The following is a 41,909-nucleotide window of genomic DNA, read 5'->3' as shown; positions in this document are numbered from 1 at the left end:
CTGTGGGGTCTCAACATGCCCTCTCTTCCCGCAGGAGTCTTCGCATTCCCCGCCGCCCCTTGCTATATGTTTTTCTCGAAATTCGTTCAGAAAAAAACTGTCATATTTGAGTGAGAATCAAACACCTGACGCTTAATTACAGGGTGTCCTCCATGAATGCTCCCCTTTAGATGTAGTTTCGAGAATCTTCTTAATCGTATGGTTGGCTGGAAAACAGCGAGACTCCCGCGGGAATGGATTGGCTGGCAAGACCCCACAGAGCTTTAGCTCGAGGAGGCTTGCCGTCATCCCCGCAGGAAAGCGAGCCGTTTCCCAGCCAACCATAACCTCATACAAAGCCTCGAAACTGAGTCTTACACAATAGGAAGCTTATGGGATAAACTTATCTTTAAAATTATAAAAAGTAATCTATATGAAAATCATTATGTAAAACTACATTATTGATATTTATCAAAGATAGTGGACAGTGGTACTCTGAAATTGTTTCATAATTCCGACTATTATAACCGAAAATGAAAGCGCTTGCTTATCAATCGATAAACTTTGAATCACAATACAGGAGGGGAAAGGCAGAGCGAGAAAGATATTGAGAAAAAGGTGGGAAGTGTCGTAAATGGATCCTGAATCAAAAGTTCAAAAGATTTTTATTTCAGGTTATTAATGATCGTAAGCAAAAAAGAGTATTGAAAAAGGAGGAGAACCGATGTTGGGTTTTGATGATTTTTGGATCTGTTTAGTATGGTTCGGTACGATTCTTGCGCCACTTGGGTGCGTCCTGTATGGTGCTCTGATGTGGAATAAGGGAGGGGAGGAAGAATGAATTTAGCGATTTTACTACCACTTGTCCTTGTTTATATCGGGATAATGTCTTTACTCGCTTATTATGGATACAAAAAGACAGTGACCCCGGAAGATTACCTTGTCGGAGGGCGGAATACGAACCCGGTTATCATGGCTCTCTCCTACGGTGCAACGTTCATCAGCACATCGGCCATGGTAGGCTTCGGAGGGGTCGCTTCTGTTTATGGGATGGGCTTATTATGGCTCGCTTTTTTGAATATCGTGTTAGGAATTTTCGTTGCTTTCGCTGTATTCGGGAAACGGATCCGTTCTATGTCCTCAAAGCTGAATGCCTCGACATTTCCGACATTTCTAGGGAAACATTATGATTCTAAATTCATCACAGTTTTCGCAGGGGTGATGATTTTTATTTTTATGCCGGCCTACACGAGCATTGTGTTAATTGGAGGCGGGCGTTTCTTACAAGAATCGTTATCGATCAACTTTAATGTCGCGCTGCTAGTTCTTGCTTTCATCGTAGCGGTCTATGTCATTACCGGCGGGATAAAGGCTGTCATGTATACAGATGCCTTCGGGGCTGTGATTATGCTTGTGGGGATGGCGATCTTCTTGTTCATGACCTATCAGGCAGTAGGTGGACTGTTTGATGGACACAGGGCGTTACAATCGTTGTCGAGCATGGTTCCGGACAATTTAAAAGCAGACGGGCATAATGGCTGGATGAGTATGCCGGACCTTGGCTCACCGATGTGGTGGACACTTGTAAGTACAATGATTCTCGGTGTCGGGATCGGGGTACTGGCACAGCCGCAGCTTGCAATGAGAAGTATGACTGTTTCCAGTGACAAATCCCTTTATCGCTCGGTTATTGTCGGTGGGGTCTTTATTTTCTTCATGGCAGGGGCTGCGTATATAATCGGGCCGCTCAGCAACGTGTATTTCATGGAAACGAGTGGACAACTCGCCATTCAAGCAGCAGGAGGAAATACAGACCTCGTGATTCCAAAAATGATCAGTACCTTAATGCCAGATTGGTTTGTTTATTTATTCACGCTTACTTTGATTTCGGCTACGTTATCAACTGTCAGTTCTTTGATCCATGTCCAGTCCTCTGCTTTTGGGGAAGATATTTTGCGGACCATCGGTGTTAAGAAAATCTTTGCAGGTAAAATAAGCCCTAATCGATTGGGCGTGATCGTTGGAGTTGTGCTTGCGGTCATTCTTGCTTATGCACTTCCGGGTGGGATCATTGCCCAGGCGACAGCTTTTTGGTTCGGGATATGTGCGGCTGGATTTCTGCCAGCATTGACTGGTGCTCTATTTTGGAAAAGAGCATCAAGACAAGGGGCAGCCGCAAGTATGGTCGTCGGTTTTTCCATGAGTGTGTTCGGGTTTCTTTTTTTGAAAAGCTCCCAATCTTCAGCTTTCGGAGTCTCTCAAGCCATATTCGGCCGTGATTTCCTGCTGCCATTTCCCTGGACGAACATTGACCCGTTGCTGTATTCTCTGCCACTGTCGACAATTGTATTTATCAGTGTAAGCTTGTTGACGAATAAGAAAGAGAAACAGGAGTGGAATAAAGAAAAAATAGACGCCGTTCAGTAAAAAATGCCGTTTCTCCAATTTTGGGGAGACGGCATTTTGCGATCCAGATTGAGGAGCTTGATCTTAGTTTGTCAGAGAGGAAGGTTTTCAAGTTTCAATGTTTCCAAGGTGTGAATCATACGTTGAGAGGCTTTTGTCAGGTATCTGTCTTTTTGCCAGATGACGGCTGATTCAGCTAAAATATCAGCATTTCTCAGACGATAGCTTTTTAAATTTCGGAAGGGGAAAGCGTCAAGGGTCGACTTTGGAACTATTGTAGCTCCGACACCACGAGCCACGAGAGAAAGGAGCATGGCCGCATCCGGGCATTCACATGTAATACTTGGTTCAAAGCCGTGGGCTCTGCATTCTTCGATGATCAACTCGAATTGCCCGCGTCCACTAATCCGATGCAACAGCATGAGCGGGATATCGCGAAGTTCTTCCACATCGATCATTCCCTCTTCATTACTGATTTTCCATGCTTCCGGGGCTACGAGAATGTAAGGTTCAGAAGGAAGCGTCAGTATATTGAAGTCCTCGGAATGGAGAGGTAATCTGACAATGGCCAGCTCAATTTCGCGATTTTTAATACATTCTTCAAGGAAATACGTATCCCCCTCACGTAGTTGATAAGTCATATGGGGGTGTTGGGTTTTGAAAGTGTTTAGAGCAGTACTCAAATAAGAAAAACATGACTTGGTGGAACCGATGTGCATTTTTCCGCGCATCCCCTCACTCGTCTCACGTACTTCGATTAGTGCTTCATCAAATTCTTGAAGGAGCAGTCCCGCTTTTTCAAAAAGGATTTCGCCAGCTTTTGTCAGTTCGAGTTTACGTCCCTGACGATCGAACAACTTCAAGTTCAGTTCTGTTTCCATCAGTTTGATTTGCTGACTGAGAGGTGGTTGGGCCATGTGCAGCCTCTTAGCTGCTTTCGTTACCTGCTGTTCCTCTGCGACTGTACGGAAATAGCGTAATTGTTTTAAATCCATCTTCTCGATCCCCTTCCATTCCGTTTATATCTTTTATGTATATAAAGTAAATAATATAGATATTTTCCATATACTTTTCGCTGTGATAACTTTAAGATACAAAGTTTATTGAATATTTGCAAACTTTTTTGAAAGGGTTTGCATTTTTAAAAAGAGGTAAAGTAAGCGCTGTCATCTTTTTATTCAGAAGGAGGATTTTTTTATGAGTGACATGCATGTAGCAGCAGATGAAAAACAGAAAGCACTCGCCAATGTGCACAATGTCCAGCTTTATATTGATGGCCGGTTCGTCAATGCTGAATCGAATCAGGAGTTTGATAACATCAATCCATTTTCAAATGAAAAAATTAACAGCGTGGCCTCAGGAGGGAAAGAGGACATCCATAAAGCAGCACTTGCAGCTAAACGAGCGTTCAAAGGTGAATGGGGAAATATGAAGCAGAAGGAACGCCTTGCTTTCATTTATAAGATTGCGGATCTGATTGATGAACATGTGGAGGAACTTGCGCCACTGGAATCTTATGATACAGGGCTGCCGCTAAGCATTACGAAAAAAATGGTCAGCCGTGCCTCACAGAACTTCCGCTTTTACGCAGAGATGGTTTCAAGCCGGATGGTGGGGGACGCCTATCAAGTCGACGATGAGTTTTTGAACTACACGATTCATAAACCAGTAGGAGTGGCGGGGTTGATTACACCTTGGAATGCTCCTTTTATGTTGGAAACGTGGAAAATCGCACCGGCTCTTGCGACTGGAAATACCGTCATTTTGAAACCGGCAGAATGGTCGCCGCTTACAGCCAACAAACTGGCTGAAATTATCGACAAGTCAGGATTGCCTGACGGCGTATTCAATGTTGTTCACGGTTTTGGGGAAACAGCTGGGGCATCACTGGTCGCTCACGAAGATGTCGAGCTCATTTCCTTTACAGGGGAAACGACCACGGGTTCTGAAATAATGAAAAACGGAGCCGATGCTTTGAAACGCTTTTCTATGGAACTAGGTGGAAAATCTCCGATCATCGTCTTTGATGATGCGGATCTGACTCGAGCTTTGGATGCCTGCACATGGGGAATCTTTTCTTTCAATGGTGAACGGTGTACAGCCAATTCAAGACTTTATATCCACGAAGATGTTGCTGATCGATTCATCGCCGCCTTGAAGGAACGGGTCGATAATATCAGGGTTGGTGACCCGCTGGATGAAAGGACCCAGGTCGGACCGCTTATTCATAAGGAACATTTTGAAAATGTGAACAGCTATCTTGAGATTGCTAAAGAAGAAGGTTGTGAGGTTTACCAGGGCCGTGTCCCAGAGGAATATAAACGAGGTAATTACGTACCGCCGACAATTTTACTCAATGCTGACAACTCTATGCGGGTGGTCCAGGAGGAGATTTTCGGTCCTGTGCTGGCGGTAATGACCTTCCGTGATGAAGAGGAAGTGATCGAACTTGCAAACGATGTGCGCTATGGTTTGGCTGGTTATGTATGGACGAAGGATATCCAGCGCGGCCATCGAGTCTCACAGGCTGTCAATGCCGGGATGCTCTGGCTTAACTCTCAAAATGTCCGTGATTTACGGACACCGTTCGGTGGGTCCAAACATAGCGGGATTGGGCGCGAAGGTGGCTATTATGCGTTTGAATTTTATACAGAAATGCAAGTTGTACATGTAGCGCTGGGTGACCATAAAATCCCACAATTCGGTAAAAAATAAAGGAGGAGAACTATGCCAGCTAAAACAGGTGCACAATATATTGAACGATTGAAGAAAGCGAAGAACAATGTCTATATCGCTGGAGAAAGAGTGGAGGATCCAACCACGCACCCGGCATTCAAAAATGTGATCCAATCAATGGCGAAACTTTACGATAAACAATATGAAAAGCCGGATAAAATGCTTTACACATCCAAAAAAACGGGCGATCAAGTCGGTATGACGTTCTACCAGCCTGAAACCGTTGAGGATTTAATCAAAAGAAGGGAAGCCATCCAAGAGTGGGCGCGCCTTTCCGGTGGAATGATGGGACGGTCCCCGGATTACTTGAATGCAGAAGTCATGGCGATGGGAGTGGCCAATGATCTTTTTGCGGAAGACGATCCGATGTTCGCAGAGAACGCGAAAAACTATTACGACTATGCGCGCGAGAATGATATCAGTTTGACGCACACTTTGATCCACCCGCAAGTGAACCGGGAGAAAGCCCAGCATGAACAAAACGATGCGAATGTCGCGCTGCATCTTGTTGAGAAAAGAAGTGACGGGATCGTTGTTGACGGTGCCCGGCTGCTGGCTACTCAAGGGGGGATCACTGATGAGATCCTCGTTTTTCCTTCCACAGTGAAAAAGGCAGGCGAGCTTGATGATCCCTACTCCCTTGCTTTTGTCGTGCCGAATAATACAAAAGGACTCAAGTTCTTCAGCCGTGAATCATTCGATTATGGCAAGAATGAATGGGACCACCCATTGGGGGGGCGTTTTGAAGAAGGCGATGCCATTGTATATTTTGACAACGTGTTTGTGCCGTGGGAAAAGGTATTTGTTTGTGGGAACTCGTCCATTTGTAACCGAACATTTATTGAAACCAATGCCGTTGTGCACATGTCTCACCAGGTTGTAGCCAAAAATATCGTGAAAACAGAATTCGTCCTCGGCGTTATTCTAAGTGTCATGGATTCCATCGGCATCGATAAATTTCAACACGTGATGGATAAGGGAACTGAAGTGATGTTGATCTTGGAAAATATGAAATCACACCTTTATAAAGCAGAGCACAATGCGAAACTTGATAAATGGGGAACGATGACACCAGATTTTGAAGCCTTGAATGCAGCACGCAACTGGTTTCCGCGCGTGTACCCACGGATGACAGAAATCCTCCGTATTCTTGGTGCTTCAGGGATGATGGGAATCCCGTCTGAAGCTGATTTTCAAAACGAGGAGATCGCTCCGTTACTCGATCGGGCGTTACAGTCGAAGAATCTGCAAGGCTATGATCGTGTGAAACTCTTCCGTTTAGCTTGGGACGTGACAATGAGTGCATTCGGAAGCAGACAGACGCACTATGAGTATTACTTCTTCGGTGATCCGGTCAAGATGGGGATGACTTATTTCGATCAGTTCGATAAAGAGCCGTATAAAGCGTTCGTCCAGGATTTTTTAAGTGATGTGAAATCATCTAAACCGACAAAAGTGTGAGGAGTGGAAGTATGAGTTTCGACATTATTCGTTCAGGACGCGCCGTTTTACATGTCACAGACTTAGAAAAATCTCGAAAATTCTATGATGCGCTCGGTTTTATAGTGACGGACGCAGATGAAGAGCAAATTTTCCTAAGAGGATTAGAGGAGCACAATCATCACAGTCTGCTGCTAAAGAAGAAACATGAGCCGGCATTGGAGGTCATCAGCTATAAGGTTCGCTCAGAAGCTGACTTGGACCGATTGGCGGCAAAGCTTGAGCAAGACGGTTATCAAGTGAAGTGGATCGACAAGCAAAAAGCGCTCGGGCGTGCCTTTCGCTATCAAGATATCTCGGGCCTTCCTATCGAGTTTTATTGCCAAATGGAGACGGTCGAACGCAAGCTGCAGCAATATGACCTCTATAAGGGAGCGAAAGTGCAGCGCATCGATCATTTCAATTGTATGGTCTCGGATGTAGAAGCTGCGCAGGATTATTATATGAAGGAACTCGGCTTTGCCTGTTCTGAGTACACAGCTGGAGAAGAAGATAAAGTCTGGGCTACGTGGCTTCACCGTAAACCGAGTGTCCATGATGTCGCCTTTATGAATGGGGATGGGCCGCGCCTTCACCATGTAGGTTTTTGGTTGAAGGATCCAATGAGTCTGATCGACGGTTGTGATTTCCTCGCATCTATCGGCTATGCGCCTAATATCGAACGCGGGCCAGGCCGCCACGGGTTGTCTAATGCCTTTTTCCTATACCTGCGTGACCCTGATGGGCACCGGATTGAACTATATAATGGGGACTACTTGACAAGTGACCCGGATTTCAAACCGATTCGATGGGAATTGAATGACCCGATGCGTCAAACTTTCTGGGGACACGAAGCTCCTGACTGCTGGTTTGAAGAAGCCACCGAAGTGCTGGACGTGAACAGTCAAGAGAAAGTGAAGACAACAGCCGCCAAGTTGAAAAAACATAAACCGACCTTTGTGATTTAATAAAATGGATGAGGTGATCAATATGGACGATCGTATGTTTCGGACAGCTATGGGGAAATTTGCTACAGGAGTCACTGTCATCGCTTCAGAAGCAAACGGTGAAGTACATGGAATGACAGCGAATGCTTTCATGTCCGTTTCACTGGATCCCAAACTTATCCTTATCTCTGTCGGGAAAAATGCAAAAATGAACCAGACCATTCAACAAGCACAGAAATTTACGGTCAATATCCTGTCAGAAAATCAACAGGAAATGTCGATGATTTTTGCCGGCCAAATGGAAGGTCGTGAAGTGGGGTTCGATCGCTTTGAAGAAATGCCGATTATCGAAAACTCACTCGTTAGTCTGGCGTGTAACGTCTATGACGCACATGAAGCGGGCGACCACATGTTATACGTCGGAGAAGTGGTCAATTTGTGTATCCAGGATGGTGATCCACTGACGTTCTTCGAAGGGAAATATAATTCTCACGTAACTTCATAAGAGGAAGGGGGAGGAAAGGATGAAGCGGATTCATATAGATTTTCCCATCGATGCGAAAGTCCAGGAAAATAGTGAAGCATGTGTGATGGCGTTGGGGTTCTTTGACGGAGTTCACCTTGGTCACCAAGAAATCATTAAGCAAGCCAAACAAATCGCGGATAGGAAAAATTTGAAGCTAGCGGTGATGACATTTTTTCCACACCCTTCTTCTGTTATTCCAAAGGGTCCGACTGTAACAAAATACTTGACTCCACTTCCGGTCAAGATGAAAATATTCGAGCAGCTGGGTGTCGACCTGATGTATGTTGTTGAATTCAATGCCCAGGTGGCAAAAATTCCGCACGACAAGTTTGTTGACGATTACCTGGCTGGCCTTCACGTTCGCCACGTCATTGCCGGGTTTGATTACAAGTATGGTTTCAAAGGTAAAGGCAGCATGGAGCAAATGGTGATCGACAGTGCTGATCGTTTTGAAGTCACCGCTGTTTCCAAGTTCACACGAGAACAGCAAAAAGTAGGGTCGACATTACTTCGGGAATTGTTATCCTCAGGAAAAGTTGAAAAAGTGAGGACTTACCTGGGAAAAGATTATGAAATGAATGGATTGATGAACGGTCAGGGTGGAAAAGTGGAAGTTATGATAGATTCCGATTATTTTCTTCCATGTTCTGGTCTTTATGAAGTGACGGTTCTCTATCAAGGCATCCGGGCAAAAGGGGTATGTGAAATCAGCTCGCAAATAGCGAATGACCGTCTGCAAGTAAGGTTGTTTCATGAATCCTTAATTGGACACGATCAACCTGTCATAGTAGCTTGGAACAATTTCATCGCTGATTTTGATATGGAGGAATTTCATGCTCAGGCGAATATGCTCGATGTAAGTTTATAAAAACAGAGGAGGATTCGTATGGCTAACGATTATAATGAAATCAAATCGAAATTACGAGGGTCGATCACCCCTGTCATCACCCCGTTTAAGGGAGATGGTTCGATCGATTTTGAGAAGATGAGTGAACTGATTGAATTCCAATTGGACAATGGCACGCACGGAATTTCTGTGACCGGTACATCCGGCGAACCAAGCTCCATGACCCTGGAGGAACGCGAGCAAGTGATGCTGAACGCCCAACAAACGATCAACGGTCGTGTTCCTTTTGTTCCAGGCACTGGCTCAACAAATCATGATGAAACGATGCGTTTGACTAAGAAGGCAGAAGAAATCGGGGCTGATGCAGCCATGGTCATCGTCCCTTATTACAATAAACCGAATCAGCAGGCGCTTTATAAGCACTTCAAGACTGTCGCTGATTCCGTAGATATCCCGATTATCGTTTATAACATCCCTGGACGAACAGCGCAGAACCTTCATGTCGATACACTGGCTCAGCTAAGTCGTGATTGTCCGAACATTATCGGGGTCAAAGAGTCAAACAAAGACTTTGAGCATGTCAATCGTGTGCTTCAACGCTGCGGACGTGATTTTTTACTTTTTTCCGGCATTGAATTACTTTGTTATCCGATGTTGGCCATCGGTGGGGCAGGGTCAGTAAGTGCGACCGCCAACGTCCTTCCAGGCAAAGTGGCAGAAATGCATGATGCCTGGTTTGATGGGGACGTCGTAAGGGCTCAGAAGCTTCACTATGAGCTAATGGAACTGAACGACGTACTCTTCAAGGATACCAACCCTGCTCCAGTTAAAGCGGCACTTGGTATGATGGGTAAAATTGAACCCCATTTACGTCTGCCGATGGATGTTCCTTCTAAAGAATTGCAAGCGGAAATCCGTGAGACACTGAATAAGTATAATATTACTGTAGAGTATGCTTAAGAAACAGAACCCTGAGGACGCGCGGCCCGCGTTCTTGGGTTTTTTTGCTATACTGAGGGGAAAGAGGAGAGGATGAGGCATATGGATTTATATTTGAAAGGGAAATCTGTCGTTGTAACCGCCGCAAGTAAAGGACTTGGTAAAGCAACAGCTATGCAGTTCGCCGAAGAGGGCGCCCATGTTCTGATTTCGAGCAGGAGTGAAGACGAATTGGAAAAGGCACGAACTGAAATCATTTCAAAAACGGGGAACGAGCATGTGGACTACCAAGTTTGTGATGTAACGAGTCCTTCCCAAATCACTGCGCTGATTGAAAAAGCAGTGGCGTGGAATGGGACGGTGGATGTACTGATCAATAATGCGGGCGGGCCGCCTGCCGGGTCCTTCGACGATTTTGCTGATGAAGATTGGCAGGAGGCTTTTGAACTGAATCTGTTAAGTTTCACTCGTACCATCCGGGAAGTTCTGCCACATATGAAACAACAACAAAGCGGCCATATCTTGAACATTGCTTCTTCATCAATCAAGCAGTCGCTTGATAACTTGATTCTGTCCAACACATTCAGAGCTGGGACCGTCGGCTTATCCAAAAGTCTATCACAGGAATTGGCTGCCGAAAATATTCTTATCAATACGGTTGGACCTGGACGGATAGCCACAGATCGAGTGGCTGATCTTGACGCTTCCAAAGCCGAAAAGCTCGGTGTCCCTGTTGCGGATGTACAAGAAAAAGCAGCTGGATCACCGATGCAGCGCTATGGGGAACCGGAAGAATTTGCACGTGCTGTCGTTTTTCTTGCTTCAGGTGGAAATACATACGTGACAGGCCAAGCCCTCGTGGTCGATGGAGGTCTCGTAAAAGCTCTATAAACAATCTCAATAATGAACCATAGCAAAACCCCATCCTCTCTTCAGTAACTGAAGAGAGGATTTTATTTGGAAAAAAATGTTTGACCTGAGGTGGTAAAAAAAGGTTCACTTGAGGTGACAATCATTTCCTTTCATTTATCACAGATAATGCCGATATTTATAAAGGATTTATTAAATTTAATCGATTGTACATAAAGGTCCGTAGAATTAGAGGTGTGAAAGGGGTACATCATGGTTTCCATTTTACTCGTTGAAGATGATAAAGAAATTGCACGAATCGTCCAGGACCATTTGAACCGACAGGGGATGGAGGTGACGTGGTCATCGACTGGGCAAGAGGGGTGGGAAGACTTTCAATATGATTCATATGATCTCGTTCTCGTCGACTTGATGCTCCCTGAGATGGATGGTTTCCAGCTTTGCAAAAATATTCGTCTCAGAAGTGACGTCCCGATTCTCATTATAAGTGCCAAGCAAGAGGATGAATCAAAAATAAAAGGGCTTGATCTAGGTGCAGATGATTATGTGACGAAGCCGTTCAGTCTTGTCGAACTCACAGCTAGAGTACAGTCACATTTACGCAGGTATCAACGCTACCAAGGCGTGGAAAGAACCCCCGAAACTCAATCGTTCACACATGGATTGAGAATCGACTTGGAACGACGGGCCGTTTTTGTCGAAGAAAAGGAAACGCCGCTCACTTCCAAGGAGTTCGCCTTACTACGCTTATTCGTAACCCATCCCCGCCGGACTTTTTCAAAAGGAGAACTGTACGAGCATGTATGGGGAGATGTCGATGTAGCCGGTAACAATACTATCAATGTCCATATCAAGAGTTTGAGAAAAAAGCTCGGTGAACAATTAAAGGATCCTATGTGGATTGAAACGGTATGGGGTACTGGCTACCGCTTTATCGGAGAAGCGGTCTCATGAAAATCCGTACATGGCTGATGGTCAGTTACTTAATTGTCATGATGCTCCCGCTTGCTGCTGCATATGGTTTCTTCCTGCTCGTTCAAGATTGGGACCAATCTCGTCGCCCGGCGGATACCTTTGAGTTGACCGAACAGCTCCGCTCTATTGAAGATCAGCTTCAATCTCCTGCGCTCTATCAAGTACAGCAACTAGATTCTATAGAAAATTCCCTGCCAAAATCGATTGAAGATGACCGGATTACATTGAAGTTGTATCGTACTGACGGGGTTCGTGTGTATCACTCTGAAGATGAACACCATTCTCTGCAGCAAATGGATCGCTCGCGGTTATTGAAAAACCTCTATCAATATGAGTTGACCTATCACACTCTGACGGTCAAAAAGCCGGTATTTGAAAATCAGCAAATTCAAGGTGTTTATGAAATCAGCATCGATCGCTCCAACTGGGTCGAAGGAGTGGAGACGCGGCGGACGATGATGACGGTCGCATTTCTCGTGTTGTTCATACTTTTATACGCTGCCGTCCTTTGGTTGCTGCAAAAGAAATTGAACAACCCGCTGAAAGAATTGATGACAGGGATGTCAACTTTTGCTGAAAAGCATGAAACCGTCCATTTCACTCGAAAAAAGAACGATGAAATAGGTCGTCTGATGACTCATTTTGAACAGATGCAAAAACAGGTGGAAACCGCTCAGAAAGAAACGGAAAGGGAGCAGGAAGAAAAGCAATTGATGATGGCTTCTTTTTCCCACGACATAAAAACGCCGCTCACCTCCCTTCAAACCTATGCTGAAGCTTTGCAAAATGAAAAAGGTCTGACGCAGGAGGAACGTGAGGAATATTTGCAGATCCTCGCAAAAAAATCCTGTCACCTGAAAGGGATGATAGAGGATTTGACGACCTATTCGAAGCTGCAGTCCGCTCATTATGAGATGCCGCTTCTTGAAGTAGATGCCGAAGAATTTTTCGATATGTTGTTTGAAGGTTACGACGAGCTTGCCGCTCAGGAAGGAGTATCTCTGAAAAAAGAATATTCGATCACAGGTCCACTCCGCGTGAATGACAGACAGATGATACGCTACGTTGATAACTTGATGAGTAATGCCCTTCGTTACACAACTGAAGGGAAGATGATTGGTCTTGCTGCCGTTGGAGCGGAAAAGCAGCTTCCGGAGTGGGTGTTTGCAGACAAAGTGGCCGATTTAAATCGTTTCCGTGGCAGCAAGGCGTTATTATTGGTGCAAAATGAAGGTCCTGCTATCGGTGAAGAACATCTGGAATCAATATTCATTCCTTTTTACCAGGGAGAAGGAGCACGCACATCTGACGTGACGAAAAATTCAGGTCTCGGGCTTAGTATCGCTCTTATGATCGCCGAAAAGCACGGGGGAGAGATGAAGTTGTGGTCCTTACCAGGGAAAGGGACATTGATTGCAATGAGATTTGATGATCAATATGTGAGGAGAGATTAATAATATGAATAAACTATGGCAAAGCTTGACCGTTCTCGGTTTTGTATTCGTACTAGGGGCCTGTTCAGCTGAAGAAGTCAGCCAGTATTCACCTGACCAAATTGTGGCCAATGCTGTGGAAAAGGAAAGTGATATGAAACGGTATTACATGAAGGCGGAATTCAATGTCCTGAAAGGGGATGAACAAATTGATGATTCAACGATGGAACAATGGACAGATACTGAAAACAACCGTACTAAGGTCGTTTCGAAAACCGCAGATGGCGAGGTGTCAAAGTCTGTCAATGATGGGGAAAAGGTAATCTTTTATTCCGACTTGCAAGGAGAAGCGTACGAAATGGAAGCACCAGAACTGGATAGTTCCGTAACAGGTCAAACTCAGCGTGAACAAATCGAGCAAACTTTGGAACAGACAAGGAAAACCCATGACATCGAGCTGGTCGGTGAGGAAAAGGTAAACGGTTTTAATACGTATCACATTAAAGCGGTGCCGAAAGAAAAAGGTGGAATTCGTGGGGAAGAAGAGTACTGGGTGACGACTGAGCATTGGTTTATCGTTAAATTCGTATCTGAAACCGACGATATTGATATGGAGTACAATGTCAGTGAATTAAAAGTCGACCCGTCTTTTGATGAACAGACATTCACGATCGATCTGCCTGAAGGTGTGGAAGTGCTGCCGTTTGAAGACATGGACCCAAGTGAAGAAATAACAATCGAAGAAGTGGGGAGCGCCTACGGTCAACCGGTATTGACTTTGATGGATGGAGCGTATCAAAGAGTGAAAATCGATCAGATCGAGATGGAGAATTTTGACCGTACGGAAGTGAATCAGGAGTATGAAAAAGATGGATATCAGCAATTTACATTGACGGTTTTTGAAGCTCCAGAGGAAGAAAAGATGGCGCTTGGATTGGGAGAAGAAGAGGAGCTGGAAGTTCGAGGAACAAAAGCGATCTACACAGAAGATGTAATTACGACTCTTACCTGGGAAGAAGAAGGATTGCGCTACTCGTTACTGGCTCAAAATCCTGATTTGACGAAAGGTGAGATCATAGAAATCGTTAAAAAACTGGAATATACAGAATGAAAAAGAGGCCCTCGGGTCTCTTTTTATTTGGAAATTTATGGTTTACCTGAGGTGGGATAAAATGGATGACTTGAGGTGACAGAGGTGACAGGAAGTGGTAACAGGAATTGCCACTTGCAAATGCGAACATATATTCGCATAATGGAGGGTAGAATAGCAATAGGAGGTGGAGACATGAATAATCCGAGCATCGATTATAGCAGCTATCCTGACCGGGGGCTCCTTTGTGTAGATATGAAAAGCTTTTACGCGAGCTGTGCCGCCATTGACCGGGGTCTTGATCCTCTGACCTGTCCACTTGCCGTGGTTGCAGATATGAACCGGAGAGGAAGCGTCGTCCTTGCTGCCACACCGGCTATGAAAAAGAAATACGGCATCCGTACAGGGAGCCGCTTATTTGAAATTCCATCTGCGCCGGAAATTGTCATCGTCTCCGCACAAATGAAAAAATACTTAGAAGTTTCGACTCAAGTAACGAACCTCTTTCATAAATTCGTGCCGAAAGAAAGAATCCATACCTACAGCGTTGATGAAAGCTTCCTGGAAATCGGGCAAAACAAGGGCAAGTTCGGCATCCCGGAAGAAACGGCTCAGATGATTATCCATGAATTGAAGGAGACCTTCCATCTGGATGCAGCCATCGGCATTGGACCGAACATGCTGCTTTCCAAGTTGTGTCTCGATTTAGAAGCAAAAAAGACCGGCATCGCTCGCTGGACCTATCATGACTTTCACGAGAAACTGTGGCCGGTCGCACCTCTGTCTGAAATGTGGGGAATTGGTCCGCGTATTGAGCACCGTTTGAATCGTATGGGGATCTGGTCTGTCGGTCAATTGGCGAAATTTCCGCTCGAGCGTTTAGAAAAAACATTCGGGGTCATGGGCAACCAGCTGTATTATCATGCGAACGGAATCGACCATTCCGACCCCGGCGCTCCGATCATCCACGGGCAGTTGAGTTATGGGAAAAGCCAAATACTGATGCGCGATTACCACAAATCCGAAGAAGTGAAATACGTCATACTCGAAATGTGTGAAGAAGTCGCTCGCCGCGCCAGGAGAAAAGGTCACGCAGGAAGGACCATTTCTTTGGGAATCGGGTATAGTAAAAGTGAGGGAGGAGGTTTCCACCGGTCGGTCACCATTGAACATCCAACGAGCATTACGATGGATATCTATCATGCTTGTCTCACTTTATTCGGACGCTTTTACAATGGTGGGGTCGTCAGAAAGATTTCCATCGCCCTCGGCAATATTACAGAAGATGCGAATGTTCAACTCAACCTCTTTGATGATGGGCGTGATAAAAAAAGAGACCTCGGCTACGTCATGGATGAAATACGCGAACGTTACGGTCAAGATATGCTGCTGCGTGCTGTTTCCTGGACCGAGGCCGGGACCGCCCTTCACCGCAGCCGTCTCGTCGGGGGTCACTATGCCGAATAAACATAAAGATTGCCCCTGGCTCGAGGATTTTTTACAATAGAAGGAACAGGAGGGGATGGATGTATGAAACTGCGTATAACAGAAGAAGCGAAAGACCAGCTGGAACAAATCAGGGACCAAGAACGTCCGCTTATCCGCCTTTTTTATGATACCGAAGGATGTGGCTGCGGTGTGAACGGTCTGCCGACAATTCGCCTGGAGAAGAAGGAGTACGAGACGGATGAGAAAGTAGACAATGGGGATTATGCCGTCATCATCGATCAGCAGCAAGCCATCTTTTTCAAAAAAGACATGAAGCTTGACTTCGTTAAAGGATCTTTCCGGCTCTCCAGTCCAGACGGTATCCTAAATCCGATTATATCCATTAAAGATGTGAAAGAGGGAGCGACCGTATGAGTAAGAAAAAACAAGAATCCGGTTCACTCGGAGATCAATTGAACGCCGGTGTCCTGTCGAAACTGAAATCCAAAAAAACTGAACTCAAACAGCAGGCCGACGAACGTGAAGAACAAGAGAAACAGCGCCGTATCGAAGAGCGCAAGCGTCGTGAGGCCAACAAGAGTTTTGAAGAACTGCTTGAGGAAAGTGAATTGGATTGGAAATCATTCAAGAAGTAAGCACTCTGCATAGAGGGTGCTTATTTTTTTTATCTGAAAAATTCTGATAAGCAAAATCTCTCTTACGCCGATATAAATGCTGTTGTGCAGATGAAATTATTAACAAAGCGGATCGACGAATGATGAAACGTAAAAGCGCATTCATCCGTATGTAAGATTAGGGAGTGATCGGGATGCTCGATTTTTTAATATTATTCGGGGTTGGATTGACTGGTATCATTGTTGCTGTCATCGGCTGTGTCATGATTGTAGGGAGGAAATGGCAGCAGCCTGACCAGCAACAGGAAAGTCGGATCCGGAGGCTGGAACAAGAAGTTACAGCTTTGAAAAAAGAGCAACGAGAGGATGGGCGTAGTGATCTGTAAGAAATGTGGAGACGCTTGGACCTTCAGGCAGGCGTTTGTCAGTGGTTTGATGTTGCAAAGGAAGAAAATATGCCCTCAATGCAGAGCGAAACAGTACCCAACAAGAAAATCCCGCCATCGTTCAAGTATGCTTTCCTTTGCAGCTTTTCTTGTATTCCTTATTATTGTTGAAACATTTCAGATGCGGCTAGCCTATTCGCTCGTATTCGCAGGCTTTGTACTCTTAGTGACGGCGGTCGTCAACCCGCTGGTCATTCAACTTTCTAATGAAGAGGAATCGCATTGGTGAAAGGCGGAGCAGGCATAACGATAAAAGAAAGCTCCATAAAGGAGGATGAGATGGATTTTCAATATAGTAACAAAGAAGTATGGAAGAAAAGAGTGAGAAATTCCATCTTTAATGCCATTTCAGGGGTGTTTGTAGTGGGAGTCTCGCTTTATTTATATGGTCGAGTCGAGGGAGTGTTTATTTATACAAGCTCATTACTATTTGGAATTGGACTTTTTCAAATGATCTATTATTTAAGGATGCCGGAAAAGGATTATATCCGCTTCAAAAAGAACTATATGAGTATAAGGCGTGGATTCGCCGTTTCCCCACTGAAAATCGGTTATGACGAAATCGAACGTGTACAACAAATCGATGACATCATTTCTATCCGGACAATAGAAAAAGACGAAGATAACCTTTATTTAGAGTACTTGACAGAGGGGGACGTCCGTAAATTACTCATTGAATTGGAGCGTCGCCTGGGTTCACGTATGAATGAATTTGCCGGGGAGGAGAGTGGTTGATGTTCAAAATCCTGATTTTGATTCTCCTGTTATTGGCGGTTCATCGATTAGTCAAAAAGGAAAGAAAACCTCTCAAATTAGCAGCACTTATTTACTTTACTCTTCTCTCCATTATTTTCATGGCCGGAAGCTTCTACATACGGAAAGAGTACCAACTCAGCTATAATCCGGTCGACGGTGGTTTTTCCAAACACATGGACTGGGTCGCTCCTTTTGCGAATATTTATGTAATCTCACTATTCATATTGATCGCATTTAAATTATTCACTTTGGACAATTGGAACTTTCGCCATATGTGGAGCCGTGTTGTAACATTCGGTTTGCTTGGATTGGCGCTCACGGGAGCTGCGTATATCTCTATTTTTGCATTTATTCTGGTATTTTACGGGTTCGCCCCATAACGTTAAGGAGGAAGATTCATATGAGTCAAACAACCGATCACAACAGTAAAGCATGGGATAAGAAAGTGGAGGCTGGTGTACGGTACACAAAGACTGTCAGTCCAGAAACAATTAAAGAAGCAAGAAAGGGAAATTGGACGATCGGAGTTACAGCGGATCGTCAAGTTCCACGAGAATGGTTCCCAGCTTCCCTGGAAGGGCGTAAAGTATTATGTCTTGCCTCTGGTGGAGGACAACAAGGTCCTGTCCTGGCAGCTGCAGGAGCGGATGTGACCGTATTCGACCTTTCAGCTAAACAGCTGGAGCAGGATGAGCAGGTGGCAGAACGTGAGAACTTATCTTTAAAGACAGTCCAAGGTGATATGACCAAATTGTCTGCTTTTGCCGATGAATCCTTTGATATGATCGTCCATCCTGTAGCAAACGTATTCATTGAAGACGTCCGTCCCGTTTGGTCGGAAGCAGCCCGTGTACTGAAAGAGCGAGGGGTCTTAATCTCTGGATTCATGAACCCTGTGCTGTATTTGTTCGATGACGAAAAAGAAGAACAAGGGGTATTGGATGTGGCGCATACGATTCCTTATTCCTCTTTGGATGAAGAAGAAATCGTAGAAGGACAAGCGCTGGAATTCGGTCATACATTAGAAGATCAGCTGCGTGGTCAAACAGCTGTGGGCTTTGCGATTGCAGATATGTATGAAGATGACTTCGGTGGTACAAGAATCATCGATCAACATATTAAAACAATGATGGCAACGAAAGCTGTGAAAATTCGCTTATAACAAAAGGGGGTTTTTTCAATTCGTCCCTCTTCATTCCGACACTCCTGCCTTTTTCATGGCCGGGATGGGAAAAAAACGCCTGGTATCGTCAGGAAGTATAGATGAAAGGTTAAAAAGGTCTGCGCTGATGAATGCGCAGACCTTTTTGGGTGAAAAATTTTTCATAACAGCATCACCCTTTCTATTAAAAATTCACCGTAATGTGGGCAGGAAATTTCTCGGGGTGAATGGAAGTGAAAGGAGAAAATGAAAAGGAGGTGTTTCGATGCAGACCACTGTCGTTCGTGTTGGGACAATTTATATTCCTGTTCAAAATGTACAGGGAGCAGTCCATTGGTATGAGAACCATTTAGGAGCATCCACCAACTATCAAGATCACGACAAAGCGATCATTGATGTTGCGAATCTGAGTCTTTTTTTAGTGAAGGCTGAAGAAAAGCAATCGGCTAACTTTGTAGATTGCTACGGGCGTGAACGTTTTTCTTTGACATTCGAGGTAGATGGAGAGGAAGCTTTGAGGTCTCTCCACAGCGAGCTGCGGGATAAAGGGGTCCAAACCAGTGAAGTCGAAGACCGGGGGCACCCGGGCGTGAACTTCGTGTTCCAGGATGCTGACGGCAACCTGTTTGATGTTTGGAGTGAGCTGAGCCCAGCCTATTGATCATTTTCGGTCCGCCTCATGAAAAAGTGACAGAAAAGGTATCCCTCCTGTACATTGGAGATAGTCGACACGTCAGGAGGGAAAAAGATGATAAGTGCATTTTTCATATTTTTATTTGCAGGAATTGCAGAGATCGGCGGCGGATATTTGATCTGGCTTGCGATAAGAGAAGGGAAACCTTTTTATTGGGGCATTCTTGGCGGGTTGTGCCTCGCTTTATATGGGGTGATAGCGACCTTCCAAAGTTTCCCGTCATTCGGTCGGGTGTATGACGCGTATGGCGGGGTGTTTATTGTCCTCTCCGTCCTTTGGGGGTGGGGGATCGATAAGAAAACTCCGGATTTCTATGATTGGATAGGAGCCCTCATCTGTATCGTTGGTGTTTGTGTAATGTTATTTGCACCACGCCATTAAAACAGAGGGAAATGATACATACAATAGTTCTAGGGGTTCCGAGCATACTAGGATATCCGCTCGGGTTTGGAATTTTATGATGGACCACTTGAAAAGAGTTGAACCACCGGGGGACTGGTTCAGACGAACTCAACATCGTCACCTCTACATTGAAGTTGATCCAATTATCGGAAGTCCAGTCCAAGCACAAACTCAATTTTTAGTGCCCTTTAATTCGGGGCGCTTTTTTCATGGCGGGAGAAAGTATGCTTCGCAGTCGTCGCCATTTCCACCTCTTCAATCGTCTTACAGTAGATAGGTTCGATGTCACCAGATAGCTGGTTCACTTTTCTTTTCATTAAATGGAGGACTCCGACATGCTTGAACCAGTCACCGGGTTCGGCTTCTTTGTGGGCCCAGTCTTCCCACGCCAGTCTAAGTGGAGGACTGTAAATCTTCGGACCTTTATGCTGACGCTTACAAGGGCTTTCGGCCATTTCATGAACTCGCCCCGGTGCGGTTTCATCGATGTCATTGAAAAGCTGCGGCCAGAAGTCTTTGCGGGATCCACTATGAGGATGTTCCGAAGCCCATTGGATGATCTCTTCTAATCGGCTATTCACAGAAAAAAGCAGCTCATAAAGCGATCGTCCGAGAAAAACCCGTTCATCAACGGCTGAGAAGTGATGTACCGTGCCCCCGATTATCTTTGTTTTCTGTTGCACAGACGTATTGTAAGGAAAAAGGATGTGATTAAAATTTAAGGAATCTTGAAATTTGAACAGGATTTTGTCCATGACTGTCTCCATATATTGATGATTGTGGACGACCCTCCTTTCAATATAATGCTGTTCGTTGATGATGAGTGCTTCTGTTAATTCTTCACTCCCACCGTTTATCCAAAAGCGTTCCCAAAATGGCCTCATGAACTTTGATATATTCAAAGCATCAAGCAATTGAAAAAGCGGGCGCCCGCATTGCCTGCTTTTTTCATAGAGAAGTAATTGGGGATAAGCATCTTGGAAAATGAGCCAGTTCCCTCTTTCTAAGAAAATAAAGAAGTCAGATTGCTCTTTACTTGTCAATAGTTTCGGCAAATACTCCCCCTTTAGATCCGTCATGTTCCATCCCGCGTTGCGCGATACCAGATGAGCAAGTAACGCCCAGTGGATTTCCGGATTTTTTTTGAAAAAAGCGAAATAAGCCTGCGTGCGTGTAACATTATTCAGGTTCGCTTGACTGGTGGCCATCCGTATATCTGCCACCATTCTCCGTTCATGCTCTGATAAATCGGCAAGCTTAGAAGCTGATTTCATCGCTCCCTTCAATTCTTTTTTCAATAGTCTCCATTTGGCTGAGAACATGCCCATGCACTTCCTTGTAACAAATTTATGATTCGGTGCCATCTTCACCTTTGTATTAGTATCTGTTCCATGCTTTTTCCTATGTAAAAAAAGGAAGGATTTTCTATGCTGGCAGCGAATTTTAAGAGAAGGAGGGACATTTAATGAAGATTCCTTTGACGAATGGGGAAAAAGCCAAACTGCGTAAAAGAAAAGTGAGAATCGCTCACATACCAGAATTATCAATAGCTGATCTAGCGGATATCTTGGAAGTTCCGGAAAAACGCGCTCAAGGACTTAAAGGGATAGCTATATTTCAACAGATCCCGTCCATCGGCCATCATTTGGCTGCAAAAATGGTACACGATCTTGGGATCTGTTCATTAGAGGAATTGAAAGGAGCAGATGGGGCGGTGTTGTTCGACAGGCTTGAACTGGAGATGGGGGTGTGGACGGATCCCTGCGTAGAAGATCAGATCCGCTGTCTCGTCCACCATGCGGAGCACCAGCACAGTAAGAGGCAGTGGCATCACTTCACCAGCGAACGAAAGAAATACCGTAGTCATTATGGATATCCTGAAACAAGGCCGAAGTTAGCTTGGTATGAATTGAGGGAAGAGCATGCTCACGTACCGGACGATTGACTTGGAGAAGGATCAATGTGAGATTGTAGAGTTTCGGAAAGATTCATTTATGACCAGTTTCGGTGACATATCAGGGTTCCACAAAAGTAATTACCTTACTTATGTAAAGAAAATGAAAGAAGCTTTTAAAGATGGCTTTGTAATGGCTGAGGAGGTTGGAAGAACGGTCGGTCAGCTGGAGTTATCGGTGAAAAGGTACGAAGGAAGAGAAATTGGTTATATTCACCTTTTCTATTTAGTAGCTGAAAAAAGAGGCAAAGGATATAGCGGAGCTTTGCAATCTTACGCAATGGATTTCTTTCGAAAGTATCAGGTCGGGGAGTATCACTTGCGAGTAGCACCAGCAAACAGAAGGGCCCGTCAGTTTTATAAGAAAAATGGTATGGTTGATATCGGACCAGAGCTTGACGGAAAAGTGATTCGTATGAAAGGTACCATCTGAAAACTGGATAGGAGGATGTATTATGGAGCATCGTGTCATTTGGGATCACCTTGAAGCAGCTGGAGCGGAACATGTGAAATTGAAAAGGTCAGAGACTCATATGGAAGTGAATGGGACAGTCCTGCTCGTGCACAACCAAATGCCCCACCGACTGGAATATGAAGTGAAATTGGATCTGGATTGGAAGACGAAAACAGTGAAGGTGTATCACGATGGGAGCCCCAAGCCTTTTGTAGTTCATGCTGAAAAACAAGATAAATGGTGGGTCAATGGAGAATATGATGAAAATCTCGATGGAGCGACAAATGTGGATCTGACGTTTACACCTTTTTCGAATATGCTGCCGATCAACCGTGTTTCCTGGAAAATCGGGGAGCGGCGTACATTCAAAATGGTCTATGTTGATGTGATGCTCCGGGAAGTGCAACCATTGCTGCAAGTCTATACCTATCTTGGAGACACAGAGGGGAAGCGGATTTTCCAGTATAAATGCAGAGATTACGAAACAGCGCTCGTCGTTGATCAGGACGGCTGGGTTGTCGAGTACCCAGGTGCCTTCATTCGAAAAGGATTCACTAAAACCGGAGGGATGCTGAAGCAAAAGGAAGACCACTCTTTTACAGGGGAGAAAAGCACAACCAATAGTGCTTTCTATTGAACCAATACCATTCGTAAGTGACGACGACGGAATCGATGGTGGTTTCGTCTCTTTTTATTGATTATCTTAGGATTTTATAGGATGGAAGACTTGATATCAGATTCATTAAATATTCTGTTCTAATGAAAAACTCGTTTTTATTTAAAAGAGGTGATTTAAATGGAATTTAAAATAATGCCACAATATGGATTCACTCCACAAATCGGTCACTTAGTTGCACAGATGAACTATGCCAGGAAAACAACATTAGATGCTGTAGAGGGCTTGACCACAGCAGAATTGGATTTTTTACCATGTACGGATGGGAATACAATCGGAGCACTCTTATTACATATGGCTGCTGTAGAGAAAGGGTTTCAAATAGAAATTTTTGATGGCCGAACTCCAAACGAAGAGGAAATGCGGGTGTGGGGTTCCTCTTATGATCTTGGTGAAAAAGGTAGAAAGAATATTAGAGGCCACCCATTAGAATTTTATAAATCAAAGCTTGAAGAAGTCAGAGAGAGAACCCTTCATGAATTTTCTGAGTTGACCGATGATTGGTTATACGAAAATAGAGAGTGGGACAATCATTCATCTAATCATTATTTTATCTGGTTCCATGTATTTGAAGATGAAATCAATCACAGAGGACAGATCAGAGTCATAAAAAAATTGTTGGCGCAAGAAAGGTCTATCCCCTTACTTGAATAGACGATGAAAGCTTTAGAGGGTGACGATTGTTTGTGCTTGAATGAAAAATCACACCTCTGCTGACTGTGATTGTTATGATTTACAATGTTAAAAAAACTGACTTTTTAAGGAGAAAAGAAATGAAAAAAGCTCTTTTAGTGATCGATGTCCAAAATGGAATGTTCCAAGAGGGAAATGCCGTATATAAAGGAGATGAGTTTCTCCAAAACTTGAAAGGGTTAATTCTCAGGGCACGTTCTTCTGACACACCAGTTATATATGTACAACATAACGAACCAGCGGGGGAACCGTTAGAGTATGGTACAAGAGATTGGGAGATCCATCCAGAGATAGCGCCTGAAAAACATGATGTCATCATACATAAAGAAACTCCTGATTCATTTTTCAATACCCCTTTAAATGAAGAACTGAAGAAACTAGGTGTTGAACATTTGTTAATGGCAGGCATTCAAACTGAAGTATGTGTTGATACAACATGTAGAAAGGCTTTTAGTATGGAATACAAGGTTACTTTAGCTTCAGATACACATAGCACATGGGGAAGTGAAGAGTTGACTGCTCAGCAAACTATCCAACATCACAATGGCGTATTACGTTGGTTCGCAGATGTCACCCCTTGTACTGATATTGACATGTGAGTTTGAGTATTGTGTGAAAGGAATCGAATTATGCACAATGAAATGATTCGAAACTCGTTTTTCACTATAAGTCTTTAGAAAAGGAGCCATGGAGTTGGAAGTACAACAAATTAAACCTGAGCAAACGTACAATCTACGACATAATATTTTGCGCCCGCATCAACCTTTTAAAGCCTGTCAGTACGAAACAGATCATGACCACAATGCTTTTCATATCGGGGCGTTTCACAATGATGAGCTGGTCAGTGTCGGCTCCATTTACTTAGAATCACACCCCGAGTTCAATAAACGCAGACAATATCGGTTAAGGGCCATGGCTACGGCTGAGGCGTTCCGGAATAAGGGGGCAGGGAGGGCTGTCGTTGATTTCGCTGAGAAGATAATCAAGCTTCACGATGGAGAACTTTTATGGTGTAAAGGTAGAACGACTGTTGAAGAATACTATCAAAAGCTTGGCTTCAAACCATTTGGAGAAGTTTTTGATTATCCACCGATCGGTCCTCACCTCATAATGTATAAAAAAATTCAGAAGTAGAAATGAGCAGAAGAAATGCTGCAAAGTGGTCAAGGCAGTATGTTCTGCACTTGCCCCCACCCAGTACAGGAAAAAGCATCATATGGTTGTTTGCTATGGGAAGATACTACATCAATGGTTATACCAATCTTGCAGCGATGTCTCCCTTAGTCCTTACGGTGATAAATGTCCCCGTGTCCAGGTGAGTCAAATGAATGTTTCTGTGATATTTTTCAAAAATCATACTCCTCCTCAAAAACCTTTTCTTAATAAGGGTTTTAGATTACGAATTTTTAAATGTAAGAGAATAACCGCTTATCGTGGACTTTGCTAAAGCATTCACCCTAAAAAGTGGTAATCAGTCCCATTGAGTACGTCTTTAGCTGATATTTTCTAATAAAGCAGCTTTGACAGAAGAGCGCAGTTTTATTATCGTCTAATTGAACACTTGACAGAACTTTCAGAAAAAATCGGGGAGGTGATTTTATTCCAACGACTAAAGAAGAAGTAAAAAACTATGTATTTTCCGAACCAGAGAAGGCCGATGGTGCAGCGGTTTATGAAATGATCGAATCTATCCCGATCCTCGATTTAAATTCATCCTACAGCTATTTGTTATGGTGTGAGTTTTTCAGTGAAACCTCTGTAATTGTGAACGATGGAAAGGAGACGGTCGGGTTTATTTCAGGTTTCATCAACCCGACCTCGCCCGATACGTTGTTCATCTGGCAAGTTGCAGTAGCGGAAACTGAACGGGGACAAGGTCTTGCGACAAAAATGATTGATAGTATATTAAATCGCCAGGTTTGCCAAGGTGTGGAATATGTTGAGGCCACGGTTTCACCCTCAAATCAACCCTCGCAAAAACTTTTCAAAGGGTTTGCTGAAAAGAAGAACGTTTCTTGTGACATTAGTGTCTGTTTTGAAGAAGACGATTTTCCAGGGGAGGAACACGAACAAGAAAACACATTCAGAATTGGACCACTAAAAAACTAGGAGGATCTAATATCTATGAATTATTCTAACCAGCACACAGACATGAGTGTTTTTGAAAATCTTGAATCATCCGTACGCAGTTACAGCAGAAGTTTTCCGACGATTTTTGAAAGAGCCAAAGGGCACGAATTGTGGGATGTGAATGGAAATTCCTACATCGACTTTTTTGCAGGTGCCGGAGCTCTGAATTATGGTCATAATCATCCGGATATGCAGGAGAGGTTGATTGAATACATTCAGAGTGATGGGCTTTTGCACAGCCTCGATATGGCGACAGGGCCACGTGCCGAGTTTCTGCAAACCTTCCATGATGTAATTTTAGAACCGAGGGGGATGGACTATAAAGTCATGTTCCCGGGTCCGACCGGTACGAACACCGTCGAAAGTGCTCTTAAAATAGCAAGAAAAGTTACCGGACGCGAAAAAGTGGTAACATTTACAAACGCTTTTCACGGCATGACAATCGGTGCACTTTCTGTGACAGGGAACGCATTCAAGCGTCACGGTGCCGGGATCCCACTTACTTACAGTATGGCTATGCCATATGATGACTATATGGACGGTTTCGACTCGTTGAATTATTTGGAAAGAATGATTGAGGATGATGGCAGTGGGATCGATCTGCCTGCCGCTGTGATTTTGGAAACCGTCCAGGGTGAAGGAGGAATCAACGCGGCCAGTTTCGAATGGCTGAAAAAAGTGGAAGAACTGTGCCAACGCCATGGTATCTTCTTGATCATCGATGATGTCCAGGCGGGATGTGGTCGTACCGGGACATTTTTCAGTTTTGAAAAGGCAGGAATCAGTCCAGATGTCATCTGCCTGTCCAAATCGATCAGTGGCAGCGGGTTGCCTATGGCTATTACATTGATTAAACCTGATTACGATCAGTGGGGGCCAGGTGAACATAACGGTACCTTCCGTGGCAATAACTTAGCTTTTGTTACTGCATCAGAAGCATTGAAATACTGGAAATCTGAAGAATTCAGTATATCCATACAGAAGAAAAGCGATATCTTCCAAAAACGTCTGCATGAATTTGTGGAGTCATATCCTGAATTAGAAGGAGAAGTACGCGGGCGCGGGTTGATGCTGGGAATCGCCAGTGAAAAACCAGGACTTTCTGGTCAAATAGCTGAAAAGGCTTTCGCAGGAGGACTGATTGTCGAAACTTCTGGACCAGACGACGAAGTCCTGAAATTTCTCCCACCGCTGATTATTGATGAAGAAGCCATTACAAAAGGACTCAACATTATAGAAGATAGTATTAAAGCTGTATTAGGCAAGGAGGAAGCAAAAGTATGAAGGTGACCAAACTAGAAGATTTACTAGGTACAGATCGAGAAGTAAAGGATGATAATTGGGCCAGTCGAAGATTCCTTTTGCAAGGAGACAAGGTAGGATTCAGTCTTCATGATACGGTGCTTTATGCTGGGACTGAAACGTATATTTGGTATAAGAACCATATCGAAGCAGTTTATTGTATTGAAGGCGAAGCAGAAATTGAAACAGTGGATGATGGTAAGAAATATCAAATCAAGCCAGGGACTATGTACTGCCTGGATGGTCATGAAAAGCATTACCTGCGGGCAATAACTGACTTCCGTGTCGTTTGTGTCTTTAATCCGGCACTAGTCGGAGATGAAATACACGATGAAGATGGTGTATATAAGCTGCCGGAAGAAAGTAAATAAGCAAAGCAAAGAGGGCTTCCGATAAACAGGGAGTCCCTCTTTTTTTTAGGCAAACTTGAAGGTTAAAGTTTCCCTGGGTGGTAAGTATGTATACCTACGCTTTTTGCTGCTGCGGCGATAAAACTCATTTACGCCGATAAAATCCGTAATTACCGAACCTCCCTTTACATATGCAAAACTGAATAAATCCAATCGAATGCATTCCTAAAACTTATCGAATTCCAATTTATTGAAACTTTTCATGATGTTTTCCGTATGGATAGTAAAAGAAAGGGAGTGGCACAAGTGTGGACATATTTATGGGTGGTTGTATTAATCGCCGGGCTTTTTTTCTTATTCAATTGGTTGATGGGCTACAGAAAAGGTCATATGCAAATAGATTTTGATGAGCGGTTTAGGAATCATAAAGAGTATGTGTTAGCGATTCAGAAAGAACTTGAAAATAAAGGGCACAAAGTCAGTTATGAGGGCAATTATAAATTTTACATAGATGGCAGATCTTATGTGTTTATCGAAAGAAATGTGAACATGGGAGGGGGCCCTTTGCAACGGACTATCTTGAAACCTGTGAAATGGTGATATGGATGGACACCCCCGTTTCGAACCTTGACCTCACTTGAAGTGGGGAGGGAAGTCTGTAAATGAAAAGAAGCTATCCCCTTCATACTTCCATCCTTCGAAAATTTTAACTGTATAACGTTATACACGAATCTTAGAACATCGGATGTCTCAAAAGGCTCAATATGAATATGGATGGTAATAATAATTATATGATGGGTTTCTGTAAGGCAAAGTTGGTTGAGAATAGGGATATGGATAGTTGGTTTGTTTTTGATTGGCTTGCGCCTGGTTATTTGAACAGGACGGTCCAATATAAGTACTTGGCTGTACAGGGGCTGTCGTTTTGATCCATTCCTTCTCATCCATACAATAGGTATGAGCCATTACCTGAGACGGGGTGAACTTCAAGATATCGGATCCTAATATTACTTCTGGTGTAGGGGCATCAAAGATAGCTAGTAAATGAGTGTTGTCTTCGGTCGCTTCTTCATAATGCCACCAGCCTTGAGGAACATTGGCTACTTGCCCCGGGGTAATGGTAAAGTTGAGGATTTCTTTTGTGAAGGGGTTCAACGTAGACACTACAGCTGATCCTGATATGCAATAGACGAGCTCGGCAGCATTTTGGTGATAATGGGGTTCAACGACATTATGCTTGCTAAGGTAGATATCAAGAAGGGAGGAATTCTCAAGAGTATTCAACTGGCTTACGCCCAAGATGTTGATTAAGTTTTGGTCATCTTTTTTGAACAGGGTGCTTCCATTGAGGTCAAAAGCAAACTGAGCTTGAGGGGAAGTGTAGTCCATATATTTTGTCATCCTTCTCACCGTCACTTTCATATTTGATACATATTCACTATTATACATTTATATGGATAAGTGGGTGAATTGTGATTATTAAAAGTGCTTGAAGGAATATGGGAGTGTCTGGTACACATTTTATTCATCTTCCTGTCGGAGTTATTCGGTTCCTATATTAAGCATAAGGAGATGGATCGATGGATCAAGTCCTTTTGTTCGGCGTGCTGTTGACTTTATTTTCATCATTGACCATCAAAAAATTGAAAGAAGAGACGAATGTCCAAATGTTCTTTCACATTTCATCCCTCATCATTGGTCTTTTATTATTGATTCTCTTTTCCATTCAATTTTCTACATTTCTAGAATAGCTTTTTTTCAACGAAGTGGTTTCAATCCTGCATAATCGTGCAGGAAATATCGGATGCTTCTCAGGATTCCCTGCTATTCTTTTGTAGAAGGGAGGTTTTGCCGATGGATTCGCTTAAAAGAATGAACGAATCTTTAAATTATATTGAGCAGAATTTGACGGAGGAAATTGATTATAAAAAAGTAGCCTTGATCGCACAGTGCTCAGAATATCATTTCAAGCGTATGTTCTCTTTCCTTGCAGGGGTTTCTCTTTCGGAATATATTCGGCGCAGACGATTGAGTTGTGCAGCCCTGGAATTAAGGAAAAGCAAGGAACGGATCCTTGATATTGCACTTAAATATGGGTATCAATCAGCAGATGCTTTCACGAGAGCTTTTCAAGGTTTACATGGAATTACTCCGTCAGCAGCTCGGGAGAATAGTCACTCGTTAAAAGCTTTTCCACGCATGACCTTCCACTTAACCATTGAAGGAGGAAGCGAAATGAATTATCGCATGGAAGAGAAAGAGCCGTTTCGGATTATCGGAATCAAGAAAAGAGTACCGATCATATTTGATGGGGTGAACCCGGATATTGCCGACATGTGGAAATCGTTAAGTGAGGATAAGATCGAGCGCTTGAAAGCTCTTTCGAATATAGAACCGGAAGGATTGATCAGTGCGTCCACGAACTTTTCAGAAGGACGCATGGAGGAAAAAGGAGAGCTGGATCATTATATTGGGGCAGCATCCACAAAAGATTGTCCCGACGATTTCACCATGCTGGAGGTGCCTGCATCGACCTGGGCTATATTCGAAGCCATCGGTCCATTCCCGGATGCGCTTCAGGAAGTATGGGGGAAGATTTACTCGGAATGGTTCCCGACTTCAAATTATGAGCAGGTTGCAGGTCCTGAAATTCTTTGGAATGAAAATAATGAAGTGCATTCAGAGAAGTTCAGAAGTGAAATTTGGATTCCGGTCCGGAAAAAATAATACCTTATCCAAAGCCATGTAAAAGGAGGCGCTTATTTTTTAAGCGCCTCCTTTCATCACTTATTCATAATTTCTGCAACAATTTCATAAGAACGTAAACGAGCGTCATGATCGTAAATCTGGGAAATGACCATCATTTCGTCTGCTTGTGTATCCATTTGGAATTTCTCGAGCTTTTCACGGACGGTGTCAACGCTCCCGATAATGGAGGCTCCTAATTGCTGCTGAAGTGCCGCTTCCTCCTGTGTTGTCCAGACCTCATCCATATCATCGACAGGCGGCTGCAGTAATTTGTTCGTATTCCGTACAAGGTTAAGGAATTGCTGTTGGAGTGAGGTGGCTAACCGTTGCGCCTCCTCGTCAGTATCCGCTGCAATCACGTTTACACCAACCATCACATAAGGCTCGTCCAAAGTTTCAGACGGCTGGAAGCTCTGGCGGTATAACCGAAGAGCACCATGAGTATTGTTCGGTGAAAAGTGGCTGGCAAAGGAGAATGGTAAACCGAGCTGTCCAGCGAGTTGAGCGCTGAAACCGCTTGATCCTAACAACCATATCGGAACATTCAACCCTTCTCCTGGAATCGCTCTGATCCGGCTGTCTCCAGTAAAATATCCGCGCAGCTCATCAAGTTGTTCTGGAAAATTATCCGGATTGCTGTTTCCGTTTCGTCTCAGTGCCTGCGCGGTCAGCTGGTCTGTCCCTGGTGCGCGTCCGAGTCCGAGATCGACCCGGTCGGGGAAAAGTGTTTCTAATGTGCCGAATTGTTCCGCAACTATCAGTGGTGCATGGTTTGGAAGCATCACTCCGCCTGAACCGACGCGAATAGTTGATGTATGATGTAACACGTGACTGATGGCAATCGATGTGGCGGAGCTTGCGATAAATGGCATGTTGTGATGTTCAGCCATCCAGTAGCGCGTAAAACCCCATTCCTCCACATGCTTTGCCAAGTCTATCGTATTACGAAAAGAATCCACAGGCGTGCCTCCTTCAATGACAGGGGCAAGGTCCAAAACGGAAAACTTCGTATCCTTCAAAGGTATATCTCTCATGATTTCATCCTCATTTCTTTACAAAATTCATATTTTGTCTATCTTATCAATTTTGTTTCGTGTCTCAAAATATTTTGTTCGTAATGATAGTTTGAAACTTCAGAGGTCTATTTACGTCTAATTTGGTGAGAGGAGCATGTCTATGCGACAACTTTATTCAGTCCTTGTATCTCTTGTATTCTTTTTATCTGCCTTTCTTCTATGGCCGAATGTCACACTGGCTACTTCCTGGGAGTATCCGTTCGTCGTCTGGGATGGGTATATTTATGTGATCACAGATGAGTATGTAGAAGAAGTAAATGAACCAGTCGGCAAGGTAACGCGATATTCAGAGATGCACCAAGACACGGGAAACTTTTCAAATTTCTATAAAAAAGGAACCACCTATTTTTCTATCGTAAAAACGGACACGGATGAAGCCATTGCTATTGAAGAGTCAGAGGACCTTTATCGGAAGGCAATTAGAGAAAAGCCTTATACATATGAAGGGGGAGGAGGGGATAATTCGAATTGGAATAACTTCCTGGGGGACACTCATGAGGAAACCAAGGAAGAAAGGCATCTAATTGGCTGGTCGATCCTATTAGGCGTTCTTTTAGCAATTATGGGACTTGGTGGGTACTACCTGTTCAGCAAAAGAAGGGGAAATTCAGCAAAGTAATCGAAGTGCAGATGCTTACCATGATAAATTGAAAAGAATCATCAAGATGAAAGGAGGAAACGGCCGATTTGCTGGATAAACTGAAATCTATTTTTTCGAAAAGGCAATGCACCATCTGCAGACAACAAGCAAAAGCTCCTCAACCTTATTATAACGACAAAGGTGAACGGGTATTTGTATGTAAGAAATGTGTACCTTATGCGGAGCGACGGGCGGGCGATGAGGAAAGGAAAAACATGAAAGGATAGCCTGTGTAAAAACTTCATCCTCATTATTCCACAAGTCAATGATATAATAATAGTATAGTTTCCTACTAAAGCTGTCGCTTATCACAGTCTTTATAATGCCAAAGAAGACCTCATCTAAAATTCCATCCCGTTCTTTCAAAAATCCTTTGTCTCTTGTGCAAACCATCCATATTTCAGTAGAGTGCTGTTACATGAAGTCTGGTTACTTATACTTTTCATTTCGAAGGAGGCATGCGATGGACAACATTAAAGAAACGGTCCTAGAGGTGATTTTGTCGATCCTGCCCATAACTGTTGTGATTACGATTTTGCAATTCACCCTGGTCTGGCTCCCTCTCGAGATGTTTCTCCAATTTTTAATTGGAGTACTGATGGTGGGAATCGGTCTGATTCTTTTTTTGCTAGGTGTGAACATCGGTTTACTCCCAGTTGGTGAGATGATCGGTTCGGCTTTATCCAAAACGAAAATGGTCTGGCTGATTGTATTCTTCGGATTTTTATTGGGTCTTGTGGTAACGATAGCAGAGCCGGATGTTAGAGTCCTCGCCTCGCAGGTAGACCAAGTTTCCAGTGGAGCGATCCCCCGAGATATTTTAATTATAGCTGTTGCTTTAGGGGTGGGGATCTTTGTAGCGATCGCTATGCTCAGAATCATTTTCAACATTAATATCATCTATATATTGGCTGTCGGTTACAGCCTTGTTTTTTTACTTGCTGCGTTCACACCTTCCCATTTTGTGCCGATCTCATTTGATTCAGGTGGGGTGACGACAGGTCCGTTGACCGTTCCTTTCATCTTATCTTTAGGAGTAGGGGTAGTCACAGTCATGAAGGGAAAAACCTCAACAAGCGATGGATTCGGTCTTGTCGCCCTTGCCTCCATCGGCCCGATTTTATCTGTACTCATCTTAGGGGTGATTTACGGGTGAAGATTACAACCTTTGAAGGTTTTGGACATGTGTTTCTGGATGTCGCCACCGCTTTGATTCCCCTGCTATTTCTATTTCTCATTTTTCAGATCATCTTTCTTAAACTCCCGCTAAAAAAGTTGCAAGACATCGGAGTCGGTTTCCTTTTGACATTCCTTGGTCTTGCTTTTTTCTTACAAGGCGTACACATCGGCTTTCTTCCTATAGGGGAAATGATGGGGCAGAAGCTTGGCGCCATCGATTATATTTGGTTGTTAGTTCCTATTGGTTTCGTGCTCGGATTCGTAGCCATCTACGCAGAACCAGCAGTCAGTGTTTTGACCCATCAGGTTGAAAAAGTCTCCGGGGGTTACATTCCTCAAAAAGTGCTGCTTTACACACTGAGTATAGGAGTGGGGCTATCCATCGCTTTATCAATGGTACGGATCATTCTCGGAATCCCTATTTGGTATTTTGTGGTCCCAGGCTACATTATTGCTCTGATTATAGTAAAATATTCGACGAAAACGTTTACTTCTATCGCCTTCGATTCGGGAGGGGTGGCCACGGGACCGATGACAGCGACTTTCATATTAGCCTTGTTTGTAGGCATTGCATCAGTTACAGATGGACGTGATCCTCTTCTTGATGGCTTCGGTATGGTGGCTCTTGTCGCTTTGTCCCCCATTTTATCAGTCCTCACCTTAGGGATAATTTATAGACGGAAGGAGCAGGAGCAATATGAAAAAGACCAAATCCGGACAAAAGCTCATAGTAACGATCGTTAAAAAAGAAAAAGCGAAAAAAGTTGTTCATGCCTCTACATTAGCTGGGGCGCAAGGCGGAACCACTTTTTTTGGTAAAGGATTTCGGATCAATGAGAAGAAAAGGTTCTTGGGTATTCCAGTTGAACGGGAGAGGGAAGTCATATTGACTCTTGTCTCTGATTCCATCTACCACAAGGTAATGAATGCCATCATAGAATCTGTGAAGCTGAATAAACCACAGCATGGGATCGGGTTTGTCATAGATACGAAAAGAATCAGTGGTATATCGCATATGCTCGGCTTAGGGATTGAAAACGAAGAATATAGTAATGAAAGTGAGATGAAGCAAATGGACATCCAAAAGTTTTCCTATGATTTGATTGTAACGATTGTGAATAAAGGAGATTCTGATAAAGTTGTCGATGCTTCGAAGAGTGCAGGAGCGGAAGGTGGAACGATTATTTCAGGACGGGGGACAGGTATCCACGAGAAAGCTAAGCTGTTCAACATCCTCATTGAACCTGAAAAAGAGGTAATATTGACGCTGATTATTAAAGAAAAAACGGAAGCGGTTTTAAAAGCTATCGAAAGCGGAGCCGGTCTGGATCAACCGGGTAAAGGGATTGCATTCGTACTGGATGTCGACCAGACAGTGGGGATCAATCACCTGTTAAATTCACAAGTCAGTGACGAAATGAAATGACCGATCATAAGGAATATGAGTTAGGGGGCAAGGTTAAGAAACTCGGAAGCTTTTGTTCCCGAGCTTTCGTTAGTTGCCTTAAACAATGGTGATGAATTGATCGGACATATCCTATTGACGAAAGTGACTATTGGCAAAGGTCATAAAACGCAATCTCTCGCCCTTGCCCCCTTTCTGCGCTTCCTCAATACCAGAAGCAGGGAATCGGTAAGGACCTTATCGACAAAGCGATAGAAAAGGCGAGGGAACTTGGCTATACTTCTGTCATCGTGCTTGGACACCCTGAATATTATCCTGAGTTCGGTTTCAAGCTAGCTTCTAGTTTCGAAATTGAAGCACCACTAGAAGCTTTTAGGGCCTTAGAGATTTATGAAGGTTCCCTGCATAATGTTTCGGGAATAGTCAAGTATCCACCCGAATTCATGTAGGTGGCGCACCCCGCTTATACTTAAGGTAAGCTCTTCAGAAAAATCAAAAATAGTGACACCATTAGCAATAAAGAAAGATGGAAGTTTGTGATCTACTTCCATCTTTTTTATGTTCTATAGATTTTTTGAGTGTTTCGGGTCTGCTGATTTAGTACCTGCACCTTCAGAATCATACATCTCCTTCAGAGCGGCCGGGTCTTCTTTCTCTATTTCACCATTTGATTTCCTTCTTCTCTTGCGTTCAAAGAAGATGGAAAGGACGATCAAGCCAGCTGCAATCAAAAGCAATAGCCATATCATGAGGAAGCCCTCCCTAAGATTTATTGGCTTACATTAATACTATTCCCGAAACTCTACCTTTTATCTCTATATGTCAAAAAAAAGACCTTTTGGACCACTTCGTGTAAAAATTGTCATGTCACTGTTATGCTTGGTCGCTACAAAATGAGCGCCCATACACTCTTTTGGCAGTACACATACCCTACGAGGAATGCATTGAAAGGGGCGACCGATTTTGGATCGAGTTTATCATCACGGTCACGGTACTTACATTCCAGGCTACGGGTATCACCACGGTCATGGTACTTATGTTCCTGGCTATGGATACCATCATGGACAAGGGACATATTCCCCAGGCTACGGGGGATACCATCATGGTCAAAGTGGTTATTATCCAGGATATGGGGGATATCACCAGGGGCACAGTGGTTACTCTCCTGTGTATGGCGGTTTTCATTATGGACATGGGGAGTATTACGGTTAAGATTAAACGAAAAGGGAACTTCTAAAATCAGGAGTTCTCTTTACTGTTAACTCTTCTTTCTCTGGAAAAGGACTGAATATGTTACGATTATGATATCTAATCATACTAAAATAATTGCAATTTTAGAGTATGGGTCTAATAATAGATATAGATAGTACATAATAAAACAGAATTTTGATGAAACAAATAACTAATCAGTACAGGAGAGATACATATGGCTTCCCAATCAGAAATGAAACTTTTTACATTAAACTCCCATGAACCCCTTGCCCAGGAAATCTCTGATATTTTAGATGTTCCTCTAGGGGAAAGTTCTGTAGTCCGATTTAGTGATGGCGAAATACAAATCAATATTGAGGAAAGTGTGAGAGGTGATGACATTTACGTTGTTCAATCGACTTCCCAGCCTGTGAATGAACACGTGATGGAGTTGTTGATCATGGTGGATGCACTGAAAAGAGCATCTCCTAAAACCATTAATGTCGTCATTCCATATTATGGATACGCACGTCAAGACCGTAAAGCTCGTTCGCGAGAGCCAATCACTGCCAAATTAATCGCTAACTTACTTGAAAAGGCGGGGGCTGCCAGGGTGATCACTTTGGATTTACATGCACCGCAAATACAGGGCTTCTTTGACATTCCTGTCGATCAGTTGATGGGGATTCCTATTCTAGGTCAACATTATAAAGAGAAAAACATGGAAAACCTGGTCGTCGTCGCCCCTGATACCAGTGGTCTTACCCGTGTAAGGAAAATGGCCAACATTTTAAATGTTCCAATCGCGTTTATCGACAAACGCAGACCTGAACCGAATGTGCCTGAGGTTAAAAATGTAGTCGGGTCAGTTAAAGGGAAAAACGTCATAATCGTGGATGACATGATCGATACAGCAGAAACCGTAACCCAGGCAGCTGATATCCTTAAGGAAAACGGTGTGAATGATATCTATGCTTGCGGCACGCATGCAGTTTTATCCGACCCTGCTATCAACAAAATCGATCGTTCTCCTATTAAAGAGTTAGTAATAACAAACTCAATTTTCCAACCTGAAAATAAACAGCTGGATAAAATTACAACGCTTTCAGTTGCGCCTCTGCTGGCGGATGCTTTAGTTAGAGTTCAAAATGAGCATTCCGTAAGTGAATTGTTTGATTAAAATCTTCAGTGAATCATTCCGAAATTGATTACCATGGGATAAAATATTGAAAAACCCTTAGAAACAAACGTTTCTTACAGGGATAAGTGAGCATCTCTTTCTTAAGGGATGCTTTTTTATTGTTAATAAAACTCTTGTCCAGTGATCCCTTTGCTATGACAAAAAGAAGATCTGTTCAGTATTGGACGCCAAAAGTGTTTAATTGGATACTTGTAGTGTTTTTAAAAAACGGCTATAGGGAAAAGGGGTGGTAATAATGTTTTAAATGGAGGGAAAGACAATGAATAAAGAACCGAAGGTTAATTATCACATTACTGACTTTAAAGATTTTAATCGAGTTTGTTTGGAAAACAAGGGCCTTGCCTTTCCAGAGCTGGAGAAAGTCTTGGAGGATTATATATTAAGTCAGCCAAGGGAAACGATGGAATTCAAGGAGTGCTGGATAGAGGATGAACAGGTGGTAGAAGGTGAGATAAGAAAAGTTCAAGTGAATTTCTTTGATCATAATATGGGAAGTTACATACGCCTCTGGGGATCTAAAAATAATGATAATGATCAAGTTTTAAATATGAAAGTGGATGCAATTGATTTAGAAACCAAGGAAATTGTATATGAACGTCAATTATCCTGACGTTCCAAAAGAGGAACCTCCTGATATGGGAGGTTCTTTTTTGGGGGATAACCTGACAGGGAATAGCAAACGAAGACAGGTTTTTATGGTAAAGTGTTGGTACAATGATAGGCAAGGGAGTGAACGAGATGAATTGGGTACAGACGATGCAGCAAGCGATCGATTATATGGAAAATCATTTATTAGATGATCTTACTATTGAGGAGATTGCTGCTTCAGGTTGTACTTCTCCTTTTCATTTCCAAAGGATATTCAGCCTTCTTACTGATACGACAGTGGCGGAATATCTCAGAAGAAGAAGACTGACACTTGCCGCCTCGGAGCTGAATACGACGAAATGTAAAATCATCGATCTTGCCTGCAAGTATGGATACGAGACTCCCGAGTCTTTTTCACGAGCGTTCAGGAACCAGCACGGAATTTCACCACGAGAAGCAAGAAACAACCAGGGAAAAGTGACAGCTTATAACAGACTGGTCATTCAGGTGAACTTGAAAGGAGCGGAACCGATGCAATATGAAATTATCGAGAGAGAAGCATTTGAAACGGTCGGAATAAAGAAAGAACTTTCATGTGTAAATGGAGAAAATTTAACAGCCATCCCTCAAATGTGGAAAGAAGTGAATACTGATGGTACAGATCAGGTTCTGATTGAACAAAACAATGGGCAGGTAAATGGAATCTTAGGTATTTGTATGGATAAAAGTCATCTTAAGCCCAATTACATTGATTATTGGATTGCAGTCGCCCACGAAGGAAAGTACCCGGAACAGCTGGAAAAATTAGAAATCCCTGCAGCAAAATGGGCGGTTTTTCCTGTCCATGGGGCAATGCCCGATGCCATTCAAAAGGTTTGGAAAGAAATCTATTCGGAATGGTTTCCATCCAGTGGTTATGAAAATGCAGGTGGTCCAGAGTTGGAAGTCTATCCGGAGGGTGATCCCGAAAGAGACGACTATTATTGTGAAATCTGGATTCCCGTTAAGTAAAGAGAATGATAGGTATGGCGTTTTGTTAGACAGAGGGGAAGCATAACTCAAAAAGGGTTGTGCTTTTCTTCTGACTAATAAGGATTTTTATACCATATAAATAATATTATAGAAATCAATAAATGCTATTACGTATAAGTCTCCTATTTCACTTACAACAGTTCCAAGGGATTAGGCTTATCATGTCAACCTGAGAGTAATCAGGGCAGACGGATGGCGCAAAGGATACTTCAAAAACTATTACAAGTCTATAAAGAAGAGAGTATTATTGATTATTTGCGGGGATGGTGGCAATGTACCAACAGACATTATGTTTTATAAAAATAAATAATGAAATACTCAGGCTGAATAGGAATTCCTCCCCTTTAAAAGGTCTTTGGAACGGAATAGGGGGTAAATTGGAAAGGGATGAAACTCCGATACAATGTGTTCAGCTAGAAGTGAAAGAAGAAACAACTCTTGATATTCCAGCGGTGCAATTTCAGTATAAAGGAATAATATATTGGATGGTCGATGATCTGTACGAAGGGGGATTATATGCATTTTCAGTTGATTTTCCAGAAGGCATTTCGTTTCCTACACCGAGGAAGACAGAAGAAGGTATTCTAGAGTGGAAGAGAATTGAATGGTTGTTCGAAAAGGATAACCTGGGGGTAGGAGAGATGATACCCTATTATTTTCCTGAACTATTATGTCAGGAAGAGCCATTAGTAAATAAATGTTATATCCGTAACAAGGTACTTTTCAATTATACCTATTCATTATTGAAAGGAGTGGAAGAATGAACAGGTGGTGTGGTGCTTCCGCTGTTTGTTTCAACGACCAAAATGAACTGTTGATGGTCCTTCAAGGGAAACCAGAAGAAGAAAAAAAGTGGACAATCCCCTCTGGTGGAATTGAGAGATTTGAATCCTTTGAAGAATGTTGTAAGCGTGAAGTTTCAGAAGAGATAGGGTATATCGTCGAAGTCATTGAGAAAATAAAAGTGAAAGAAGGTACACATGAAGAAGCAGGAATCGAATACGAGGTTCACTATTTTTCTGTGCGTGCAATCGGAGGCGAGATGAGAATCCAGGACCCAGATGAGCTGATTCATGAAATTAAATGGGTTTCAAAAGATGAGTTAGAAGAGTTGAATTTATCTTTCCCTGAGGATCTGGATTTTTTGGCTTTACTGATGTGGGACAGGTTATATGATTATAAGGTTTAACAGAAGGAATAGAAATAAGGATTGACAGAACAATCTGATAGCAGTAATATATTCTTAATTTAATAAAAAGGCATGGATAGAAGCGAGTAGTGTGGATTTCCCTGTTTCAGAGAGTCGGTGGATGCTGTGAACCGATACAAAAATCCAGATGAATTACTTTCTTGAGCTTCTTCTGCGAAAACGATCAGTGATTAGCAGAAGACGGTAAATCCGTTATCTTTTTGAGTGGAGAGTGAGCCTTGCTTACTTTTAACTTGGGTGGTAACGCGTGAGAAAGACACGTCCCAACGATGGGATGTGTCTTTTTTATTTGTTCAAATGAAAACAGGAAAGTAATCAGGAGGTAGAAAAATGGTGGATTGGAATCAATTGAGCAAACAAGAGCAGACAGAAGTGGAACGTCAATACAAGGTGTTATCATATGGAGTCGATACAATTCTTCCACAAGATGAATTTAAGAAAAAGCTTGCTACATCCATAAAGGAAAAACGCCCATTGAAAGTGAAGCTTGGTCTTGACCCGACAGCACCGGATGTCCATATCGGTCATACGGTTGTTTTGAATAAATTAAAACAGTTCCAGGAATTCGGGCATACCATCCAATTAATCATTGGAAACTTTACAGGAAAGATCGGGGATCCGACTGGAAAAGATGCAGCTAGAAAAGCATTGACAGATGAAGAAGTGAAGCATAATGCCCAAACCTACTTCGATCAGTTCGGAAAAGTCATCGACATGGATGCGGTTGAACTTCATTATAATGCAGAATGGCTCTCAAAAATCGATTTTGCAGAAGTCCTCCGACTTGCAAGTCATGTAACAGTTGCACGCATGCTTGAAAGGAATGATTTTCACAATCGATACACAGATAACAAACCAATCTACTTGCATGAGTTTTTTTACCCTGTCATGCAGGGATACGATTCTTACGCGCTTGAGTCAGATATCGAGCTTGGGGGAACAGATCAAGAGTTCAATGTGTTATTCGGCCGCCAAATACAAGAACAATTCGGGAAAGAGAAGCAGGTCGTACTGCTTCTTCCATTGATTGAGGGACTTGATGGAGTAGAGAAAATGTCCAAATCCAAAGGGAACTATATCGGTATTGATGAAAGTCCTGGTGACATCTTTGGAAAAACGATGTCTATCCCTGATGAGCTTATCGTCAAATACTTCCGTCTTGCCTCTAACTTGAAAATCGAAGAAGTGGCAAAGATTCAAGCAGACTTAGAAGACGGGGGATTTCATCCGAAAGATGCCAAGATGCGTCTTGCTTATTCTTTTGTGGAGATGCTACACGACCAAGAGACAGCGGATCGAAGCAAGGAGAACTTTTTGAATGTTTTTCAGAAAAATAAGATGCCTGGTGAACTTCCTGAAGTATGGTGGGAGAAGCAAGAAGAAGTGCCAGTCATAGATCTGGTGAAAGATCTTGGCTTACTTCCTTCCAAAGGTGAGGTCAGGAGGATGATCAAGAACGGCGGTATTCGTATCAATCAAGAGAAAGTCGATGATCCTTCCCTTATAGTTTCGGTCGTGGATGGACTGGTCGTTCAAGTAGGAAAAAGAAAGTTTGTGAAGCTGAGAATTCAATGAAATCAGCTGTTCATTTCCTCTTGAACTTATATTTGTAAACTCAATAGGATGAAATTGGACATCATCTATTCTCATATCCCTTGTTCTCTTTTCTTCTTCTAACCATTCAAACTTAAGTTTTGGATGGAGTTTAAAAAATGGATTTTCTCAATGGAGAAGGAAATCAATGAAAAAAACAGAAAAAAGTATGTGGAAGGGGGAGGATTTCAATGGAAAGTCCAATCTTGAATCAAGTCGGTACTATTTTCATTCCAGTACAGAATATTGAGAAAGCGCGGGATTGGTATGACGAATTGCTCGGGTTTTCGGTTAAAGGTGAAATTCAGTTCGGACATTTGTACGTTCTGCCTATGGAAGGAACGGGTGTTGTATTAGACAGCAAAATATATTCGCATGAAAAGGTTTTTCAAACACCAGCTTTTCATTTCAATACAGAAGACATTAGGGAAGCTCATCAATTTATGAAAGAAAAAGAGGTAGAACTGGTGTCAGAAATTCAACACAATCACTTTTTCAATTTCAAGGACCCTGATGGAAATCTCTTGATGATTTGTCAGTGTTAATTGATAGGCTGTGCTTTTTTAAGCAAGGAATTAAATATTAAAAAAACATACTAAGATTAGTGGGCAATGTCATCGACGGGTGACGTTACCCACTATTTCTTTTTTAAGATATAGTGAGAGGTGAAAGGAAGCCCGACCACAGCCTCAGGGATCGCGAATCCGTATAAAAAACCGGGCTTCTTCACTTTCATT

Annotated in this window: 52 protein-coding genes and 1 other annotated feature; of the genes, 47 read left to right on the top strand and 5 right to left on the bottom strand. The window is 43.1% G+C overall.

The window, feature by feature from the left end; all coding sequences use genetic code 11:
• Positions 1 to 703 precede the first annotated feature (703 nt).
• Positions 704 to 820: a symporter small accessory protein gene (locus tag ACTWPX_RS21315; protein ID WP_443121435.1), complete on the top strand. Its 117-nt coding sequence runs from the start codon at positions 704 to 706 to the stop codon at positions 818 to 820.
• Positions 817 to 2,406, top strand: coding sequence for a sodium:solute symporter family protein (locus ACTWPX_RS21310; protein ID WP_443121434.1), 1,590 nt, complete (start codon positions 817 to 819; stop codon positions 2,404 to 2,406). Before ACTWPX_RS21315 ends, ACTWPX_RS21310 begins: the two co-directional genes overlap by 4 nt.
• Positions 2,407 to 2,477: 71 nt before the next feature.
• Here ACTWPX_RS21310 and ACTWPX_RS21305 read toward each other — a convergent pair whose 3' ends face one another.
• The gene (locus ACTWPX_RS21305; protein WP_443121433.1) at positions 2,478 to 3,380 is read right to left on the bottom strand and encodes a LysR family transcriptional regulator; all 903 of its coding nucleotides are present in this window, start codon (positions 3,378 to 3,380) and stop codon (positions 2,478 to 2,480) included.
• Between the two features lie 202 nt (positions 3,381 to 3,582).
• Here ACTWPX_RS21305 and hpaE point away from each other — a divergent pair, with 202 nt between their 5' ends.
• The 20 genes from hpaE to ACTWPX_RS21205 all read left to right on the top strand — a co-directional run bounded on the left by hpaE (position 3,583) and on the right by ACTWPX_RS21205 (position 19,729).
• Positions 3,583 to 5,100 carry a 5-carboxymethyl-2-hydroxymuconate semialdehyde dehydrogenase gene (gene hpaE / locus ACTWPX_RS21300; RefSeq protein WP_443121432.1) on the top strand — a complete coding sequence of 506 codons (1,518 nt, stop codon included), beginning with the start codon at positions 3,583 to 3,585 and terminating at the stop codon, positions 5,098 to 5,100.
• Positions 5,101 to 5,112: 12 nt separating this feature from the next.
• Positions 5,113 to 6,582 carry a 4-hydroxyphenylacetate 3-monooxygenase, oxygenase component gene (gene hpaB / locus ACTWPX_RS21295; protein WP_443121431.1) on the top strand — a complete coding sequence of 490 codons (1,470 nt, stop codon included), beginning with the start codon at positions 5,113 to 5,115 and terminating at the stop codon, positions 6,580 to 6,582.
• A gap of 11 nt (positions 6,583 to 6,593) precedes the next feature.
• The gene (hpaD, locus tag ACTWPX_RS21290) at positions 6,594 to 7,568 is read left to right on the top strand and encodes a 3,4-dihydroxyphenylacetate 2,3-dioxygenase (RefSeq protein WP_443121430.1); all 975 of its coding nucleotides are present in this window, start codon (positions 6,594 to 6,596) and stop codon (positions 7,566 to 7,568) included.
• A gap of 22 nt (positions 7,569 to 7,590) precedes the next feature.
• Positions 7,591 to 8,052: a flavin reductase family protein gene (locus ACTWPX_RS21285; protein WP_128526558.1), complete on the top strand. Its 462-nt coding sequence runs from the start codon at positions 7,591 to 7,593 to the stop codon at positions 8,050 to 8,052.
• 19 nt (positions 8,053 to 8,071) lie between these two features.
• Positions 8,072 to 8,941, top strand: a complete 870-nt coding sequence (locus ACTWPX_RS21280) for an adenylyltransferase/cytidyltransferase family protein (RefSeq protein WP_443121429.1) — start codon at positions 8,072 to 8,074, stop codon at positions 8,939 to 8,941.
• Positions 8,942 to 8,959: 18 nt separating this feature from the next.
• Positions 8,960 to 9,880 carry a 2,4-dihydroxyhept-2-ene-1,7-dioic acid aldolase gene (gene hpaI / locus ACTWPX_RS21275; RefSeq protein WP_443121428.1) on the top strand — a complete coding sequence of 307 codons (921 nt, stop codon included), beginning with the start codon at positions 8,960 to 8,962 and terminating at the stop codon, positions 9,878 to 9,880.
• Between the two features lie 81 nt (positions 9,881 to 9,961).
• A complete protein-coding gene (locus ACTWPX_RS21270) occupies positions 9,962 to 10,750 on the top strand; it encodes an SDR family oxidoreductase (RefSeq protein WP_443121427.1) in 789 nt (262 codons plus the stop codon).
• Positions 10,751 to 10,978: 228 nt separating this feature from the next.
• Complete coding sequence (locus ACTWPX_RS21265; RefSeq protein ID WP_443121438.1) at positions 10,979 to 11,683, top strand: response regulator transcription factor; 705 nt, start codon at positions 10,979 to 10,981, stop codon at positions 11,681 to 11,683.
• Complete coding sequence (locus ACTWPX_RS21260; protein WP_443121426.1) at positions 11,680 to 13,158, top strand: sensor histidine kinase; 1,479 nt, start codon at positions 11,680 to 11,682, stop codon at positions 13,156 to 13,158. Before ACTWPX_RS21265 ends, ACTWPX_RS21260 begins: the two co-directional genes overlap by 4 nt.
• Positions 13,159 to 13,162: 4 nt before the next feature.
• Positions 13,163 to 14,248 carry a LolA family protein gene (locus tag ACTWPX_RS21255; protein WP_443121425.1) on the top strand — a complete coding sequence of 362 codons (1,086 nt, stop codon included), beginning with the start codon at positions 13,163 to 13,165 and terminating at the stop codon, positions 14,246 to 14,248.
• A gap of 174 nt (positions 14,249 to 14,422) precedes the next feature.
• Positions 14,423 to 15,694 (top strand): Y-family DNA polymerase, encoded by a 1,272-nt coding sequence (locus ACTWPX_RS21250; protein ID WP_443121424.1) that lies wholly within the window; start codon positions 14,423 to 14,425, stop codon positions 15,692 to 15,694.
• 63 nt (positions 15,695 to 15,757) lie between these two features.
• Complete coding sequence (locus tag ACTWPX_RS21245; RefSeq protein WP_281975705.1) at positions 15,758 to 16,090, top strand: iron-sulfur cluster biosynthesis family protein; 333 nt, start codon at positions 15,758 to 15,760, stop codon at positions 16,088 to 16,090.
• The gene (locus ACTWPX_RS21240; protein WP_443121422.1) at positions 16,087 to 16,311 is read left to right on the top strand and encodes a YqkE family protein; all 225 of its coding nucleotides are present in this window, start codon (positions 16,087 to 16,089) and stop codon (positions 16,309 to 16,311) included. Before ACTWPX_RS21245 ends, ACTWPX_RS21240 begins: the two co-directional genes overlap by 4 nt.
• A gap of 173 nt (positions 16,312 to 16,484) precedes the next feature.
• On the top strand, positions 16,485 to 16,676 hold the full coding sequence (locus ACTWPX_RS21235) for a hypothetical protein (protein ID WP_281975707.1): 192 nt from the start codon (positions 16,485 to 16,487) through the stop codon (positions 16,674 to 16,676).
• Entirely contained in the window at positions 16,657 to 16,965 is a 309-nt protein-coding gene (locus tag ACTWPX_RS21230; protein ID WP_443121421.1) for a TIGR04104 family putative zinc finger protein, read from the top strand. The genes ACTWPX_RS21235 and ACTWPX_RS21230 overlap by 20 nt, the downstream gene beginning before the upstream one ends.
• Positions 16,966 to 17,015: 50 nt before the next feature.
• Positions 17,016 to 17,471, top strand: a complete 456-nt coding sequence (locus ACTWPX_RS21225) for a hypothetical protein (RefSeq protein ID WP_443121420.1) — start codon at positions 17,016 to 17,018, stop codon at positions 17,469 to 17,471.
• The gene (locus ACTWPX_RS21220) at positions 17,471 to 17,872 is read left to right on the top strand and encodes a hypothetical protein (RefSeq protein ID WP_443121419.1); all 402 of its coding nucleotides are present in this window, start codon (positions 17,471 to 17,473) and stop codon (positions 17,870 to 17,872) included. Before ACTWPX_RS21225 ends, ACTWPX_RS21220 begins: the two co-directional genes overlap by 1 nt.
• 20 nt (positions 17,873 to 17,892) lie before the next feature.
• Positions 17,893 to 18,654, top strand: coding sequence for a class I SAM-dependent methyltransferase (locus tag ACTWPX_RS21215; protein WP_443121418.1), 762 nt, complete (start codon positions 17,893 to 17,895; stop codon positions 18,652 to 18,654).
• A 265-nt stretch (positions 18,655 to 18,919) separates the two neighbouring features.
• Positions 18,920 to 19,315 carry a VOC family protein gene (locus ACTWPX_RS21210; protein WP_443121417.1) on the top strand — a complete coding sequence of 132 codons (396 nt, stop codon included), beginning with the start codon at positions 18,920 to 18,922 and terminating at the stop codon, positions 19,313 to 19,315.
• Positions 19,316 to 19,402: 87 nt separating this feature from the next.
• Positions 19,403 to 19,729, top strand: coding sequence for a YnfA family protein (locus ACTWPX_RS21205; protein WP_443121416.1), 327 nt, complete (start codon positions 19,403 to 19,405; stop codon positions 19,727 to 19,729).
• 209 nt (positions 19,730 to 19,938) lie between these two features.
• Here the strand turns inward: ACTWPX_RS21205 and ACTWPX_RS21200 are convergent, their stop codons facing one another.
• On the bottom strand, positions 19,939 to 21,072 hold the full coding sequence (locus tag ACTWPX_RS21200) for a DUF2515 family protein (protein ID WP_443121415.1): 1,134 nt from the start codon (positions 21,070 to 21,072) through the stop codon (positions 19,939 to 19,941).
• Between the two features lie 143 nt (positions 21,073 to 21,215).
• On the opposite strand from ACTWPX_RS21200, the gene ACTWPX_RS21195 reads away from it, so the two are divergent.
• From ACTWPX_RS21195 to ACTWPX_RS21150, 10 genes are all read left to right on the top strand, one after another.
• On the top strand, positions 21,216 to 21,695 hold the full coding sequence (locus ACTWPX_RS21195) for a helix-hairpin-helix domain-containing protein (protein WP_443121414.1): 480 nt from the start codon (positions 21,216 to 21,218) through the stop codon (positions 21,693 to 21,695).
• Complete coding sequence (locus ACTWPX_RS21190) at positions 21,673 to 22,137, top strand: GNAT family N-acetyltransferase (protein ID WP_443121413.1); 465 nt, start codon at positions 21,673 to 21,675, stop codon at positions 22,135 to 22,137. The genes ACTWPX_RS21195 and ACTWPX_RS21190 overlap by 23 nt, the downstream gene beginning before the upstream one ends.
• Before the next feature lie 22 nt (positions 22,138 to 22,159).
• A complete protein-coding gene (locus tag ACTWPX_RS21185) occupies positions 22,160 to 22,795 on the top strand; it encodes a putative glycolipid-binding domain-containing protein (protein WP_443121412.1) in 636 nt (211 codons plus the stop codon).
• A gap of 159 nt (positions 22,796 to 22,954) precedes the next feature.
• On the top strand, positions 22,955 to 23,488 hold the full coding sequence (locus ACTWPX_RS21180; protein WP_443121411.1) for a DinB family protein: 534 nt from the start codon (positions 22,955 to 22,957) through the stop codon (positions 23,486 to 23,488).
• A gap of 119 nt (positions 23,489 to 23,607) precedes the next feature.
• Complete coding sequence (locus tag ACTWPX_RS21175; RefSeq protein WP_443121410.1) at positions 23,608 to 24,126, top strand: cysteine hydrolase family protein; 519 nt, start codon at positions 23,608 to 23,610, stop codon at positions 24,124 to 24,126.
• An 88-nt stretch (positions 24,127 to 24,214) separates the two neighbouring features.
• On the top strand, positions 24,215 to 24,661 hold the full coding sequence (locus ACTWPX_RS21170) for a GNAT family N-acetyltransferase (RefSeq protein WP_443121409.1): 447 nt from the start codon (positions 24,215 to 24,217) through the stop codon (positions 24,659 to 24,661).
• Positions 24,662 to 25,126: 465 nt separating this feature from the next.
• Positions 25,127 to 25,636: a diaminobutyrate acetyltransferase gene (ectA, locus tag ACTWPX_RS21165; RefSeq protein ID WP_443121437.1), complete on the top strand. Its 510-nt coding sequence runs from the start codon at positions 25,127 to 25,129 to the stop codon at positions 25,634 to 25,636.
• Positions 25,637 to 25,651: 15 nt separating this feature from the next.
• Complete coding sequence (gene ectB / locus ACTWPX_RS21160) at positions 25,652 to 26,941, top strand: diaminobutyrate--2-oxoglutarate transaminase (protein ID WP_443121408.1); 1,290 nt, start codon at positions 25,652 to 25,654, stop codon at positions 26,939 to 26,941.
• Positions 26,938 to 27,330: an ectoine synthase gene (locus ACTWPX_RS21155; RefSeq protein ID WP_128526584.1), complete on the top strand. Its 393-nt coding sequence runs from the start codon at positions 26,938 to 26,940 to the stop codon at positions 27,328 to 27,330. Before ectB ends, ACTWPX_RS21155 begins: the two co-directional genes overlap by 4 nt.
• 285 nt (positions 27,331 to 27,615) lie before the next feature.
• The gene (locus tag ACTWPX_RS21150; RefSeq protein WP_443121407.1) at positions 27,616 to 27,909 is read left to right on the top strand and encodes a hypothetical protein; all 294 of its coding nucleotides are present in this window, start codon (positions 27,616 to 27,618) and stop codon (positions 27,907 to 27,909) included.
• 159 nt (positions 27,910 to 28,068) lie between these two features.
• Here ACTWPX_RS21150 and ACTWPX_RS21145 read toward each other — a convergent pair whose 3' ends face one another.
• On the bottom strand, positions 28,069 to 28,710 hold the full coding sequence (locus ACTWPX_RS21145; RefSeq protein ID WP_443121406.1) for a cupin domain-containing protein: 642 nt from the start codon (positions 28,708 to 28,710) through the stop codon (positions 28,069 to 28,071).
• A gap of 179 nt (positions 28,711 to 28,889) precedes the next feature.
• On the opposite strand from ACTWPX_RS21145, the gene ACTWPX_RS21140 reads away from it, so the two are divergent.
• On the top strand, positions 28,890 to 29,060 hold the full coding sequence (locus tag ACTWPX_RS21140; RefSeq protein ID WP_443121405.1) for a hypothetical protein: 171 nt from the start codon (positions 28,890 to 28,892) through the stop codon (positions 29,058 to 29,060).
• 103 nt (positions 29,061 to 29,163) lie between these two features.
• Positions 29,164 to 30,036, top strand: a complete 873-nt coding sequence (locus tag ACTWPX_RS21135; RefSeq protein ID WP_443121404.1) for an AraC family transcriptional regulator — start codon at positions 29,164 to 29,166, stop codon at positions 30,034 to 30,036.
• Positions 30,037 to 30,092: 56 nt separating this feature from the next.
• Here the strand turns inward: ACTWPX_RS21135 and ACTWPX_RS21130 are convergent, their stop codons facing one another.
• A complete protein-coding gene (locus ACTWPX_RS21130) occupies positions 30,093 to 31,091 on the bottom strand; it encodes an LLM class flavin-dependent oxidoreductase (protein WP_443121403.1) in 999 nt (332 codons plus the stop codon).
• A gap of 142 nt (positions 31,092 to 31,233) precedes the next feature.
• Between ACTWPX_RS21130 and ACTWPX_RS21125 the strand changes: the two genes are divergently transcribed.
• The 5 genes from ACTWPX_RS21125 to ACTWPX_RS21105 all read left to right on the top strand — a co-directional run bounded on the left by ACTWPX_RS21125 (position 31,234) and on the right by ACTWPX_RS21105 (position 34,806).
• Positions 31,234 to 31,752, top strand: coding sequence for a hypothetical protein (locus ACTWPX_RS21125; RefSeq protein WP_443121402.1), 519 nt, complete (start codon positions 31,234 to 31,236; stop codon positions 31,750 to 31,752).
• A 484-nt stretch (positions 31,753 to 32,236) separates the two neighbouring features.
• A complete protein-coding gene (locus ACTWPX_RS21120) occupies positions 32,237 to 32,929 on the top strand; it encodes a DUF1538 domain-containing protein (protein WP_443121401.1) in 693 nt (230 codons plus the stop codon).
• On the top strand, positions 32,926 to 33,696 hold the full coding sequence (locus ACTWPX_RS21115; RefSeq protein WP_443121400.1) for a DUF1538 domain-containing protein: 771 nt from the start codon (positions 32,926 to 32,928) through the stop codon (positions 33,694 to 33,696). Before ACTWPX_RS21120 ends, ACTWPX_RS21115 begins: the two co-directional genes overlap by 4 nt.
• On the top strand, positions 33,650 to 34,378 hold the full coding sequence (locus ACTWPX_RS21110) for a P-II family nitrogen regulator (protein WP_128526593.1): 729 nt from the start codon (positions 33,650 to 33,652) through the stop codon (positions 34,376 to 34,378). The genes ACTWPX_RS21115 and ACTWPX_RS21110 overlap by 47 nt, the downstream gene beginning before the upstream one ends.
• Before the next feature lie 152 nt (positions 34,379 to 34,530).
• Positions 34,531 to 34,806, top strand: coding sequence for a GNAT family N-acetyltransferase (locus ACTWPX_RS21105; RefSeq protein WP_443121436.1), 276 nt, complete (start codon positions 34,531 to 34,533; stop codon positions 34,804 to 34,806).
• Positions 34,807 to 34,920: 114 nt separating this feature from the next.
• Here ACTWPX_RS21105 and ACTWPX_RS21100 read toward each other — a convergent pair whose 3' ends face one another.
• Positions 34,921 to 35,106 (bottom strand): hypothetical protein, encoded by a 186-nt coding sequence (locus ACTWPX_RS21100; RefSeq protein WP_443121399.1) that lies wholly within the window; start codon positions 35,104 to 35,106, stop codon positions 34,921 to 34,923.
• A 214-nt stretch (positions 35,107 to 35,320) separates the two neighbouring features.
• Here ACTWPX_RS21100 and ACTWPX_RS21095 point away from each other — a divergent pair, with 214 nt between their 5' ends.
• The 8 genes from ACTWPX_RS21095 (at position 35,321) to ACTWPX_RS21060 (ending at position 41,717) form a co-directional block, all read left to right on the top strand.
• Entirely contained in the window at positions 35,321 to 35,569 is a 249-nt protein-coding gene (locus ACTWPX_RS21095; protein ID WP_443121398.1) for a hypothetical protein, read from the top strand.
• A gap of 214 nt (positions 35,570 to 35,783) precedes the next feature.
• On the top strand, positions 35,784 to 36,728 hold the full coding sequence (locus ACTWPX_RS21090; RefSeq protein ID WP_128526597.1) for a ribose-phosphate diphosphokinase: 945 nt from the start codon (positions 35,784 to 35,786) through the stop codon (positions 36,726 to 36,728).
• Between the two features lie 280 nt (positions 36,729 to 37,008).
• Positions 37,009 to 37,359, top strand: a complete 351-nt coding sequence (locus ACTWPX_RS21085; RefSeq protein WP_443121397.1) for a hypothetical protein — start codon at positions 37,009 to 37,011, stop codon at positions 37,357 to 37,359.
• 128 nt (positions 37,360 to 37,487) lie between these two features.
• Positions 37,488 to 38,348, top strand: a complete 861-nt coding sequence (locus tag ACTWPX_RS21080; protein WP_443121396.1) for an AraC family transcriptional regulator — start codon at positions 37,488 to 37,490, stop codon at positions 38,346 to 38,348.
• A gap of 284 nt (positions 38,349 to 38,632) precedes the next feature.
• Complete coding sequence (locus ACTWPX_RS21075) at positions 38,633 to 39,133, top strand: NUDIX hydrolase (RefSeq protein ID WP_443121395.1); 501 nt, start codon at positions 38,633 to 38,635, stop codon at positions 39,131 to 39,133.
• The gene (locus tag ACTWPX_RS21070) at positions 39,130 to 39,558 is read left to right on the top strand and encodes an NUDIX hydrolase (RefSeq protein WP_443121394.1); all 429 of its coding nucleotides are present in this window, start codon (positions 39,130 to 39,132) and stop codon (positions 39,556 to 39,558) included. The genes ACTWPX_RS21075 and ACTWPX_RS21070 overlap by 4 nt, the downstream gene beginning before the upstream one ends.
• Before the next feature lie 64 nt (positions 39,559 to 39,622).
• Positions 39,623 to 39,848: a binding site (T-box leader), on the top strand.
• Between the two features lie 61 nt (positions 39,849 to 39,909).
• Complete coding sequence (gene tyrS, locus ACTWPX_RS21065) at positions 39,910 to 41,154, top strand: tyrosine--tRNA ligase (RefSeq protein WP_443121393.1); 1,245 nt, start codon at positions 39,910 to 39,912, stop codon at positions 41,152 to 41,154.
• A 209-nt stretch (positions 41,155 to 41,363) separates the two neighbouring features.
• Positions 41,364 to 41,717, top strand: a complete 354-nt coding sequence (locus ACTWPX_RS21060) for a VOC family protein (protein ID WP_443121392.1) — start codon at positions 41,364 to 41,366, stop codon at positions 41,715 to 41,717.
• Positions 41,718 to 41,909 lie beyond the last annotated feature (192 nt).

Origin of the sequence: Halobacillus sp. H74 (assembly GCF_052246715.1) — a bacterium.
Classification (GTDB): domain Bacteria; phylum Bacillota; class Bacilli; order Bacillales; family Halobacillaceae; genus Halobacillus; species Halobacillus litoralis_A.
This window is presented reverse-complemented; position numbering and strand designations above follow the sequence as displayed.

Coding starts and splice junctions, on each gene's coding strand:
- ACTWPX_RS21315 (WP_443121435.1), top strand. CDS start 704: ATGTTGGGTTTTGATGATTTTTGGATCTGTTTAGTATGGTTCGGTACG.
- ACTWPX_RS21310 (WP_443121434.1), top strand. CDS start 817: ATGAATTTAGCGATTTTACTACCACTTGTCCTTGTTTATATCGGGATA.
- ACTWPX_RS21305 (WP_443121433.1), bottom strand. CDS start 3,380: ATGGATTTAAAACAATTACGCTATTTCCGTACAGTCGCAGAGGAACAG.
- hpaE (WP_443121432.1), top strand. CDS start 3,583: ATGAGTGACATGCATGTAGCAGCAGATGAAAAACAGAAAGCACTCGCC.
- hpaB (WP_443121431.1), top strand. CDS start 5,113: ATGCCAGCTAAAACAGGTGCACAATATATTGAACGATTGAAGAAAGCG.
- hpaD (WP_443121430.1), top strand. CDS start 6,594: ATGAGTTTCGACATTATTCGTTCAGGACGCGCCGTTTTACATGTCACA.
- ACTWPX_RS21285 (WP_128526558.1), top strand. CDS start 7,591: ATGGACGATCGTATGTTTCGGACAGCTATGGGGAAATTTGCTACAGGA.
- ACTWPX_RS21280 (WP_443121429.1), top strand. CDS start 8,072: ATGAAGCGGATTCATATAGATTTTCCCATCGATGCGAAAGTCCAGGAA.
- hpaI (WP_443121428.1), top strand. CDS start 8,960: ATGGCTAACGATTATAATGAAATCAAATCGAAATTACGAGGGTCGATC.
- ACTWPX_RS21270 (WP_443121427.1), top strand. CDS start 9,962: ATGGATTTATATTTGAAAGGGAAATCTGTCGTTGTAACCGCCGCAAGT.
- ACTWPX_RS21260 (WP_443121426.1), top strand. CDS start 11,680: ATGAAAATCCGTACATGGCTGATGGTCAGTTACTTAATTGTCATGATG.
- ACTWPX_RS21255 (WP_443121425.1), top strand. CDS start 13,163: ATGAATAAACTATGGCAAAGCTTGACCGTTCTCGGTTTTGTATTCGTA.
- ACTWPX_RS21250 (WP_443121424.1), top strand. CDS start 14,423: ATGAATAATCCGAGCATCGATTATAGCAGCTATCCTGACCGGGGGCTC.
- ACTWPX_RS21245 (WP_281975705.1), top strand. CDS start 15,758: ATGAAACTGCGTATAACAGAAGAAGCGAAAGACCAGCTGGAACAAATC.
- ACTWPX_RS21240 (WP_443121422.1), top strand. CDS start 16,087: ATGAGTAAGAAAAAACAAGAATCCGGTTCACTCGGAGATCAATTGAAC.
- ACTWPX_RS21235 (WP_281975707.1), top strand. CDS start 16,485: ATGCTCGATTTTTTAATATTATTCGGGGTTGGATTGACTGGTATCATT.
- ACTWPX_RS21230 (WP_443121421.1), top strand. CDS start 16,657: ATGGGCGTAGTGATCTGTAAGAAATGTGGAGACGCTTGGACCTTCAGG.
- ACTWPX_RS21225 (WP_443121420.1), top strand. CDS start 17,016: ATGGATTTTCAATATAGTAACAAAGAAGTATGGAAGAAAAGAGTGAGA.
- ACTWPX_RS21220 (WP_443121419.1), top strand. CDS start 17,471: ATGTTCAAAATCCTGATTTTGATTCTCCTGTTATTGGCGGTTCATCGA.
- ACTWPX_RS21215 (WP_443121418.1), top strand. CDS start 17,893: ATGAGTCAAACAACCGATCACAACAGTAAAGCATGGGATAAGAAAGTG.
- ACTWPX_RS21210 (WP_443121417.1), top strand. CDS start 18,920: ATGCAGACCACTGTCGTTCGTGTTGGGACAATTTATATTCCTGTTCAA.
- ACTWPX_RS21205 (WP_443121416.1), top strand. CDS start 19,403: ATGATAAGTGCATTTTTCATATTTTTATTTGCAGGAATTGCAGAGATC.
- ACTWPX_RS21200 (WP_443121415.1), bottom strand. CDS start 21,072: ATGTTCTCAGCCAAATGGAGACTATTGAAAAAAGAATTGAAGGGAGCG.
- ACTWPX_RS21195 (WP_443121414.1), top strand. CDS start 21,216: ATGAAGATTCCTTTGACGAATGGGGAAAAAGCCAAACTGCGTAAAAGA.
- ACTWPX_RS21190 (WP_443121413.1), top strand. CDS start 21,673: ATGCTCACGTACCGGACGATTGACTTGGAGAAGGATCAATGTGAGATT.
- ACTWPX_RS21185 (WP_443121412.1), top strand. CDS start 22,160: ATGGAGCATCGTGTCATTTGGGATCACCTTGAAGCAGCTGGAGCGGAA.
- ACTWPX_RS21180 (WP_443121411.1), top strand. CDS start 22,955: ATGGAATTTAAAATAATGCCACAATATGGATTCACTCCACAAATCGGT.
- ACTWPX_RS21175 (WP_443121410.1), top strand. CDS start 23,608: ATGAAAAAAGCTCTTTTAGTGATCGATGTCCAAAATGGAATGTTCCAA.
- ACTWPX_RS21170 (WP_443121409.1), top strand. CDS start 24,215: ATGGAGTTGGAAGTACAACAAATTAAACCTGAGCAAACGTACAATCTA.
- ectB (WP_443121408.1), top strand. CDS start 25,652: ATGAATTATTCTAACCAGCACACAGACATGAGTGTTTTTGAAAATCTT.
- ACTWPX_RS21155 (WP_128526584.1), top strand. CDS start 26,938: ATGAAGGTGACCAAACTAGAAGATTTACTAGGTACAGATCGAGAAGTA.
- ACTWPX_RS21145 (WP_443121406.1), bottom strand. CDS start 28,710: ATGACAAAATATATGGACTACACTTCCCCTCAAGCTCAGTTTGCTTTT.
- ACTWPX_RS21140 (WP_443121405.1), top strand. CDS start 28,890: ATGGATCAAGTCCTTTTGTTCGGCGTGCTGTTGACTTTATTTTCATCA.
- ACTWPX_RS21135 (WP_443121404.1), top strand. CDS start 29,164: ATGGATTCGCTTAAAAGAATGAACGAATCTTTAAATTATATTGAGCAG.
- ACTWPX_RS21130 (WP_443121403.1), bottom strand. CDS start 31,091: ATGAGAGATATACCTTTGAAGGATACGAAGTTTTCCGTTTTGGACCTT.
- ACTWPX_RS21125 (WP_443121402.1), top strand. CDS start 31,234: ATGCGACAACTTTATTCAGTCCTTGTATCTCTTGTATTCTTTTTATCT.
- ACTWPX_RS21120 (WP_443121401.1), top strand. CDS start 32,237: ATGGACAACATTAAAGAAACGGTCCTAGAGGTGATTTTGTCGATCCTG.
- ACTWPX_RS21110 (WP_128526593.1), top strand. CDS start 33,650: ATGAAAAAGACCAAATCCGGACAAAAGCTCATAGTAACGATCGTTAAA.
- ACTWPX_RS21100 (WP_443121399.1), bottom strand. CDS start 35,106: ATGATATGGCTATTGCTTTTGATTGCAGCTGGCTTGATCGTCCTTTCC.
- ACTWPX_RS21090 (WP_128526597.1), top strand. CDS start 35,784: ATGGCTTCCCAATCAGAAATGAAACTTTTTACATTAAACTCCCATGAA.
- ACTWPX_RS21085 (WP_443121397.1), top strand. CDS start 37,009: ATGAATAAAGAACCGAAGGTTAATTATCACATTACTGACTTTAAAGAT.
- ACTWPX_RS21080 (WP_443121396.1), top strand. CDS start 37,488: ATGAATTGGGTACAGACGATGCAGCAAGCGATCGATTATATGGAAAAT.
- ACTWPX_RS21075 (WP_443121395.1), top strand. CDS start 38,633: ATGGTGGCAATGTACCAACAGACATTATGTTTTATAAAAATAAATAAT.
- ACTWPX_RS21070 (WP_443121394.1), top strand. CDS start 39,130: ATGAACAGGTGGTGTGGTGCTTCCGCTGTTTGTTTCAACGACCAAAAT.
- tyrS (WP_443121393.1), top strand. CDS start 39,910: ATGGTGGATTGGAATCAATTGAGCAAACAAGAGCAGACAGAAGTGGAA.
- ACTWPX_RS21060 (WP_443121392.1), top strand. CDS start 41,364: ATGGAAAGTCCAATCTTGAATCAAGTCGGTACTATTTTCATTCCAGTA.